Source organism: Rathayibacter sp. VKM Ac-2805, from assembly GCF_009834265.1.
Classification (GTDB): Bacteria; Actinomycetota; Actinomycetes; order Actinomycetales; family Microbacteriaceae; genus Rathayibacter.
The window spans coordinates 1,244,971-1,300,968 of the sequence record NZ_CP047185.1; the positions used below are offsets into that span (position 1 = coordinate 1,244,971).

A 55,998-nucleotide genomic window follows, 5' to 3' on the forward strand; every position below is an offset into this window, starting at 1 on the left:
TGAGCGTCGGAGTCGCGGCCATCACGATCCTCGACCTCTCGAAGGTCAACGTCGGCCTGCCGTCGATCGAGCGCTCGCTCGGAGCGGACGCGAGCCAGCTGCAGCTGATCGTCGCGGGCTACGCGCTCGCCTTCGGACTGGCGCTCGTGCCGGCCGGTCGGCTGGGCGACATCCGCTCGCGCCGCCTGCTGTTCCTCATCGGGCTGACCGCGTTCACGGTGACGAGCCTGCTCTGCGCGCTCGCGCCGTCGATCGAGCTGCTCGTCGTCGCGCGCTTCCTGCAGGGCGTCGCCGCGGGCATCCAGATGCCCCAGGTCCTCGGGCTGGTGCAGCAGATGTTCACCGGCGCCGAGCGTGCCCGGGCCTTCGGGGTCTTCGGCGCGACCATCGGCCTGTCGACCGCCTTCGGCCCGACCCTCGGCGGCCTCCTGATCGCGATCGGCGGCGAGCAGGACGGCTGGCGCCTGCTGTTCTGGATGAACATCCCGCTGGGCGTCGCCGCGCTGGTCTTCGCCTGGAAGCTCATCCCGAAGAAGCGCTCGCGGCCCGAGGGGGACCGGTCCCTCGACCCGGTCGGCCTGCTCCTGCTGGCGGTCGCGATCTTCGCGTTCATGCTGCCGTTCCTGCTGACCACGGGCTCCTCCTCGGACTCGCCCTACCGCTGGTTCTGGCTGGTCCTCGCCGCGGCCGCCGCCGCCGTCTTCGTGCGCTGGGAGGCGCACTACGCCGCGTCGGAGCGGACGCCCGTCATCGACTTCCGCATCTTCCGGACGAGCTCCTACCGCAACGGCATCCTGGTCGCGACCTCCTACTTCGCCGCGATCCCGGCGACCTTCCTCCTCACCACGCTCTTCCTCCAGCAGGGGCTCGGCCTCGAGCCGGTGTTCGCCGGCATGGTGAGCATCCCGTTCGCGCTGACCTCGGCGGTGACCGCCTGGTACGGCGGCAAGCTCGTGCAGCGCTACGGCCGCGCACTGGTGGTGCTCGGCATCGTGCTCGTGGTCATCGGCTTCACGCTCGTGCTGCTCGCCGCCGAGCTCCTCCCGGCCGAGACCGCGGCCTACGGCATGGGTGCCGCGATGCTCGTCGCCGGGGCCGGCGGCGGCTTCGTCGTGTCGCCGAACCAGACGCTCACCCTCGCCGAGATCCCGCCGACGCAGGGCGGCGTGGCGGGCTCCGTGGGCCAGCTCGGCCAGCGCGTGGGCACCGCGGTCGGCACCGCCTGCGCCTCCGCCGTCTTCTTCGCGACGCTGGCGAGCGAGCAGGGGATGGCGGAGGGGCTGGACCGCTACCACGATGCCTTCCGCAACGGCTACTTCGTCACCCTCGGGCTGATCGCGCTCGCGCTCGTGCTGGGTCTGCTCGATCTGCGCCGCCGCCGGGTGACCGCCCGCGGAGCTGAGGTAGACTAGGACTCGTAACTCCACAGTGTGCGACGAACGACCCACTCCAGCGGCCTCCGGGCCGTCGAGTGCTCGCGGGGATGATCGGTTTCGACATTGCCTGCGAAACTGCGAGAAGCGGGTCGAGGATCCAGGGTCATCTCGTCAACGATCCCTGGAAAACACAGGTGCCGAACAGAAGCGCACCGACTTCGCTCTCGCTGCCTAAGCCAGAGTAGATAGTCCGTCAGCCCGTGGGTGCGTCCTCGCCCCGGATCCTGGCGTCATCTAGAGGACTTGCTGCGTCGTTACGCCTGAGGGCGACGCGGGACTTGCACTCGGGCTGGGCCCGTCGACCGATGCGCCGATGGTAACGGTCGGGGCCGAGCAGAACGCTCTCATCGGCTACACCCGTAGAAGGCGCAGAATCACAGCGATGGACGGGGGTTCGATTCCCCCCATCTCCACCACCGGTCGTCGTCGCACACTGGGAGCTCCGCTCCGCCGCCCTCACGACGGGCGCACGTCGAGCTGTCTGATCCGCCCGTAGAGGGTGAGCATCGCCAGCCGGTCGTCGTCGTCGTGCGCCGGGCCGGCGAGAGCCTGCGGCGGGGTCCAGTCCCGGTAGAGCACACCCGGCGCCAGCACAGCGACGGCGGTGCCGGCCGGGTAGTGGGCGCTGCGGTCCACCGGCAGCTCGGCGAACGCGTCGGGCAGGAGCCGGTGCAGCACCTCCAGCAGAGGACGGAGGCGTACTGCTCGCGCCTCGTGCACGGAGAGGGTCACGGCGTTCATCGCGGCGAGCGCGGCCACCAGGTGCTCGGCGGCGGCGTCGTCGTCGCACCGCTCGGTGACCAGCAGCGAGACCACACCGCGCGGCTTCAGCCAGCCGAGCGTGGCGGCCTCGGCGTCGCCGTCCACCGAGACGACGCGGTCGGAGGCGTTGGCGTAGTCGTGCAGGAGCCGCGACCAGACGTCGCCCGGGCCGGGCCCGTCGACCTGCGCGACAGCCTCCGCCGCGGCGAGCAGGGAGCTCTGCCGGTGGAGCCTCGGGAACAGGCTGTCCGCCGGTCCCCAGTGCTGCTCGGCCGTGCGCGAGCGCTCGGGGGGTTCCTGGTCGTGCCGGTCCTGCATGTCGACTCCTGAGCCGCCGGTCTCCGCGCCCCCTCGCGCCTGCCGGTCGTCCCTTCACCCTGCGCTCCGCCGGGGCGCGTGTCAATGAGCCGAACGGGGGGTCGACCGGAGCCGTGGTCAGCGAGCGGAGCCGAAGAGGCTGCCGGTGGTGGAGTCGTCGGCCGGATCGAGGACGGCGCAGACGATCGTGCGGTCGCCGTGGCGCCAGCCGACCTCGGAGGGGACCAGCGAGCGGTACTCGAGGGCGGAGTCCCCGTAGGCGATCCCCATCACAGCGCCGAACTCCGGCTCGCAGCCCGCCTCGGCCTGGGCGAGCAGCGTGTTGCGGCTGGTGTAGCGGTCTCCGGGCTGCGCGAACGTGTGGAAGACCTCCAGCGCGTGCTCCTCGGCGCACGGCACGACGTCGACGTCGGCGATGCGGTCGTCGCCCGGGTCGGCCAGGCAGTCGCCGCGGCGCAGCGAGAACACGTCGGTGACGCCGGCGGTCGCCACCGTGCCGCCCTCGTCGCGCACGGCCTCGGGACCGTCCGGCCCGACGACGGAGGAGCAGCCCGAGAGGAGCAGGAGGAGCGCCGCCGAGGCGAGCGCGGCCGTCCGGCTCCTCATCGCGGCGCCACGATCGCGAGCACCTCGTCGTGCAGCAGTCCGTTGGTGGCGACGGCGCTGCCGTGCCACGGCCCGTCCTCCCCGTCGGCGGAGGTGAAGCGGCCGCCGGCCTCCTGCACGATCGGCACCAGGGCGGCCAGGTCGTAGGGCTTCACGTCGAACTCGCCCGCACCGTCGAGGAGCCCCTCGGCGACGAGCATGTAGGGCCACGCGTCTCCGTAGGCCCGGTCGCGCCAGACGGCGCCGGCGAGCTCGAGCAGCTGCGGGAGGCGGCCCGCGCCGTCCCACTGCTGGATGCTGTTGTAGCTGAAGGTCGCCGAGGCGAGGGTGTCGATCCCCGAGACGCGGAGCGGGCGCGGCTCGGCCCCGGCCTCCAGCTCGACGGCCCAGGCACCCGAGCCCTCGGCCGCCCACCAGCGCGTGCCGAGAGCGGGAGCGGAGACGACTCCGACGACGGGGACGCCGTCGACCGCGAGCGCGATCAGGGTCGCCCAGATCGGGACGCCGCGGAGGAAGTGGGCGGTGCCGTCGATCGGGTCGAGGATCCACTGCCGCGAGGCCTCGCCCGAGGTGCCGAACTCCTCGCCGAGGATCGCGTCGTCCGGGCGCTCGGCGGCGAGCAGCGAGCGGATCGCCTCCTCGACGGCGCGGTCGGCGTCGGTGACCGGGGTGCGGTCGAGCTTCGTGTCCACGACGAGGTCGAGCGCGCCGAACCGCTCCCGCGAGATCGCATCGGCCGCGTCCGCCAGGCGGAGGGCGAGTCGGAGGTCGTCGTCGAAGCTCTGGTCAGCGCTCTGGGGGGTCACACGCCCACGATACCGGTGGGCCCCGCGGAGGCTCCGATCGTCGCCGCGGGCGGTCCGCCGCGCTCGATTTGACGAGACGGGGGGAGACGCTGGTAGTGTGATCCCTCGGTTCGGCACGCACGATCAGCCGGACGAAATGCACCTCTAGCTCAATCGGCAGAGCAACTGACTCTTAATCAGTGGGTTCTCGGTTCAAGTCCGAGGGGGTGCACCACCAGCCCCGCACCTCCTCGTGAGGTGCGGGGCTTCGTCGTTCCCGGGGCCGGCTGTTCCCGGGGTCAGTCCGGGCCCGACCGGACCCGTGGAGGCGCCTCCGCCGGCCCGCCGACCAGGGCTGCAGGCCGGCGACGGCTCCCGGCCGCTTGCAGGATCCTGACGGCGCGCGCGGCGGAGGAGCGGGATCGGCAGCGCCTGAGCATCCGCACGGTGTCCGGCGCAGGACGCGCACCGACCCCCGTTCGCGTGGCAGGATCTCCGTTCGCTTCCGTTTTCCCCTCCAGAAAGGACCGATGTGCCCGAAGACGTCCTCCCCGTGATCGGCTCGATCGCGCTCGCCGTGGTGATCGCGGTCGTGATCGCCGTGGTCGCGACCGCCGTCGTCGCCCTCGTCCTGCGCTCGGTCGGCAAGCGCAAGACCTGGGCGCGCCTGCTGATCCGGCGTCTGCGCATCCCGTTCCGCGTGCTGCTGATGACCATCGCGGTCTGGGCCGCGCTCGCCGCCACCGTGTCGGGCGACCCCTGGCCGGGTCTCGTGCAGCGGGTGTTCCAGATCGCCACGATCGGCGCGGCGGCGTGGGTGATCGGATCCCTGTTCGTGTTCCTCGAGGACCTGGGCGCCGAGCGCTACCGGACCGACACGGCCGACAACCGCCGGGCACGCCGCCTCCGCACGCAGATGACGATCATCCGGAGGGTCGCCGTGGCGGCCGTCGTGGTCATCGCGATCGGCGCCTCGCTGCTGACCTTCCCCGAGGCCCGCACGGCCGGTGCGAGCCTCCTGGCCTCGGCCGGCGTGCTCTCGATCGTGGCGGGCCTGGCCGCGCAGTCGAGCCTCACGAACATCTTCGCCGGGATGCAGCTCGCCTTCAGCGACGCCATCCGCCTGGACGACGTGGTGATCGTCGAGACCGAGTGGGGGCGGATCGAGGAGATCACGCTGACCTACGTCGTCGTCCACCTCTGGGACGACCGCCGCCTGGTGCTGCCCACGAACTACTTCACGACCCAGCCGTTCCAGAACTGGACCCGCACCGGGTCCGAGCTGCTCGGCGCCGTCGAGCTCGACCTGGACTGGCGGGTCAGCCCCGAGCAGATGCGCGAGGAGCTGCACCGCATGCTCGAGGAGACCGACCTCTGGGACCGGCGCACCAGCGTGCTGCAGGTGACCGACGCGACGGGCGGCTTCGTCCGGATCCGGGTGCTCGTCACCGCCAAGGACGCGCCGACGCTCTTCGACCTGCGCTGCTACGTGCGCGAGCGGCTCGTCTCGTGGCTGCACGAGAACGACCCCGTCGCTCTGCCGCGTCAGCGCGTCGAGATGGAGCGGGAGCCCGCTCCCGCCACGACCCCGCGCCGGCACGGGTCCTCCGCCCCGGACAACCTGTTCTCGGGCGACGAGCGCTCGAACGAGCGCGGCGCGATGTTCACGGGTCTCATCGACCTGCGGGACACCCCGACCCGCGACACTCGCGGAGTGCCCACGCGCGACACCCGCGGAGTCCCCACCCGCGACCCGCGCGACTGACCCCCTCCGCGAGATGCCACCTGTGACGGCGACACGCCGAGCGCGGGCGTCACAGGTGGCATCTCGCGGGGGTCGGAGCGGGGTGCCTAGCGGTTCACGGAGCTCATGTCGGCGTAGCGGTCGCCGACGGGGGCCTCGAGCGCGCCGAGGACGTCGAGCTGCTCCGCGGTCAGCACGAGGGCGTCCGCGGCCGCGTTCTCCTCGATGCGCGAGACGCGCTTGGTGCCCGGGATCGGAGCGATGTCCTCGCCCTGGGCGAGCAGCCAGGCGAGCGCCACCTGCGCGGCGGTCGCGTCCGCCTCTGCCGCCACACGGTCGACGGCCTCCACGATGCGGAGGTTCGCCTCCAGCGCTCCGTCGGCGAAGCGGGGGTTGTCGCGGCGGAAGTCGTCGCTGCCCAGCTCGGCGACCGAGCGGATGCTGCCCGTGAGGAAGCCGCGGCCCAGCGGCGAGTACGGGACGAAGCCGATGCCGAGCTCGCGGAGGACCGGCAGCACCTCCGCCTCGGGGTCGCGGGTCCAGAGCGAGTACTCGGACTGCACAGCGGTGACCGGGTGCACGGAGTGAGCGCGCCGGATCGTCGCGGGCGCCGCCTCCGAGAGGCCGTAGCCGCGGAGCTTGCCCTCCTGGATCAGCTCCGCGAAGGCCCCGGCGGTCTCCTCGACCGGGACGCCCGGGTCCATGCGGTGCTGGTAGTAGAGGTCGATGCGGTCGGTCCCGAGGCGCGCGAGCGAGCCCTCGACGGCGAGCCGCAGGTTCTCCGGGGAGCCGTCGAGTCCGCGGCCCCCATCGCCTCGGTGGCGGATCATGCCGAACTTGCTCGCCAGCACGACCTCGTCGCGGTGGCCGGCCAGCGCGCGGCCGAGCAGTTCCTCGTTGGTGTACGGGCCGTAGATCTCGGCGGTGTCGAGGAACGTGACGCCGAGATCGAGGGCGCGGTGCACGGTGCGGATCGACTCCGCGTCGTCGGTGCCGGCGCCGGTGTAGAACGCCGACATGCCCATCGCGCCGAGACCGAGGCGCGAGACCTCGAGAGCAGCGACGTCGGATCCGAGGGTGATCGTCTTCATCAGTGGGTGGTCCTCTCCTGGTACGCCGCGATCTTGATGTCGATCGCGGCGAGGCTGGCGTGTGTCCGGGCGAGCTGCGCCTCGACCTCCTCGCGGTGCGTCCGGAGCAGCGCGAGGCGCTCCGGCTCCGTGGCGGGCCCGATCCGGAGGAGCCGGGCGTACTCGCGGATCCGCGCGATCGGCATCCCGGTCGCGCGGAGCTTGGTGAGGAAGTCGACCCAGCCGACGTCGGCCGGCCGGTAGCGGCGGTGCTGCGACGAGGCGCGCTCGACCGGGTCGAGCATGAGCCCGGCGCGCTCGTAGTAGCGCAGGGTGTGCACGGTGAGACCGGTGACGGCGGCGACCTGCGAGATCGACAGCACCTCCGGCTCGGCCGGGGCGGCGGTGGCGGTGGACATGGCGTCAACCTACGACTTCGAGTGCGCTCGAGGTCAAGCGGGAGCGGGCGACTCAGCCGACCTCGCGGCCGAAGCCCAGGAGGGCCTCGGCGATGCGGGCGTCCGCCTCCTCGTGGCTGATGGTCGCCTCGCCGTCGCCCGCCTGCGGCCCGTACCAGCCGAAGTCGGCGTGGTTGGCGCCGTCGATCTCGACGAGGTCGGCGGAGGAGGGCAGCCGGACGCTCGCGTCGGCGACCTTCTCCGGCGTGCTGAGCCCGTCCTCCGATCCGCTGACACTGAGGACGGGGAGCCCGGAGCCCGAGAGGTCGTTCGCGCAGTAGCTGCCGAGCAGCACCAGGCCCGCCACGGCCGGGGCCTCGGCCCACTGGCAGGCCTTCACGCCGCCGAGGGAGTGGCCGCCGACGAGCCAGCGGTCGACGCCCTCGGCCTGGCTGGTGAAGGTCTCGAGCGAGCGGAGGTCGAAGAAGGCCAGGTGCAGGATCGGCCGCGTGATCACGACGGTCGCCCCGGCGTCGACCAGCGGAGCCAGGGTCGCCTCGTAGGAGGAGGCGTCGACCTTCGCTCCGGGGATGAAGACCAGGCCCGTGCCGGCCAGCTCGCCGGTCGAGGTCGGCGTCATCACGAGCGCGTCGTCCGTGCGCTGGACCGCGATCGCCGGATCGGCGCGCACGCGGGCGAGGGCGTCCTCGTCGGGGCCGCTGACGATCGAGCTCCAGGTGAGGAAGCCGAGGACCGCGACTCCGAGGACTCCGCCGATGGTCGCGAGAACGACGCGGCGGCGCCTCATCGGGCTGCCGCGATCGCGTCGGCCGCCTGCACCAGGGCGAGGTGGGAGAGGGCCTGGGGAGTGTTCCCCGCGTGCCGGCGGCCCTCGACGTCGTACTCCTCCGAGAGGAGGCCCACGTCGTTGCAGAGCCCGACGAGCCGGTCCATCAGGGTCCGCGCGTCGTCGATCCGGCCGGAGTCGGCGTACTGCCGGACGAGCCAGAAGGAGCAGGCGAGGAACGGGTGCTCGCCGCCGGCGAGGCCGTCGACCGAGGACTCGGTCCGATAGCGGTGCAGCAGGCCGTCCTGCAGGAGCACGCGCTCCAGCTCGGCGACGGTGCCCAGCATCCGCGGGTCGTCGGCGGGGACGAAGCCGACCATCGGCAGCACGAGGAGCGACGCGTCGACCTCGGGCGAGCCGTAGAACTGCACGAAGTGGCCGCGCTCGGCGTCGAAGCCCTGGGCCTCGATCTCGGCGCGCACCTCGTCGCGGAGGCGCTCCCAGGTCTCGACCGGACCGGGCAGGCCGTTCTCGCGCACGGCGCGGACGCCCCGATCGAGCGCGGCCCAGATCATGACCCGCGAGTGCGTGAAGTGCCGCGGCTCGCCCCGGATCTCCCAGATGCCGTTGTCCGGCCGCTGCCAGTTGGTCTCGACGAAGCCCAGGAGCGCGCGCTGGAGCGGCCAGGAGAACTCCGTCTCGTCCACTCCGGCCACGCGGGCCTCGTGCAGAGCGACCATCACCTCGCCGATCACGTCCGCCTGGTACTGGTCGACGGCGGCGTTCCCGATCCGCACGGGGGAGGCGCCGTCGTAGCCGGGCAGGCTCGGCATCTCCCGCTCGGGCAGGTCGCGCTCGCCGGCGAGGCCGTACATGATCTGCACGTCCTCCGGCGCGCCCGCGACCGCGCGGAGCAGCCAGGCCCGCCACTTCTGCGCCTCCTGTTCGAACCCGTGCGCGAGCAGGGCCTGCAGGGTGAGCGAGGCGTCGCGGAGCCAGACGTAGCGGTAGTCCCAGTTGCGGGCGCCGCCGAACTGCTCCGGGAGCGAGGTGGTCGCCGCCGCGACGATGCCGCCGGTCTCGTCGTCGGTCAGGGCGCGGAGGGTGAGCAGCGAGCGGACGACGGCGTCGCGGTGCGGCCCGTCGTAGTCGATCGCCGACGCCCACTCGGACCACCAGGAGAGCGTGCGCTCCAGCGCGCGGTCGACGTCGAGGCGCTTCGGCGCCCGCTGGTGCGAGGGGAACCACGCCATCGAGAGGTCGACGACCGCGTCCGCGTCGACGTCGAACTCCGCCGCGTGGGCGTGGTCGACGGCCTTCAACCGCACTCCGCGCACCACGACCGCGTCGGGCCCGGCGACGGCGACGAGCAGCGGATCCTCGTCCGTCCCCTCCTGCCGCACCCACGGCACGGTGCGGGCGTAGTCGAAGCGGATGCGCAGCTCCTGCCGCATCCGGACGGTCCCCGACACTCCGCGCACCCGGCGCACCAGCTCGGCGCGCTCGTCGCGCAGCGGCATCACGTCGACCACCTCGACGACGCCGGTGGGCGTCGTCCACCGGGTGACCAGCGCGAGCGTGTCGCCGAGGTAGTGGCGCTCGCTCGTCGCCTCCCCGTCCACCGGCCGGAGCGACCAGCGCCCCTGGTCGTCGCCGCCGAGGAGGGCGCCGAAGACGGAGGCGGAGTCGAAGCGCGGCAGGCACAGCCAGTCGATCCCCCCGTCGCGGGAGACGAGAGCGGCCGTGCGGCAGTCGGAGAGGACGGCGTAGTCCTCGATCGGGGAGACCATGCGGCGATCCTCTCAGGTGCGGCTGTGGCCTCCCAGTCAAGGCGGAGCGGGGCTCTTCAGCGCCGCCGTAGGGTGAGCCGCATGGCACAGACCGTCTCGACCCTGCTCATCCTCGGAGCGACGGGGGACCTGTCCTCGCGGCTCCTCCTCCCCGCCGTCGGCCAGCTGCTGACCCGCGAGACCGACCGGCGGGTCCACCTCGTCGGCGCGGGACGCGAGGACTGGACCCAGGAGCACTGGCACGAGGTGCTGACCGCCTCCTTCGCCACCGTCGAGGCGCAGGGCGAGGGCGTGGACGCGCTCACCTCCCGCACGCGCTACCAGCAGGTCGACGTCACCGATCCGGAGGCGCTCGCCGCACTGCTCGCGAGCTGCGCCGGTCCGGTGGCGGTCTACTTCGCCCTCCCGCCGGCGATCGCGGCGAAGGCCTGCGAGGCGCTCGCCGCCCACGACCTGCCGGAGGGCACCGTGCTGGCGCTGGAGAAGCCGTTCGGGACCGACGAGGCGAGCGCGCACGCCCTCAACCAGCGCCTCGCCGCGCTGGTCCCCGAGGACCGCATCCACCGCGTCGACCACTTCCTCGGCCGCGCGACCGTGATGAACGTGCTCGGCCTGCGCTTCGCGAACCGGATCCTCGAGCCGCTGTGGTCGGCCGAGCACATCGAGAGCGTCGAGATCGTCTACGACGAGCAGCTGGCCCTCGAGGGGCGGGCGAGCTACTACGACGGCGCGGGCGCGCTGACCGACATGATCCAGAGCCACCTGCTGCAGGTCCTCGCGGTGATCGCGATGGAGCCGCCGTCCTCGCTCGACGCGGCCGACCTCCGGGACGCGAAGTCGATCGTCCTGCGCGCCACCCGCCTGCACGGCGACGACCCCGCCGCGAGCTCGCGCCGCGCCCGCTACACGGCGGGGACGATCGACGGACGCGAGCTGCCCGCCTACGCGGACGAGAAGGGCGTGGACCCCGCTCGCCGGACCGAGACGCTGGCCGAGCTGGTCGTCGAGATCGACACCTGGCGCTGGGCAGGCGTGCCGTTCACCCTCCGCTCCGGCAAGGCGCTCGGGGAGCGGCGGCGCGAAGTGGTCATCCGCTTCAAGCCGGTGCCGCACCTGCCCCGCGGCTTCGTGGGCACCGAGGCGCCGTCCGTGCTGCGGCTGTTCCTCGCGCCCGACCAGATGTCGCTCGAGCTGAACATCAACGGCCCCGGCGACCCGTACACGCTCGAGCGCGCCTCGCTGGAGGCGACCTTCGGCGCGGGCGAGCTGCTGGCGTACGGCGAGGTCATCTCGGGGATCCTCGACGACGACCCGTCGCTCTCGGTCCGCGGGGACGCCGCCGAGGAGTGCTGGCGCATCGTGCAGCCCGCGATCGACGCCTGGCACGCGGACCGGGTGCCGCTCGACGAGTACCCGGCGGGCAGCGAGGGACCCGGGAGCTGGCCGACGCTCTGACGGGCGGCCGGGGGAGGGGCGGCCGCGGGGGATCTCGAGACGGCGGCCGCGCCGCCTCCTCGATCAGCGGGAAGGGCGACGTCGCTCGTCGGGTCGGCCGGAGGGCGAGCCCGCCGGCCGACCGCTCGGGTCAGGAGCGGGTCGCGACGGGGGTGTCGACGGCGACGTCGGCGGGGGCCGGCTCCGCCCAGACGGCGATCGGCTTCGGCTCCCAGGTGAGGGCGGCCGGCTCCACCGGGGGAGTGGAGGCGCGCATCACGGGGATCGCCTCGGTGACCGGGGACGACGTCCGCTCGGCGCCGGCGCGGAGCTGCTCCTCCTGGATGGCGGCGGAGAGCTCGTGGGCGAGGGAGCGCGCGAGCATCCCGTGGAAGATCGGGTCGCGGTCGTCGTGGCTGCGGCGCGTGACGACCCAGGCGCCCTCGGATCCGACGAAGGCCGCGAGGCGCTCGTGGACGACGGCGAAGAGCTCGTCCTGCGTGAGGACGGGGGCCGCCTCGACGACCTCGGGGGCCGCCTTGCGACGCCTCAGACGAAACCTCATGACGAACCCCGTTTCCCGTGCCGGCAGCGACTGGGAACAGTGTCGCCGCCACCGGGTCGGGAGACCGGCTGACACGCCGCCCCGCGGGGAGGCGGCGCGTCAGGAGGGCCTAGCGGTCGCGCTTCTTGCCGCGCTCCTCCTTGACGATCTCCTTCGAGTCGTAGGACACGGAGCCCAGGGCGACGGTGACCGAGATGGCCCAGCTGACCCACTGGAGGGCCAGGCGCCAGTCGCGCGGGCCCTTGCGCGTGGTCTGCAGGATCGACCAGCCGCCGACGATCGCGCTGATGACGCTGGAGTTGAGGATGAACTTGCGCATGCGTGTGCCTCCCGTGTTCACCCCGACGCTAGCGGGTGCGAAAGCTCTCAGAGGAACGCTTGACAGCACCGAGGGGTTGTCCCGCTACGGTGGACCGCCGCCGGGACCCGAATCCTCGAGCCGGGGCACGCCGAGGAGAACGGGAACGACATGCGCACGGCTGTGATCGGGGCGGTGCTGCTCGTCGTCGGGGCGGTGGCCGTCGTCACGGGGGTCCTCCCGATGGACGCGCTGGGCGAGCTGGTCGAGCGGACGGCGCCGATCCTCGGCTTCGTGGTCGCGGTGACCGTGGTCGCCGAGCTGGCCTCCGAGGCCGGCGTCTTCACCGTGGTCGCCGAGCGCTCCGCCGAATGGGGCCGCGGGCGGACCGCGGTGCTCTGGCTGCTGGTGGTGGCGATGGCCGTCGTCAGCACGGTGTTCCTCTCGCTCGACACGACCGCCGTGCTCCTGACCCCGGTCGTGGTCCTGCTCGCGGCGCACGTGCGCGTCCCGCCCCTGCCGTTCGCGATGGCCACGGTCTGGCTGGCGAACTGCGCCTCCCTCCTCCTCCCCGTCTCGAACCTCACCAACCTGCTCGCGCAGCGGCGCCTGGGGGTCGAGGGCCCCTTCGCCTTCGCCGCGCTGACCGCGGTGCCCGCGCTCGTCGCGGCCGTCGTGCCCGTGCTGATCCTCGCGATCCGCTACCGGCGCGAGCTGGCCGGGCGCTACACCCCGGGGGAGCGGACGCCGGTGGAGGACCGGGTGCTGCTCGTCGGCGCGGGGATCGTCGTGGCGCTGCTCCTGCCGGCGCTCGTCTCGGGCCTCGAGGTGTGGATCCCGGCGACGGTCGCCGCGGTCGCGCTGATCGTCCTCTTCGCGGTGCGCCGTCCCGCGGCGCTCACGCCCGCCCTCCTGCCGTGGCAGCTCGTCGTCTTCGCGGCGGGCCTCTTCGTGGCGATGGAGGCGGCGCACCAGCTCGGGCTGGGCGCGGCGCTCGCCGTGGTCGCGGGGGAGGGGAGCGGGACGCTCGACCTGCTGCGCCTCGCCGGCTCCGGCGCGGTCGCCTCCAACCTGGTCGACAACCTGCCCGCCTACCTCGCCCTCGAGCCCGTCGCGGCGGATCCGCTCCGCCTGGTCGCCCTGCTGATCGGCGTGAACGCCGGACCGCTGATCACCCCGTGGGCCTCGCTCGCCACCCTGCTCTGGCACCAGAGGCTGACCGCGCTGGGCGTGCACGTCTCGTGGCGCCAGTACGCGCTCCTCGGGCTCGTCGCGGTCGTCCCGACGGTGGGCGGAGCGACGCTCGCCCTCGCCCTCGTGCAGGGCTGACCCCCCCCGTCCCCCGTGCGGGGCCGGCTGATAGCCTCGACGAGCACGACGACGGCTCGACCGACGAAAAGGGACCACCATTCCTCCGCACTCCGCCTCCGCCTCCTCCGCCGCTGACAGGACCGACGCCGGGACCTCGGGAGGGACCGAGCGCAACGCGTTCGTGGTCGTCTCGAACCGCCTCCCCGTGGACCGCGTCGTGGCCGAGGACGGCACCGCCTCCTGGAAGACCTCACCCGGCGGGCTGGTCACCGCGCTCGAGCCGGTGATGCGCGCGAACGAGGGCGCCTGGGTCGGCTGGCCCGGCGTGGCCGACGAGGAGGTCGCCCCGTTCGTCGACAACGGCGTGCAGATCGTCCCCGTCGCCCTCAGCGCGCAGGAGCTCGAGGACTACTACGAGGGCTTCTCGAACGACACGCTGTGGCCGCTCTACCACGACGTGATCGCGCCCCCGACCTACCACCGCGACTGGTGGGACGCCTACGTGCGGGTCAACCAGCGCTTCGCCGAGGCGGCCGCGGCCGTGACGGAGGAGGACGGCGTGGTCTGGGTCCAGGACTACCAGCTCCAGCTCGTGCCCAAGATGCTGCGGGAGCTCCGGCCCGACGTCACGATCGGCTTCTTCAACCACATCCCGTTCCCGCCCTACGGGATCTTCGCGCAGCTCCCGTGGCGCCGGCAGATCGTCGAGGGCCTGCTCGGCGCCGACGTGATCGGCTTCCAGCGCCAGGGAGACGCGGGCAGCTTCCTCCGCGCGGTCCGGCGCCTGCTGGGCTACGACACCCGCAGCACGGTCGTCGAGGTCCCGGTCGAGGAGGAGGCCGTCGGCGGCACCCGCCGCGTCAACCGCTCGCGGCGCGGGGCGAGCGTGCGCCCGGTCGTCGCCCGGCACTTCCCGATCTCGATCGACTCCGCGTCGTTCGAGGCGATGGCGCGCACCCCCGAGATCCAGGCCCGCGCCGCCGAGATCCGCGCCGAGCTGGGCAACCCCGCGACGATCATGCTCGGCGTCGATCGGCTCGACTACACCAAGGGGATCGGCCACCGCCTGAAGGCCTTCGGCGAGCTCCTGGCGGACGGCCGCCTCACCTCCGAGGACGCGGTGCTGGTGCAGGTCGCGAGCCCGAGCCGCGAGCGCGTGGACACCTACCGGCAGCTGCGCGACGACATCGAGCTGCAGGTCGGCCGGATCAACGGCGACTACAGCACGCTCGGGCACCCGGCGATCAGCTACCTCCATCACGGCTACCCGCGCGAGGAGATGGTGGCGCTCTACCTCGCCGCCGACGTCATGCTCGTGACGGCCCTGCGCGACGGGATGAACCTCGTCGCGAAGGAGTACGTCGCGTCCCGCTTCGACAACGACGGCGTGCTCGTGCTGAGCGAGTTCGCCGGAGCGGCCGACGAGCTCAAGCAGGCCGTGCAGGTGAACCCGCACGACATCTCGGGGCTGAAGGACGCGATGGAGGCCTCGGCGCGGATGCCGCGCGTCGAGCGCACCCGGCGCATGCGCGCGCTCCGTCGCCGCGTGCTCGAGAACGACGTGGCGCGCTGGTCCGAGTCGTTCCTCTCCGCTCTCGCGGAGCACGCGGCCGGCCAGCAGCTCGACGTGCGGCCCGCCGCCCGCGGGCAGGAGGCGCCGCACGGCCAGGAGGCCGAGCACCGCGACGACGCGGCCCACGGACAGGCGGCCGAGCTCGAGCGGGAGGCCGCCGACGACCGCGAGCTCGACGGCGGCGCGCGATGAGCGAAGGAGTGCCCGAGCGGCTCGCGGCGGCGCTGCGGGAGCTCGCCGCGACCGAACGGCTCCTGGTGGCCCTCGACTTCGACGGCACCCTCGCGCCCGAGGTCGACGACCCCGCCCGCGCGCGGGCGCTCCCCGAGGCGCGCGAGGCCGTGCTGCGGCTCCTCGCCCTCCCCGGCACCCGGGTCGCGCTGGTCTCCGGCCGGGCGCTCGGGAGCCTGGAGGAGGTCTCGCAGCTGCCGGACGAGGCGCTGCTGGTCGGCTCCCACGGCATCGAGATCCGCCTCGACCCCGAGGAGGACGCGGTCCGGCTCGACGACGACGAGCTCGAGAAGGTGGGGGTGCTCGAGGACGTCCTGAAGGGCATCGCCCGCGGGATCGACAACGTCTGGATCGAGGACAAGCCGGCCGGCTTCGCCCTGCACACCCGCCTCGCGACCGAGCGCCACAGCCGCGTCGCCCACGTCGTCGCCCTCTCCGAGGCGCGCGCCGAGGTGCAGGGGGTCACCGTCCGCGAGGGGAAGAACGTCCTGGAGTTCTCGGTCCGCTCGACCACCAAGGGCGAGGCCGTGCAGCACCTCCGCCGCTACACCGGCGCGACCGCCGTCCTCTACGCGGGCGACGACGTGACGGACGAGGACGCCTTCGCGGTCCTCGGCTCCGGCGACGTCGGCATCAAGAGCGGCGAGGGCACCACCGCGGCCTCCTACCGGGTCCGCGGTCCCGAGCAGGTCGCGCACGCACTCCGGCTGCTGGCCGACCTGCGCGCGGAGTAGCAGCCCCCTTCCGGCGGTCAGCGCCGGCGGGTCCCGGATCGCCGACTCGCCGAGGACGGCCGTCCGCCGACGCAGGGAGCGGCCGTTCGCGACGAGTCGGAGATCCGCGGGGACGTCCGCATCCGGTGCCGCTGCCGGAGGCCGGGGCAGGAACGGGTGCGCGGGCCGGTCCGGGTCCGCCCGGCGAGCAGGGGCACTGCGCGCGAGGCGGTAGCCTCATCGCATGCCGGAAATCGATTGGAAGCCCCGCTCGCGCACCGTCACGGACGGCATCGAGGCCACGACGTCGCGCGGGATGCTGCGGGCGGTCGGGATGGGCGATGACGACTGGGAGAAGCCCCAGATCGGCATCGCGTCCTCGTGGAACGAGATCACCCCCTGCAACCTCTCGCTCGAGCGCCTCGCGCGCTCCGCGAAGGAGGGCGTGCACTCCGGCGGCGGCTACCCGCTCCAGTTCGGCACCATCTCCGTCTCGGACGGCATCTCGATGGGCCACGAGGGCATGCACTTCTCGCTCGTCTCCCGCGAGGTCATCGCCGACTCCGTCGAGACCGTGATGATGGCCGAGCGCCTGGACGGCACCGTCATGCTGGCCGGCTGCGACAAGTCGCTGCCCGGCATGCTGATGGCCGCGGCCCGCCTCGACCTCGCCGCCGTGTTCGTCTACGCCGGCTCGATCGCCCCGGGCTGGGTCAAGCTCTCGGACGGCACCGAGAAGGACATCACGATCATCGACTCCTTCGAAGCCGTCGGCGGCGTCAAGGCCGGGATCATGTCCGAGGAGGACGCCAAGCGCATCGAGTGCGCCTTCGCCCCGGGCGAGGGATCCTGCGGCGGCATGTACACCGCCAACACCATGGCCAGCGTGGCCGAGGCGCTCGGCATGAGCCTGCCCGGCTCCGCCTCGCCCGCCGCCGCCGACCGCCGCCGCGACTACTTCGCCCGCAAGTCCGGCGAGGCCGTCGTCGAGCTGCTGCGCAACGGCACCACGGCCCGCGACATCCTCACCAAGAAGGCGTTCGAGAACGCGATCGCGGTGGCGATGGCCTTCGGCGGGTCGACCAACGTCATCCTGCACCTGCTCGCGATCGCCAACGAGGCCGAGGTCGACCTCACGATCGACGACTTCAACCGCATCGGCGACACGATCCCGCACATCGGCGACCTCAAGCCCTTCGGCAAGTACGTCATGAACGACGTCGACCGCCACGGCGGCGTCCCGGCCGTGATGAAGGCGCTCCTGGACGCCGGGCTGCTCCACGGCGACTGCCTGACGGTCACCGGGAGGACGGTCGCCGAGAACCTCGCCGCGATGGACATCGCACCGCTGGACGGCGAGGTCATCCGCACCCTCGACAACCCGATCCACGCGACCGGCGGGCTCACCATCCTCAAGGGCTCGCTCGCCCCCGAGGGCGCGGTCGTCAAGACCGCCGGCTTCGACGCCTCCGTCTTCGAGGGTCCGGCCCGCGTGTTCGAGCGCGAGCGCGCCGCGATGGACGCTCTGACCGAGGGCCGGATCGAGAAGGGCGACGTGGTGGTCATCCGCTACGAGGGCCCCAAGGGCGGCCCCGGCATGCGCGAGATGCTCGCCATCACGGCCGCCATCAAGGGGGCCGGGCTCGGAAAAGATGTACTACTGTTGACGGACGGACGATTCTCAGGCGGCACAACCGGCCTGTGCATCGGCCACATAGCTCCCGAATCGGTGGACGCAGGTCCCATCGCATTCGTTCGCGACGGAGACCCGATTCGGGTCGACATCGCCGCTCGCTCGATCGACCTACTCGTCGACGAGTCCGAGCTCGCCGCCCGCCGAGAAGGCTGGGCCCCTCTCCCTCCGCGCTACACCCGCGGTGTCCTCGCCAAGTACGCCAAGCTCGTCCGCTCGGCAGCCGAGGGCGCCGTCACCGGGTGACCCGGCCCGCTCCGGCCGGCCGCGCACTCGCGTTCCCGGGCACTCGCCTCCGGCTCTGCCCGCCGCCGCACCACCTCCTGAAGGAATCGACACCCGCATGACTCCGGATCCGTCCGCCGTGCAGCCCGCACCGACGCCCCAGCCACCCCGACCCGCCCACGCTCCCGGGGCCGCCCCCGCGGCCGAGGTCCTCACCGGAGCGCAGGCGGTCGTCCGCTCGCTCGAGATGATCGGGATCGAGGACGTCTTCGGCCTGCCCGGCGGCGCGATCCTCCCGGTCTACGACCCGCTGATGGACTCCTCGAAGATCCGGCACATCCTGGTCCGCCACGAGCAGGGCGCCGGCCACGCCGCCGAGGGCTACGCCTCGGCGACCGGCAGGCTCGGCGTCTGCATCGCGACCTCGGGCCCCGGAGCGACCAACCTGGTCACCGCGATCGCGGACGCCTACATGGACTCGGTCCCGATGCTCGCGATCACCGGCCAGGTGTTCTCGACGCTCATGGGGACCGACGCGTTCCAGGAGGCGGACATCGTCGGCATCACGATGCCGATCACGAAGCACTCCATCCTCGTGACGCGTCCCGAGGACATCCCCTCGGCCCTCGCCTCCGCTGCGCTGATCGCCACCACCGGCCGCCCCGGCCCCGTGCTGGTCGACATCACGAAGGACGCGCAGCAGGACCAGGCGCCGTTCCTCTGGCCGCCGAAGATCGACCTGCCCGGCTACCGTCCGGTCACGAAGGCCCACGGCAAGCAGATCCAGGCCGCGGCCCAGCTGCTGGTCGAGTCGCGGAAGCCGGTGCTCTACGTGGGCGGCGGCATCATCCGCGCCCGCGCGGCCGTCGAGCTGAAGGCGTTCGCCGAGGCCTGCGGCGCCCCCGTGGTGACCACGCTGATGGCGCGCGGAGCGTTCCCGGACTCGCACGAGCAGCACCTGGGCATGCCCGGCATGCACGGCACCGTCCCCGCGGTGCTCGCGCTGCAGGAGGCGGACCTGATCCTCGCGCTGGGCTCGCGCTTCGACGACCGCGTGACCGGCAAGGCGGCGCTCTTCGCGCCCCACGCCAAGGTCGTGCACGTCGACATCGACCCGGCCGAGATCTCCAAGATCCGCACCGCCGACGTGCCGATCGTGGGCGACCTGAAGGACGTCCTCCCGGACCTCACCGACGCGTTCGCCAAGGCCTCCGCCGACGGCCGCGCCGACACCTCCGAGTGGTGGAGCTACCTCAAGGGCCTGCAGACGGAGTTCCCGCTCGGCTACACCGAGCCGAACGACGGCCTGCTCTCGCCGCAGTACGTCATCAAGCGCATCGGCGAGATCACCGGCCCCGAGGGCGTCTTCGCCTCCGGCGTCGGCCAGCACCAGATGTGGGCGGCGCAGTTCATCAAGTACGAGCGCCCCAACTCGTGGCTGAACTCCGGCGGCGCCGGCACCATGGGCTACTCCGTGCCCGCGGCGATGGGCGCCAAGGTCGGCGAGCCCGAGCGCACCGTGTGGGCGATCGACGGCGACGGCTGCTTCCAGATGACCAATCAGGAGCTCGCCACCTGCACGATCAACGACATCCCGATCAAGGTCGCGGTGATCAACAACTCCTCGCTCGGCATGGTTCGCCAGTGGCAGACCCTGTTCTACGAGGGCCGCTACTCCAACACCGACCTCAACACGGGTCACGACACCGTCCGGGTGCCCGACTTCGTGAAGCTCGCCGACGCCTACGGCGCGCTCGGCATCCGCGTCACGAAGCCGGAGGAGATCGACGACGCCATCCGTCTCGCCATCGCCACCAACGACCGGCCCGTGGTCATCGACTTCGTCGTCAGCCGCGACTCCATGGTCTGGCCGATGGTCCCGCAGGGCGTGTCCAACAGCTACGTCCAGTACGCCCGAGACCACAGCCCGACCTGGGACGACGAGGAGTAGACCCGCATGACGCACCACGTTCTCTCCCTGCTCGTCGAGGACAAGCCGGGACTGCTCACCCGTGTCGCCGGGCTGTTCGCCCGCCGCGGCTTCAACATCGAGTCGCTGGCGGTCGGTCCGACCGAGCTGGCCGGGCTCTCGCGCATCACGGTCGCCGTGGACGTCGAGGACCTGCCGCTCGAGCAGGTCACGAAGCAGCTCAACAAGCTCGTCAACGTGATCAAGATCGTCGAGCTCGACACCGACCAGTCGGTCCAGCGCGAGCACCTGCTCGTCAAGGTCCGCGTCGACAACGTCACGCGCTCGCAGGTGCTCGAGGCCGTCACGCTCTTCCGCGCCCGCGTGGTCGACGTCGCGACGGACGCCCTGGTGATCGAGGTCACCGGCGACACCGGCAAGACCAACGCGTTCCTGCGGGTGATCGAGCCCTACGGCATCAAGGAGATCGCGCAGTCGGGCCTGCTCGCCATCGGGCGCGGCTCCAAGTCGATCACCGAGCGCGTCTTCAAGAACTGACCGCGAACTCTCCACTACAGAAAAGGACTCACCACGTGACCGAGCTCATCTACGACGCCGACGCCGACCTCTCCATCATCCAGTCCAAGAAGGTCGCGATCGTCGGCTACGGCTCGCAGGGCCACGCGCACGCGCAGAACCTCCGCGACTCCGGCGTCCAGGTCGTCATCGCGCTGAAGGAGGGGTCGAAGTCGACCGCCAAGGCCGAGGACGACGGCTTCGAGGTCAAGAGCGTCGCCGACGCCGCGGCCTGGGCCGACCTGATCATGATCCTCGCGCCGGACCAGCACCAGCGCGCGATCTACAGCGAGCAGATCGCCTCCGCGCTGACCGAGGGCAAGACCCTCGCCTTCGCGCACGGCTTCAACATCCGCTTCGGCTACATCGAGGCGCCCGCGGGCGTCGACGTCATCCTCATCGCGCCGAAGGCCCCCGGCCACACCGTGCGCCGCGAGTTCGTCGCCGGCCGCGGCATCCCGGACATCATCGCCGTCGAGAACGACGCGACCGGCACCGCCTGGGAGACCGCGAAGTCCTACGCGAAGGCCATCGGCGGCACCCGCGCCGGCGTCATCAAGACCACCTTCACCGAGGAGACCGAGACCGACCTGTTCGGCGAGCAGGCCGTGCTCTGCGGCGGCACCTCGCAGCTCGTCCAGTACGGCTTCGAGACCCTCGTCGAGGCCGGCTACCAGCCCGAGATCGCCTACTTCGAGGTGCTGCACGAGCTCAAGCTCATCGTCGACCTCATGTGGGAGGGCGGCATCGCCAAGCAGCGCTGGAGCGTCTCCGACACCGCCGAGTACGGCGACTACGTCTCCGGCCCGCGCGTCATCGACCCGCGCGTGAAGGAGAACATGAAGGCCGTCCTCGGCGACATCCAGAGCGGCGCCTTCGCGAAGCGCTTCATCGGCGACCAGGACGCGGGCGGACCCGAGTTCCAGGAGCTGCGCGCGAAGGGCGAGAAGCACCCGATCGAGGAGACCGGCCGCGAGCTGCGCAAGCTCTTCGCCTGGAAGCAGACCGACGAGGACTACACCGACGGCAGCGTCGCGCGCTAGTCGCACCGCGTCGACCGGGGGAGCCCCGGCCCGACGAGGGACCCGTCCACCGGGATCCCCTCGCCGGGCCGGGGCTCCTCCGCGTCCGGGGCGCGCCTACCGCTCGAGCTCGCGGACGAGACGGCGGAGACCGCCCTTCGGCGGGACGAGGACGGGGTCCGGCCACCGGGGCGAGAGGTGGTCGCCGAGCGTCACCCGGCGCAGCTTGCGGCCGACGAGGGGGAGGACCCAGTCGGCCGCCCAGCGGCGCTGCTCGCGCAGCCGTGCGCGGAGGCGGAGCGGCTCCGGTGCGTCCCACGGCCCGGTCGAGATCGTGTGCGGCACGCCGAGCGTGTCGAGCACGCGGCCGGCCAGGACGCGGTGGCCGCGCTTGGAGAGGTGCATCCGGTCGGGCGACCAGAGCACGGGGGAGTGGAACTCCCGCATCGCCCAGTAGTCGACGAGGATCGCGCCCCGCTCGCGGGCGATCCGGCGGACGGCGCTGTTGTAGAGGTGGTTGCGGCGCAGGAACATCCGCGGGGCGGGCAGTCCCGGGATGTCGACGCCCGTGAAGAGCACGAGGGAGGCGCCGGTGGTCGCGAGCGCGTCGACGAGCGCCTCGTAGCGGGTGATCAGATCGACGGTGTCGGTGCCGAGGTCGAGGATGTCGTTGCCGCCGGCGTACAGCGTGATCAGGGTGGGGCGGAGCGCGAGGGCGGGCGCGAGCTGGTCCTCGGTGATCTGGGCGAGGCGCTTCGAGCGGACGGCGAGATTCGCGTACTCCCAGCCCGGCTCGGCCTTCGCCAGGCGCTCGGCGACGCGGTCGGCCCAGCCGCGCACCCCGTTCGGCAGGCGCGGGTGCGGGTCGCCGACCCCCTCCGTGAAGGAGTCGCCGAGGGCGACGAAGCGGCGGCGGCGGTCGTCCATCCGCTCAGCCTCGCCCCCGGGGGAGGACGCGGGGTGTCCGCCGGGTGTCGGGGAGGCGGCGGCGGGCTCCGAGCCTCCTGCGAGGTGCGCGCGGCTAGGGTGTTGCGGTGATCGATGGTGGACCGGGCCGCTCCCCGGAGGACGACGACGCGGCGACCCCGCCGGTGGACCGCGGGCCGGACGCCGGCCCGGAGGACGACGCCGACGACGAGGCCCTGGAGTGGGCGGGCGAGGGCGCGGACCCGACTCTCGCCGCGGGGACGACGCGCGTGCGCCGGACGCCCCGCGCGGTCGCGGGGGCGGGCGCGGCGGACGACGGCTCGGACGACGACGACTCCGAGGACGAGGACCCCGACGACGAGGCCGCGTCCTCGTCCGCTCTGCTGATCGCCGCGGGCATCGCGGCCGGCCTCTACCTCCTGTACGCCATCGCCTGGGCGATCACGGCGACGCGGCAGTCGCCGGTCGCCGCGGCCGGCTTCGCGGGCGATGCGCTCGGCGGCGCCCTCTACTCGCTCGGGCTCTGGCTGGCGGTCCTGGCGCCGCCGGTGTGGTTCGCCGTGGCGCTCCTCGCCACCCGCGACGCCCGGGTGCGCATCCGCGTGCTCTGGCTGGTCGCCGGACTCGTCCTCCTCGCTCCGCTGCCGTTCCTGAAGGGGGCCTGATGACCGACTCGACCCGGGCCACCCTCGGCGGGACCGGACGGCGCGACCGGCCCGGCCGGCGCCTGGCCGCCTCCGTCCTCGCCGCCGTGGTGTTCGCGCTCTTCTTCGCCTGGGACGTCTGGGAGGCGGTCGGCAACCTGATCGGCCTGCGCAGCTACGCGGCCTCCCTCGGCACCGATCTGAATCCGACGGGCTGGGCGGTGCTCCTGCTCGGCCTGGTGCTGCCGGTCGCCTGCTTCGTCGCCGCCGTCCTGCTCGGGCGCCGCCGGGGGCTCCCGGCGCGCGTCGGACTGCTCGCGGCGGCCCTCTGCCTCTCGGCGGCGCTCTCGCTCGACGTGCAGCTCGTCCTCGGCGTCGAGAGCCTGGTCTCGCTGAGCTGACCGGCGGCGTCACACGGCGCGGGGCGCGCGCACCCCTCCGCTACAGTGTCGGGGGGCTGCCGACGCCCCCGCCTCGGTGCCCGCTCCGTCCCCTCTCCGAAGGAAGCGCCTCTCGTGACAAAGCCGGTCGTCCTGATCGCCGAAGAACTCTCGCCCGCCACCGTGGACGCGCTCGGTCCCGACTTCGAGATCCGCTCCGTGGACGGCACCGACCGCCCGGCGCTGCTCGAGGCCCTCGCCACGGCGCACGCGATCCTCGTGCGCTCCGCGACGCAGGTCGACGCGGAGGCGATCGCCGCGGCCCCCTCGCTCCAGGTGATCGCCCGCGCCGGTGTGGGTCTGGACAACGTCGACATCACCGCCGCGACCGCTGCGGGCGTCATGGTCGTGAACGCGCCGACCTCGAACATCATCTCGGCCGCCGAGCTCACCGTCGGCCACATCCTGAGCCTCGCCCGCCACATCCCCGCCGCGCACAGCGCGCTCGCGCAGGGCCTCTGGAAGCGCTCGAAGTACACGGGCGTCGAGCTCTACGAGAAGACCGTCGGCATCATCGGCCTCGGCCGCATCGGCGCGCTGATCACCGCGCGCCTGCAGGCCTTCGGCGTGAACGTCGTCGCCTACGACCCCTACGTGACCAGCGCCCGCGCGCAGCAGCTCGGCGTCACGCTCCTCTCCCTGGAGGAGCTGCTGGCCGAGAGCGACTTCATCACGATCCACATGCCGAGGACCCCCGAGACGACCGGCATGATCTCGGACGATCAGCTGGCGCTGATGAAGCCGTCGGCGTTCATCGTGAACGTGGCCCGGGGCGGCCTCATCGACGAGGACGCGCTGCACCGCGCGCTCGTCGCGAAGACCATCGCCGGCGCCGGACTCGACGTGTTCGTCAAGGAGCCGCCGACCGGATCGCCGCTGCTCGCCCTCGAGAACGTGGTCGTCACTCCGCACCTCGGGGCCTCGACCGACGAGGCGCAGGAGAAGGCCGGCGTCTCGGTCGCCCGCTCGGTGCGCCTCGCGCTCTCGGGCGAGCTCGTGCCGGACGCCGTGAACGTCGCCGGCGGCGTGATCGACGAGTACGTGCGCCCCGGCATCCCGCTGGTCGAGAAGCTCGGCCAGGTCTTCTCGGGCCTCGCGGACTCGCCGGTCACCTCCATCGACGTCGAGGTGCGCGGCGAGCTCGCCGGCTACGACGTGAAGGTCCTCAAGCTGGCGGCTCTCAAAGGCGTGTTCACCAACGTGGTCTCGGAGACGGTGTCCTACGTCAACGCGCCGGTGCTCGCGGAGCAGCGCGGCATCGAGGTGCGCCTGATCACGGAGCCGGTCTCGGACGAGTACCGCAACGTGATCACGCTGCGCGGCGCGCTCTCGGACGGCTCGCAGATCTCGGTCTCGGGCACGCTGACCGGCACCAAGCAGGTCGAGAAGATCGTGGCGATCAACGGCTACGACGTCGAGGTCCCCCTCGCGAAGCACCTCGTCGTCATGAGCTACGTCGACCGCCCCGGGATCGTCGCGGTCTACGGCCGCGAGTTCGGCGACGCCGCGGTCAACATCGCTGGCATGCAGATCGCGCGCACCGAGGCGGGCGGCAAGGCGCTCTCGGTGATCACCATCGACTCCCCCGCCCCGGACGGCCTGCTCGAGAAGGTCCGCGTCGCGATCGACGCCGACCTCATGCAGGAGATCGACATCACCGAGCAGTGAGCACGCGGCGGTTCGCTCAGGTCGACGTCTTCGGCGCCGCGCCGTTCCGGGGCAACCCGGTGGCGGTCGTCGTCGACGGCGACGGCGTGGGCGACGCCGCGATGGCGGAGTTCGCGCGCTGGACGAACCTCTCCGAGACGACCTTCCTCCTCCGCCCGAGCGACCCCGCGGCCGACTACCGGCTGCGGATCTTCACGCCGGGCGGGGAGCTGCCCTTCGCCGGGCACCCGACCCTCGGGAGCGCGCACGCCTGGCTCGCGGCCGGAGGGACGGCCCGCGCGGCGGGGGAGCTCGTGCAGGAGTGCGCCGCGGGTCTCGTCCGGCTGAGGGTGACGGAGGAGGGCATCGCCTTCGCCGCCCCGCCCCGCCGGCGGACCGGACCGGTCGACGAGGCGACGCTCGAGCGGGTGGCCGCGGCTCTGCGGATCCCGCGCGCGGAGATCCTCGATCACGAGTGGGTCGACAACGGTCCCGGCTGGCTGGCCGTGCGGCTCGCGTCGGCGGAGCAGGTCCTCGCGCTGCGGCCGGACCAGGCTCTCCTCGCCGGGCTCCCCGTCGGCGTCGTGGGCGAGCATCCGGCGGGAGGCGAGTGCGCGGTCGAGGTGCGGGCGTTCATCCCCGACGCCGGCGTGTCCGAGGACCCGGTGACGGGGAGCCTCAACGCGGGGATCGCCCAGTGGCTGATCGGCAGCGGCGTGCTGCCCGAGCGCTACACGGCCGCCCAGGGGGCGGCGCTGGGCCGAGCCGGGCGCGTGCGCGTCGAGAGCACGGACGGCGCGATCTGGATCGGCGGCGCGACGGTGACCCTGATCGACGGGGTCGTCGAGCTGTAGCGGGTCCGCCGGGGCGGCGCGGCTCAGCTCCCGAGGAGGCGCTGGACGACCGCGAGGACGTCCTCGGCCTCGCCGCGCGATTGCGAGCCCGTGGGGAGCAGGGCGGAGTTGTAGTAGAGCCCGTCGCTCATCAGGACGATCGCCCGGGCGACGAGCGGGTCGCCCACGGCGTCGGCGACCACCTCGTTCCAGCTGTCGTGGATCCGCGCGAGGCCGCCGCTGGCGCGCTCGTCGTGCCCCTGCGCGATGCGCGACACGGCGAGGATCGTGCGGTCGAAGGCCGAGTCGGCGGCGAAGGAGGTGCGCAGCAGGTAGGCGACCACGCCCTCGGGAGCGGCGAGGCTCTGCGCGACGTCCGCCTCCCGCCGCGCGTCGAGGCGCTGCAGGAGCCCGTCGACGAGGGCGTCCTTCGAGGGGAAGTGGTAGAGCAGCCCGCCCTTGGAGACTCCGGCCTCGCGGGCGACGGCATCGAGGGTCGCGGCGCGCTCGCCCTGCTCGATGAGGAGCTGCTCGAACGCGTCGAGGACGCGGTCGCGGGCGGGGGCAGGAGGCACGGCGACCATCCTACGGCTGATCAGTGGCGACTGTACCGGCTGGACGGTATACTCTCTCCGTTCTCCTCTGAAAGGTCGTCCCCGTGTCCGCGCGCACCGCTCCCGTCTCCACCCACGACACCGCCGGCGCCGCCGACAGGGTCGGGCGACGCGCCTGGGTGGCGCTCGCGGTGCTGATGCTCCCGGTGCTGCTGGTCTCGGTCGACAACACGGTGCTGAACTTCGCGCTCCCCTCGATCGCCGAGGATCTGGGCCCCTCCGGCACCGAGCTGCTGTGGATCGTCGACGCCTACCCGCTGGTGCTCGCGGGCCTGCTGGTGGCGATGGGCAGCCTCGGCGACAGGGTCGGGCGGCGGCGCCTCCTGCTGGTCGGCGCGGTCGGCTTCGCCGCCGTCTCGGTCGTCGCCGCGTTCGCTCCCACCGCCGCGGCGCTCATCGGCGCCCGCGCGGCCCTGGGCTTCTTCGGCGCGATGCTGATGCCCTCGACGCTCTCGCTCCTGCGCAGCGTCTTCCCGAACCGCGACCAGCGCCGCCTGGCGATCGCGATCTGGGCGACCGGCTTCGCCGTGGGCTCGGGCATCGGCCCGCTGGTCGGCGGCGTGCTGCTCGAGCACTTCCCCTGGGGGTCGGTGTTCCTGCTCGCGGTGCCCGTGCTGCTCCCGCTGGTCGTCCTGGTGCCGATCCTGGTGCCGGAGTCGCGCGACCCGCAGCCCGGCCCGGTCGACGTGGTCAGCATCCTGCTGTCCCTGGCGACCATGGCGCCGGTCGTCTACGCGGTGAAGTCCTTCGCCGAGCACGGGATCGACGCGGTCGGCGTCGCGGCGCTCGTCGTGGGCGTCGTCTCGGGAGTGCTGTTCGTCCGCCGCCAGCAGCGCCGGGCCTCGCCGATGCTCGACCTCTCGCTCTTCCGCCGCGGCTCGTTCAGCGCGGCGATCGTGGTCAACCTCCTCAGCGTCACCGCGCTGGTCGGCGGGCTCTTCTTCCTCTCGCAGCACCTGCAGCTCGTGGTCGGGCTCTCGCCCCTGGAGGCGGGCCTCGTGCTCGTGCCGGGCCTCGCCGTGATGATCCTGGCCGGGCTCGGCGTGGTGCCGATCGCGCGCCGCGTCGCTCCGCGCCTCGTCGTCCCGGCCGGACTGCTGGTCTCGGCCGTCGGCTACATCCTGCTGGCCCTCGGCAGCGGGGCCCCCGGAGGAGCGTCCGCGCTCACCGTCGCCGTCGCCTTCGCGTTCCTCGGCCTCGGCATCGGCGCGGCCGAGACGGTGTCGAACGAGCTGATCCTGGCCAACGCGCCCGCCGACAAGGCCGGCGCCGCCTCCGCCGTCTCCGAGACCGCCTACGAGCTCGGCGCCGTCCTCGGCACCGCGACGCTCGGCACGGTCCTCACCGCCGTGTACCGCGGGGGAGTCGTGCTGCCCGACGGCCTCGACGCCGCGCAGGCGCAGCGGGCCGGAGAGACCCTCGGCGGCGCCGTCTCGGTCGCGGGCGAGCTGCCCGCCGACTCCGCGGCGAGCCTCGTCGCGTCGGCGAGCGCGGCGTTCGACGCGGGCGTCGGCTGGTCGGCCTGGCTGGGCGTCGTCCTCGTGCTGGCCGCCGCCGCGGTCGGTGCCTGGCGCCTCCGCCGGAGCTGACGCTCCTGCTCTCCTCCCGAGGGAGGCCGCCCGGGACGCGCAGCGACTCCCGGGCGGCCCCTCGCCCGCCCGGCGGGGCGCGTGCCCCGGACCGCGGCGCGGGCGGGCCGCGAGTACGCTGGGGGGACTCCGACCCCGTACGCCTGAGGACCGCCATGCCCCGCACCGTGAAGCTCGCCGTCATCCCCGGAGACGGGATCGGGCCCGAGGTGACCGCCGAGGCCGTCAAGGTCCTCGACGCCGTCACCGCCGACTCCGACCTGGTGCTCGAGACGACCACCTTCTCGCTCGGCGCCGCCCGCTACCTCGAGACCGGCGACGTCCTCACCGACGAGGACCTCGCGGCGATCGCGGGGCACGACGCGATCCTCCTGGGCGCCGTCGGCGGAGCACCGGGCGACCCGCGCCTCCGGGACGCGAACATCGAGCGCGGGCTGCTCCTGCGGCTGCGCTTCGAGCTCGACCACTACGTCAACCTGCGGCCCACCCGTCTCTACGCGGGCGTCGCCTCGCCGCTCGCGGCTCCCGGCGAGGTCGACTTCGTGGTCGTCCGCGAGGGCACGGAGGGGCCCTACGTCGGCACCGGCGGCTCGATCCGGCAGGGCACCCCGCACGAGGTCGCCAACGAGGTGTCGGTCAACACCGCCTACGGGGTCGAGCGCGTCGTCCGACACGCGTTCGAGCTCGCCCGCACGCGTCGCTCCCGGCTGACGCTCGTCCACAAGACGAACGTCCTCGTCTTCTCCGGCTCGCTCTGGAAGCGGATCGTCGACGAGGTGGGGGCCGCCTTCGAGGACGTGGCCGTCGACTACCTCCACGTGGACGCCGCCACGATCTTCCTCGTGACCGACCCTGCTAGGTTCGACGTCATCGTCACCGACAACCTCTTCGGCGACATCCTGACCGATCTGGCCGGCGCGATCAGCGGCGGCATCGGACTCGCGGCCTCGGGCAACATCAACCCCGACGGCGCGTTCCCCAGCATGTTCGAGCCGGTCCACGGATCCGCGCCCGACATCGCCGGACGGCAGCTCGCCGACCCGACCGCCGCGATCCTCTCGGCCGCGATGCTGCTGGACCACCTCGGCCGGAGCGACGAGGCCGCCCGCGTCACCGCGGCCGTGACCGCCGACATCGAGTCGCGCGACGGCACCCCGCGCTCCACGGCCGCGATCGGCGACTCCGTCGTCGCCCGCCTCCGCTGATCCCCCGCAGAAGGACACCACCACGATGAGCACCGACTCCGCCCCCGCCGACCTCGCCTTCGAGGTGACCGCCGCCCCCGCGCCCCGCTCCGCCGAGGAGCGCGCCCGGATCCTCGCGAACCCCGGCTTCGGCATGCACTTCACCGACCACATGGTCGGCCTCCGCTGGACCCGCACGGACGGCTGGCACAGCGCCCGCGTCGAGCCCTACGGCCCGCTCGCGCTCGACCCCGCCGCCGCCGTCCTGCACTACGCGCAGGAGATCTTCGAGGGGATGAAGGCCTACCGCCACGAGGACGGCTCCGTCTGGACCTTCCGCCCGGAAGCGAACGCGCGCCGCCTGCAGCGCTCGGCCCGCCGTCTCGCGCTGCCGGAGCTCCCGACGGACCTCTTCGTCGAGTCGCTGCGGCAGCTGATCGCGGTCGACGGCGACTGGGTCCCCTCGGAACCGGAGACCAGCCTCTACCTGCGCCCGTTCATGTTCGCGCAGGAGGCGTTCCTCGGAGTGCGCGCGGCCGAGGACGTCGGCTACTACGTGATCGCCAGCCCCGCCGGCGCCTACTTCTCGGGCGGGGTCGCCCCCGTGTCGATCTGGCTCTCCACCTCCTACGCCCGGGCGGGCAAGGGCGGCACGGGAGCGGCGAAGACGGGCGGCAACTACGCCTCCTCCCTCCTTCCGCAGCAGGAGGCCTACAGCCACGGCTGCGCGCAGGTCCTCTTCCTCGACTCGCAGGAGTCGCAGTGGATCGAGGAGCTCGGCGGCATGAACGTGGTGCTGGTGAAGAAGGACGGCACGCTGGTCACCCCGGAATCGGACTCGATCCTCGAGGGCATCACGCGCGACAGCGTCCTGCAGCTCGCCGAGGACCGCGGCCACCGCGTCGAGCGGCGCCGCGTGAGCATCGACGAGTGGCGCGACGGAGTGGCCTCCGGCGACGTGGTCGAGGTGTTCGCCTGCGGGACCGCCGCCGTGATCACCCCGATCGCCGAGCTCAAGGGCGAGGGCTTCTCCGTCGGCCGCGAGGGCGCGCCCGCCGGGGAGCTCACGATGTCGCTCCGCGAAGAGCTGACCGGCATCCAGTACGGACGCCGCGAGGACACGCACGGATGGATGACGAGGCTGGACGCATGAAGATCGCACGATTCGCCACGCAGCGCGACGGGGACAACGGGGGAGCGATCCACTTCGGGATCGTGGACGAGGACGACCTGGTCGTGCTCGCCGGCGACCCGATGTTCGCCGGGTTCGACACCACGGGGGAGCGCATCCCGATCGCGGAGGCGAAGCTCCTCGCGCCGGTGATCCCGCGCTCCAAGATCGTCGGCATCGGGAAGAACTACGCCGACCACGCGGCCGAGATGGGCGGCGACGCCCCGGCGGAGCCGCTGGTGTTCCTCAAGCCGAACACGTCGGTCATCGGCCCGGACGAGGCGATCGTCCTCCCCGAGGACAGCCAGCAGGTGGAGTTCGAGGGCGAGCTGGCGATCGTGATCGGCGCCGTGGCCCGCAACGTCCGCGCGGAGGACTACGAGGACGTGGTCTTCGGGTACACGATCGCCAACGACGTCACCGCGCGCGACCTCCAGCGCTCCGACGGCCAGTGGGCGCGGGCGAAGGGCTACGACACCTTCTGCCCGCTCGGTCCGGTCATCGAGACCGAGTTCGTCTGGAACGAGAGCGCGATCGAGACGCGCGTCAACGGGCGCGTGCAGCAGTCGGGCAGCACCGGCGACATGATCCACGGGGTGCCCGAGCTCGTGGCCTACGTCTCGCGCATCTTCACGCTGCTCCCCGGGGACGTGATCCTCACCGGGACGCCCGCCGGCGTCGGGCCGATCGCGAACGGGGACACCGTCGCGGTGGACGTCGAGGGCATCGGCACGCTGTTCAACCCGGTGGTCGTCCGGCGCTGAGCCCGGGCCCTCCTCCGCGGAGGGACGAGCGCCTCCGGCCCGCGCGGATCCTCGGATCCGGCGGGCCGGACGCGTCCGAGCGGGACGTCAGTCGGCGCTCGCCGGGTCGCTGCCGACCGCGCCCTCGGTCTCGTCCGGCAGGTCGGCGTCGCCGGAGACGGTGTCCCCTCCGCTGTCGCCGTCGGTCACGGCGTCCGTGACACCGCGGTCGATCGCGGTGCCCCCGGGAGCGGCCCCCGCGGCGGAGGCGTCGGCCGCGTCCTCGCCGGGCAGCACCGTCTGCGCGCCGCCGGTGTTCGGGACGGCGTCGCCGCCGGATCCGGGAAGGTCCTCGTTCACGTTCTGGTCGGCCATGTCGGCTCCTCTCGTCGGGGCTCCAGCCCAGCACGCGACGGGCCCCTCCGCAGGACGTTGACAGCGCGGGGACGAGGGGGCAGAGGCGGGCCGCGAGGCCGGGCGACGCGCCTTCACCGTGCTCCCCGGCGCTGTCAAGCGGACTGCCTCCGGGGCCGTCTGGTCGTAGCGTCGAGCTATGAACTCCTCCCGCACCGACTCCGTCAGCCGCATCGCTCGGCAGGACTTCGGCTGGTCGTCGCTGCTCCCCGGTCAGCGCGAGGCGATCGAGTCGGCGGCCTCCGGGCGCGACACGCTGCTGGTGCTGGCGACGGGCGGCGGCAAGTCCGCGGTCTACCAGATCGCCGGAGCCGAGCGCGGCGGCGTCGTCCTGGTCGTCTCCCCGCTCGTCGCCCTGCAGGCCGACCAGCTCGCCGCGATCGAGGCGGCTCCGGCGGCCCCGCCCGCCGTCGCGATCAACTCCTCCCAGGGCGCCGCGGCCGTCGCCCGCGCCTGGGACCGGATCGACGAGGGCGGCCCGCTCTACGTGCTCCTGGCGCCCGAGCAGCTCGCCAAGCCCGAGAATGTGGCCCGTCTGGCGGCCGCGGGAGTGTCGCTCCTGGTCGTCGACGAGGCGCACTGCGTCTCCTCCTGGGGCCACGACTTCCGCCCCGACTACCTCCGCCTGGCCGATGTGCGCGGCGAGCTCGGCGACCCGCCGGTGCTGGCGATGACGGCCACCGCCTCCGGGCCGGTGCGCGATGAGATCATCGAGCGCCTCCGGATGACCGACCCCGAGATCCAGGTACACGGCGTCGACCGTCCGGAGATCCGGCTGGTGGTCCACCGCCACGAGAGCGAGAACGAGAAGCGCGCCGCGGTCGTCGAGGAGGCGCGCAGCTGGACGGCTCCGGGCCTGGTCTACGTGGCCACCCGGAAGGAGACGGAGGCCTACGCGGCCGACATCGCGGCGGAGGGGCGCCGGGTCGCGGCGTACCACGCCGGGCTCAAGGTGTCCGAGCGGAAGGTCGTCCACGAGCAGTGGCGCGCCGGCGAGCTCGACGTCGTCGTCGCGACCTCGGCCTTCGGGATGGGCATCGACCGGGCCGACGTCCGCTTCGTGCTGCACGCCACGACCACCGAGTCGCTCGACGCCTACTACCAGGAGATCGGCCGCGCGGGCCGCGACGGCGAGCCCGCCACGGGCGCGCTGCACTACCGCGCCGAGGACCTGGGGCTCCGCCGCTTCTTCGCCAAGCGCTCGGTCGACAAGGCCGCGCTGCGCGTGATCTGGGCGGCCGTCTCGGAGCAGCCGGGGCTCGACTCCGCGGCGCTCGCGAAGGAGCTGGGGAAGCCCGCCCGCACGATCGCCCGGATCGTCAACGACCTCGCGGACGCGGGTCTGGTCGAGACCGGGTCCGGCCTGCGCGCGACGCGCGAGGCCTCCGGCGATGAGGCCGTGCACGCGGTGAAGGAGGCGCTGGCCTCCCGCGAGCGGATCGCGGAGTCGCGCCTGTCGATGATGCGCGCCTACGCCGAGACCAGCCAGTGCCGTCGCCGGGTCCTGCTCGACTACTTCGGCGTCGAGTCGGCCGAGTGGTGCGGCAACTGCGACGGCTGCGAGCGGCACGAGGCGAGCGGCGAGACCGCCGAGGCACCCGTGGACGCGCCTCTGAGCGTCGACGAGTCGGTGGAGCACCGCGAATGGGGCGCCGGCACCGTGATGAGCGTGGAGGCCGACCGGGCGACGATCTTCTTCGAGTCCGAGGGCTACAAGGTGCTGTCGTTCCAGGCGCTCGAGTCCGGCGTCCTGCGCGAGCGCGAGCACGCCTCCGCCTGACCCCGGCTCTCCGCGCCGGCCGATCGCCGCTCGCGGGACGCCGCTCCGGTACGGCAGGCACGGCGTGCCGTGCACCGGAGCGGCGTCCCGCGGAGGGGGTCAGACCTTCGAGACGGCCGAGCTCACGTCGGTGGGCTTCTCGTAGTCGCCGTCCGGGATCGCACGGAGGGCCTCGAGGACGTCGCCGTCCGCGCCCTCCTTCTCCGCGGTCTCGACGATCGTGTCCTTCGAGGCGGGGTAGTCGATGCCCGAGAGGTACTTCTGGATCTGGATCGGGTTGGGTGCGTCCATCGTGCTGTCCTTTCGTCGCCTTGCTGAGTGTTACGAGTGCTCTTCGGCGAAGAGCCGGTCGAAGGCGTCGACGCGCCGGTCGGTGACCGTCGTGGGCGTCTCGAGGTGCACGGCGCCGCTGGGCACGAGGCCCGCGCCGCCGAAGCGCTCCATGACGCGCCACTGCGCGGCGACGTCCTCACCGCTGTGCTCCGGGGGCAGCTGCTCCCAGAAGTCGAAGCCGCCGACGGCCAGGAGGGCGTCGCGGCGGTAGAGGACGCACGCGCCCAGCCAGGCGACCCGGTACGCGCGCCAGGCGCCCTCCGGGACGTCGAGGCGGGCGGCGACGTGCGTGAGATTGGCCGCGTTGTGCAGCGGCCAGCGCTCGAACTCAGGGGTTCCGCGCCGCACCCGCTCGGGCTCCACGCGCTCCTCCCAGGTCTCGAACGACTCGGTCTCGTGAGGGCGCACGTCCTCGAGGTAGGACAGGCCCTGCACCGCGGAGCCGACGAAACCGCAGTCGAGGCGCTCGAGGGCCTCGTGCAGCCGCGAGAGCGTGCCCGGCTCGAGCCACACGTCGTCGTCGAGGAAGAGGACGGCCGGGGCGGTGGCGAGGGAGAGGAGGTAGTGCCTCTGCTCCGCGAGCCCGCGCCGGGGCAGGTGCCGGCGCACCACCGGAGCCCGGCCCTGCGCCTCCAGCACGCGCAGCATCGCGAGGATCGTCGGGTCGCTCTCGGCGACCGCGTCGTCGGACTGGTCGCTGACGATCACGCGGAAGGGCGGGTCGTCCTGGGCGGCGAGTCCGGCGAGCGTGGCGGCGAGCTCGGCACGGCGGCCGACCGTCGGCACCAGCACGTCGATCAGCGGATGCCGGGGAGCCTCGGGGACCCCCCAGCGCCCGGACCACCGGCGGCTGGTCACGGCGCGGCCGATCGGATGCGCTGGACCATCTCGGTCGTGGAGTGCTCCGAGACGTAGCCGACCGTGGTGACGACGCCCCCGTAGGAGCGGACGACGGCCGCCTCCGCGAGCATGTCGGGGTTGTAGTCCCCGCCCTTCACGTAGACGTCGGGCTGCACGCGCTCGAGCAGCGGGATGGGGGTGTCTCCGCCGAAGAGCGTCACGTAGTCGACGCAGCCCAGCTCGGCGATCACGCCCGCGCGGTCGCCCTCCGGGTTGATCGGCCGTCCCTCGCCCTTCAGCCGCCGGACGGAGTCGTCGTCGTTCACCGCGACCACGAGCACGTCGCCGAGCTCGCGGGCCTGGCGGAGGTAGGCGGTGTGGCCGCGGTGCAGGACGTCGAAGCAGCCGTTGGTGAACACCACGCGGCGACCGCGGCGCGACTGCTCCGCGAGGACCTCGACGAGGGCGTCCTCGCCGAGCACGACGGCGCCGGGAGCGGCGAGGGAGGCGAGCAGGTCGTCGCCCGAGCAGACGGAGGTGCCGGGGCGCTGCACGACCACGTCGGCGGCGGCCTGCGCCAGATCGACGGCGGTGGCCAGGGAGCGGCCGGCGGCGAGGGCGAGGGTGGCGGTCGCGGCGAAGGTGTCGCCGGCGCCGGACGCCTGCTTCTCCTCCGCGGGCTGAGCGAAGGTGCGGCTGACCGTGCCGTCGGCGTCGAGGGCGGTGGAGCCGTCCCGGTCGAGGGTGACCACGACGTGCCGGGCGCCCGAGCGGGCGCGCAGGTCGTCCGCCGCGTCGCGCACGGCGGCGGCCCGCTCCGTCCCGCGGCCGAGGGAGCCGCCGAGCAGCCGCTCCGCCTCCTTGGCGTTCGGGGTGACGAGGTCCGGTCGGGCGAAGGCCCAGTCGGCGAGCTCGTGCGCGTCGATCACGAGGAGGCCGGGGCGCCCGACGGCGAGCAGGCGCTCGACGGCCTCGCGGAGGATCCCCGAGCCGTAGTCGCAGACCAGGACGGCGTCGGCGCCCGCGGCGGCCTCGGCGGCGGCACCGGCGAGCAGGGCCAGCTCGTCGTCGGCCGGGCGGTGCGGGCCGGAGTCGACGCGCAGCATCACGCTGTCGCCGCCGACCACGCGGGTCTTGATCGTCGTCGCGGCGCCGGTGCGGACGACCAGGGAGGTGTCCAGGCCGGCCCGCTCGAGGGCGCGCACGAGCCGGTCGCCCTCGGAGTCGCGTCCGGCCACGCCGACCGTGCGGACGACGGCGCCCAGCGCGCGCAGGTTGGCGGCGGTGTTGGCGGCCCCGCCCGCGACGTCGACGACGTCCTCGAGCCGCAGGACCGGCGCGGGCGCCTCCCGCGTGACGCGCTCCGCCTCGCCGAGCCACCAGGAGTCGAGGATGAGGTCCCCGATCACGGCGACGACGGGCGGGCGCTCGTGGACGTGCGCCAGGAGGGCGCTCGCCCGCTGGAGCGCCGAGCCCTCGAGGCTCATCGCGCGCCTCCCGGCAGAACGGGCAGGCCGAAGTGCACGACCGTGGTGGTGGTCATCTCGTCGAGCAGCTCCGGGCCGTAGCCGAAGCCGGAGCCGGATGCTCCGCGGGGCTGGGCGCTGCCGCCCGGCGCGCCTCCGAAGACGCCGTTGACCTTCACGGTGCCGACCGGCAGCGTCGCCGCGGCGCGGTGGGCGTGCTCCATGTCGGCGGTGAGGATCGAGGCGGCCAGGCCGTAGGGGCTCGCGGCGGCGAGGCTCAGGCCCTCGTCGAACGAGTCGACGACGCGGATCGGAGCGACGGGCCCGAAGGTCTCCTCCGTCATCACCAGCATCGACTCGGTGCAGTCGGCCAGGACCGTCGCGGGGTAGAAGGTGCCGTCCCCGGGGGTGCCGCCGGTGAGGGTGCGCGCGCCGCTGCCGAGCGCCTCCGAGACGTGCTCGTGGACGGCGTCGCGCATCCGGGCGTCGACGAGGCGGGGGAGCGGGCCCGCGGTCCAGCGGTCGGCCTCGGCGACGAGCGCCGCCGTGAACGCCTCGGCGATGTCCCGGTGCACGTAGATCCGCTCGACGGAGGTGCAGATCTGGCCGGCGTTCGCGAAGGCGCCCAGAGCTGCCTGCTCGGCGGCCCAGACCGGGTCGACGTCGCGGTCGACCACGAGCGCGTCGTTGCCGCCGTTCTCGAGGATCACGTGCGCGCCGGTGACGGCGGCGACCCGGGCGAGCGCGCGGCCGGTGGCGGTCGAGCCGACGTGCGCGAGGACGTCGACGCCCTCGGTTCGCGCGAGCTCGTCGCCGACGGCGCCGTCACCCTCGACCAGGGTCAGCACGCCCTCGGGCAGCGCCTCGGCGAGGATGCTCGTGAACAGCGCTCCGGTGCCCGGGCTGCGCTCGCTCGGCTTGTGCACGACGACGTCGCCGGACACGATCGCGGCGCCCAGCAGACCCGCGGCGACGGCGACCGGATCGTTCCACGGAGTGAGGGCGAGCACGACACCGCGCGGGTGCGGCAGGGCCAGATCGACGTTGAGGGCCCCTCCGCGCAGGCTCTTCCCCCGGTGGAGCGGGCCCAGCTCGGCGTACTGGAGCAGCGTGTCGACTCCGGCGCGGACGCCGCCGAGGGCGTCTCCGGCGGGCTTGCCGGTCTCCTCCGTGTTGAGATCGGCGAGCTCCTGCTCGCGCTCGGCCACGCGGTGGGCGGCGGCGCGGAGGAGGGCGCCGCGCTCGGCGGGCGCGGTGGCGGCCCACGCGGGGAACGCGGTCCGCGCGCGGCGGACGGCGTCGGCGGCGGTCGTGGCGGGGGTCGTGATGTCGATGGTCACGGTCACCTCTCGGTCGGGGGCGCCGCGGAGTGGCGGACGCATCCGTCCGGTACCCGGGTGGTGCGCGCCTAGACACGTCGCCTCCGGAATCCGCCCGGGTTCGGCGACACGGGCTCGCCGACGATCCGGTTTCGGATCGGCCTCGAGGGGGAAGTGGAGGAGTGCACCGTCCCCGGAGCCGCGCCCGCGCGCCCTCCGCACCTGAGAGGAACCCGTCGTGGTCGCCATCGCCCCCCTCCGAGAGCCCTTCGCCGGAGTCGAGAGGATCGCCGTCCTGCGCGGCGGCGGACTCGGCGACCTGCTGTTCGCGCTGCCCGCCGTCGACGCGCTAGCGGCCGCGTACCCGGGCGCCGAGATCACCCTGCTCGGGACGCCTGCGCACCGGGTCCTGCTCTCGGGCGTCGAGTCGCCGATCGCCGACGTCGAGATCCTGCCGGTGGCGCAGGGCGTCCGTGACGGAGAGGGGGAGGACCCCCGCGTCGTCGAGGACTTCACCGAGCGGATGCGCGCCCGCCGCTTCGACCTGGCCGTGCAGCTGCACGGCGGCGGGCGCTACTCCAACCCGTTCCTCCAGCGGCTCGGAGCGCGCCACACGATCGGCTCGCGGACCGACGACGCCGCGGAGCTCGAGCGGACGATCCCCTACGTCTACTACCAGCACGAGATGCTGCGGGCGCTCGAGACCGTCGGGTTGGCCGGGGCCGGAGCCGTCCGCCTGGAGCCCGTCCTGCCCGTCGACCCGGAGCGCCGCGACCGCCTGGCCGCAGCGCTGCCCGCGGGCGGCCCGCTCGTGCTGATCCATCCCGGAGCGACCGATGTCCGCCGCCGCTGGCCGAGCGCGTCGTTCGCCGAGGTGGCGACCGCTCTCCTCGACGACGGAGCGCGAGTGCTGGTGGTGGGAGACGCCTCCGACGTGCCCGCCGCCGATGAGATCGTCGCCGGAGCGCCGGGAGCGGTCTCCTGGGCGGGCGTCGTGGACCTCCCGGACCTGGCACCGCTGCTCTCGCTCGCCGACCTCGTGCTCGGCAACGACTCCGGCCCCCGCCATCTCGCCGCCGCGGTCGGTGCTCCGACGGTCGGCATCTTCTGGGTGGGCAACGCGATCAACGCGCAGCCCCTCGGACGGCAGCGCCACCGGGTGCAGCTGAGCTGGACCACCCGCTGCCCGGTCTGCGGCATCGATGTGACGCAGGTGGGCTGGACGGCTCCGCGCTGCGAGCACGAGCTCACCTTCGTCGACGACGTGCCGGTCGACCGCGTGCTCGAGGACGTCCGCGGAGTGCTCGCCTCCACCCGCTGAACCGCGAGATGCCACCTGTGGTGCTCGACATCGGCGTGTCGGCGGCACAGGTGGCATCTCGCAGCAGGGGGGATCCCGGGGTCCGCGTCAGCGGATCACGGCCAGGACGGCTCCTCCTCGTGCGTGATGACGAGCTCGCGGACCTCGCAGCCGCGCGGCTGGCCGAGGACGAACATGACGGCGTTCGCCACGTTCTCCGGGTCGTTCAGCAGCGCGTCCGGGCCGGGCTTGTACTGCTCGTCGCGGTCGTCGAAGAAGCGCGTCTTCATGCCCGACGGGATCAGCGTGGTCACGCCGATCTCGCCCTTGGTCTCGGCCGCGAGCGCACGGGTGAAGCCGAGCACGCCGAACTTCGAGGCGCAGTACGCGGTCGCGTCGGACACGGCCTTGATCGCCAGCGAGGACGCGACGGTGACGACGCGGCCGTGGGTCTCGGTGAGGAAGGGCAGCGCCGCGCGGACGACGGCCGCGGTGCCGAGGAGGTTCACGGAGATGACCCGCTCCCACTCCTCCGGCTCCACGTCGACGAGGCGGCCGCAGCGGTCGATGCCGGCCGCGGTCACGACGGCGTCGAGCCCGCCGTGCTCGCGGGCGATCTCGACGACCGCCTTCTCGGCCTCGCGGGTCTTCGCGACGTCGACCTGGTAGGCGGCGACGCCCTCCTTCACCGTCGAGACGTCGCGGTCGAGCACGATCGGGGTGCCGCCGGCGGCGGTGACCGCGGCGGCGACGGCCGCACCGAGCCCGGAGGCTCCTCCGGTGATCAGGACGCGGCCGATGGGGGTGGGAGTGGTGCTCATGGTTTCCTTCCGGGGGTGGTCTGCGGGCCTCGTGGGCCGCGGGTCAGCCGACGCGCGCGAGCGCGGCGGCGAGATGGGTGGTCGAGCGGCCCGGGTGGTACGGCACGGTCAGGACCCGGCCGCCCCACTCCGCCACCGTCGCCGTCTCGGGGAGGGACTCGGCGGAGTAGTCGCCGCCCTTCACCCAGACGTCGGGGCGGATGCGGCGCAGCGCCTCGTCCGGCGTGTCCTCGCCGAAGACCAGCACGGCGTCGACGCACTCGAGCGCGAGCAGCAGGTCGACGCGGTCGTCCTCGGGGATGATCGGCCGCGCCGCGCCCTTGAGGCGCCGGACGGAGTCGTCCGAGTTGAGGCAGACGATCAGGCAGTCGCCGAGAGCCCGTGCTGCGGAGAGGGTGCGGGCGTGGCCGGCGTGGAGCAGGTCGAAGCAGCCGCCCGTCGCGACCACCGTTCCTCCTGCCGCGCGGACGGACTCGGCGACGCGCAGGGCGTCCACCCCGCCGCCGTGGAGGGGTGCGGGGTCGGCGGGAGCGGACAGTGAGGCGACCCCTCCCGCGAGGAGGTAGGCGCCGGCCGCGGCGACCGCCGCCTGCACCGCCTCCGACGTGCTCGCACCCTCGGCGAGGGCGACCGCGGCGGAGGCGGCGAACCGGTCGCCCGCGCCGCACGGGTCGGTGGGCGGCACGGCGACGGCCGGTGCGACGACCGGGACGCCGGCGCCGCGGGAGCGCAGCAGGGCGCCGGAGGATCCCATCGTCACGGTGACCGCACCGCAGCCCCAGCGCTCGAGGAGGGTGGTCGCGGCGGACTCGGCGCGCGTCACTCCGCGGCCGACGGCTCCCGAGAAGGCGGTGGCCTCGGCCAGGTTCGGGGTGGCGAGGGAGGTGGCGGCGACCGGCTGGGAGCCCCGCGGGTGCGGATCCCACACCAGCGGCACGGTGAGCGCGTCGAGCGCCGTGCGGAGCGACGGCTCCTCGGTCAGGCGGCGGCCGTAGTCGGCGACGATCACGGCGTCGGCGTCGGCGAGCGCGGCGAGCATCGCGTCGGTGACGCCGGGGACGGGCGGCGTCTCGCAGCCGCGGTCGATCCGCACGACGGCCTGGCCGGAGGCGGCGACGCGGGTCTTCACCGGCGTCGGCGCTCCCGAGGGCCCGGCGACCAGGCGGACGCCGGACAGCTCGGCGCGCAGCTCCGCCACGTCCGGATCCGAGTCCTCGGCGAGCGCGGTCACCAGCGTCACCTGGTGCCCGTCGCGGGCGAGCATCCGGGCGACGAGTCCGGCACCGCCGGCGCGGGCACTGCGGGCCGACACGTCGACCACGGGGACGGGGGCGTCCGGGCTCAGCCGCTCGGCGGGTCCGGAGAGGTCGACGTCGAGCATCACGTCGCCGACGACGACGAGGCGCAGGCGGCTCACGAGGCGGCCGCCGTCCGTGCGCGGATCCGGTGCTCGAAGGCCCGGCAGAGCGCGTGCACGAGCACCAGCTGCGCCTCCTGCACGTTGGAGCCGTGGCCCTCGAGGGCGATCGCCTCGTCGCAGAGCTCGGTGAGCGGGTTCGGCCCCTCGCCGGTCAGCGCCCACGACCGGGCGCCCGCCGCACGGGCGGCCTCCGCGGCGTGGAGGAGGTTCGCGCTGCGTCCGCTGGTGGAGAGCAGCACCACGACGTCCCCCGCCCGGGCGTGCGCGGTGACCTGGCGCGAGAACACGTGGTCGAAGCCGTAGTCGTTGCCGATCGCGGTCAGGCTCGACGTCTCGGCGTGCAGCGAGATGGCGGAGAAGGGGACGCGGTCGCCGTCGAAGCGGCCGACGAGCTCGGCGGTGAGGTGCTGCGCCTCGGCCGCGGAGCCGCCGTTGCCCGCGGCGAGCAGGCGCGCGCCGGAGTGCAGGCGGTCGGCGAGCTCGACGCCCCAGGCGGCGATCCTGTCGGAGTGGCGCTCCAGCTGCGCGACCGCGTCGAGCGCGCGCGCCACGTGGTCGTCGACGAGGCGCCGGGCGGCGCCGGCCGGGGTGTCCAGAACGGTGTCGATGGTCGCGGTGTCGATGGTCATCGTCGCGGAGCCGCCTTCCGGGTGGTGGGGGATGAGGGTGCGCTCGTGGCGCCGGTGAGGAGCGACTCGTCGCCGAGGCCGGCGAGGGTCGTGACGTAGGCGCGCTCGGTGTCGGCGGCGACGCGGTCCCAGGAGTAGCGGGACTCGACGCGCTCGCGGCCGGCGGCCCCGTAGGCGCGGGCGCGGTCGGGGTCCTCCAGCAGCGAGCCGAGGGCGGCGGCCAGGGCGACCGGATCGCGCGGAGGCACGTGGACTCCGGTGACGTCCTCGACCACGGTGTCGATCAGGCCGCCCACGGAGGAGGCGACGACCGGCACGCCGCAGGCCATCGCCTCGAGCGGAGTGATGCCGAACGGCTCGTACCAGGGCGCGCAGACCACGACGTCGGCCGAGCGGAGCATCGAGGGCATCTCGGTCTGCGAGAGCTGGCCGACGAAGTCGACGCGGTCCGCGACGCCGAGGCTCTCCGCCACGCCGTGCAGCCGCTGGTACTCGGGGTCCGCCGTCAGCGCGTCGCCGGAGCCGGAGCCCCCGACCACGACGAGCTCGGCGTCGTGGCCGGCCGCGACCAGGTGCGCGAGCGCCTCGATCGCGATGCCCATGCCCTTGCGCGGCACCAGGCGTCCGATGGTCATCAGCCGCGAGCGCTCGCTGCGGGGCGCGACCGGGCCCTCGACCGAGAACCGGTCGATGTCGACTCCGCAGGGCACCACCGAGATGCGCGAGGTCGGCACGCCGAGCCCCTTGAGCTCGAAAGCCTCGTCCGAGCAGGTGGCGACGACGCCGTCGGCCTTCTGACCCACTCCGGGCTCGAGCCAGGCGCGCTCCTCGGGGCTGGTGTCGAGCGCGCCCTGCTGGCGGCGCTTGACCACGCCCAGCGCGTGGAAGGTGTGGAGGACGGGCACGCGCCGACCCGTGGCTCGCTCCACCCGCTCGGAGGCGTCGAGCGCGGCGACCCCGGACATCCAGAAGTGGCTGTGCACGAGGTCCGGCCGCTCCTGCAGCCACTCCTCGGCGAGGTCGACGGCGAAGTCGCCCATGAAGGGCAGCAGCTCGTCCTTGGACACCCGGCGCGGCGGTCCGGCGTCGATGTGCACGACCTCGACTCCCGAGGTGAAGGGCACGCGCCGGGGGAGGGAGGGGTCGTCGCGGCGGGTGTAGACGACGACGCGGTGGCCGCGGCGGGCGAGCGCGTCGGCGAGCGCCGCCACGTGGACGTTCTGGCCGCCGGCGTCGACGCCGCCGAGGGTCGCCAGCGGGCTCGCGTGCTCCGAGACCATGGCGATCGTCAGCGCGGGCGCGGCGGAGAGGTGCTGCTTCATCGGGTGCTCCCTTCCAGAGCGGGCTCCGGCGACCGGCGCCCGGGGAGGTCGGCGAGGACCTCGTCCCAGTCTCGGTGGAACCGGGCGAGGCCGTAGCGCGCGAGCGCGGCCTCGCGGGCGACGGCGCCGGCGCGGGCGGCGCGGTCCGGGTCCTCGACGAGCGCCCGGGCCGAGGCGACGAGGGCGTCGAGGTCGTTCGAGACCGCTCCGGCCTCGGGCGGGACGGCGCGCCCCGCCTCCGTCACGTCGAGCGCGACGACGGGCATCCCGAGGTGCATCGCCTCCAGCAGCGCGAGGCCGAGGGAGGTCCAGCGGAACGGGTGCAGGTAGACCCGGCGGCGGGCCAGGGCCGCGTGCATCGCCTGGGTGCGGACGTCGCCGAGGACCGTCACGTCCTCCAGGCCCGGCAGCTCGGCGAGCCGGTCGGTCTTCATCCCGAAGACGTCCAGCGGTGCGACGGCGCCGAAGCGGGGGAGCAGGTCGGTCCCCGCGACCCGGCCCCGGCGGACGGGCTCGTTGACGACCACGCCGAAGTGCGGCAGCTCGCCGGTGTAGAGAGGGCCCGGGTCGTGGATCCCGTGCTCGATCACCGTCGTCCGCGTCGATCCGGTGTCCCACATCAGGGCGTTGAAGTGGGTGACGTGGACGATCAGCAGGTCGTCGCGGTCGGCGAGCGGGTGGCGGTTGTCCGGCACGTCCCCGCGGGGGGTGTTGTGCTCCACGTAGACGGCGGGCACGTCGCGGCCGAGGCGTCGCCCGAGCAGGCGCTCGGCCTCGGCGAGCTCCTCGGGCCTCTGGAGGAGGACCGCGTCGACGTCGGCGTCGTGCAGCTCCTCGGGGGCGATCTCGACGGCGCTCGGCCAGTCGCGGCCGCCGGTGCCCAGGCCCCAGCCGTCGCGGGCCGGAGTCGTGGGGAGCAGGTAGGTGTGGGCGCCGCGGACGAAGGCGTCCGCCCAGCCGCCGTGCACGTGCCAGAGCAGGATCCTCATGCGATGGCCTCTCTCGGGGAAGTCGTGGGTCGGAGTCGGAGGGCGGCGGCGACCGCCTCCTCGGCGCTCACCCCCGCGAGGCACGGATGGCCGGGGACGGGGCACACGCGGGCGCGCGAGCCGGCGCAGGGCGCCTCCTGGTCGCCGAGCAGCGCGACCGGGACGCCGTAGGGCGCCCAGCGCACGGCCGGGACGACCGGCGCGAAGAGGCTCACCACGGGGGTGCCGACCGCGGCGGCGAGGTGCGCGGGGCCGGTGTTGCCGCAGATCACGACGTCGGCGCCGGCCAGCACCTCGGCGGCGTCGGCGAAGTCGGTGGCCCCGCCGAGGTCGATGCCGCGGGTGCCCGCGACCTCGGCCGTGAGGGAGCGCTCGCCCGGTCCGCCAGTGACGACGACAGCGAGGCCCGCGTCCGCCAGCAGCTCGACGGCGCGGGCCGCGTTCGCCGCCGGCCAGGCGCGGGCGGGGACGGCTGCCCCGGGGTGCACGACCGCGTAGGGGCCGATCCCCTCGAGAGCGGCGGGCAGCACGCCCTCGCGGCGCACGCGGAGCCGTCCGTCGTCGGCGGGCAGCGCGAAGCCGGCCGCCGCCGCGATCGCGAGCGCGCGCTCCGGCTCCGGCTGGTCCTCCTCGAGGGTCTCGCCCGGGACGAGCCGCACATCGAGCAGGGCGCCCGCGAAGTCGACCGAGGCGCCCGTGATGCGGGCGACACCGGCGAGGCGGAGCAGCAGGGCCAGCGGCAGCGGCGACTGGTGGAAGGAGGTGAGGATCACGGCCTCGTCCGGCGCGAACTCCTCGACGATCGCGCGCAGCTCGTCGACGAGCTCGGCGTCGACGGGGCGGGAGGCGTCGCCGATCCACGGGCACCACCAGGTGCGGACGGAGGAGGGACCCGGCAGCAGCGCGGCCGCGGGCGCTCCCTGCGGACCGCTCAGCAGCAGCACCTCGGCGTCGGCCGCGATCGCGCGAACGGCGGGTCCGCACAGCAGGACGTCTCCCGCGCTGTCCAGGCGGGCGACGAGTACGCGGCGCCTCACTCGGCGTCCTCGTCGGGCTGCATCGCGAGCAGCAGCTCGACCGCCTCGAGGAGCGTCGCCGCCTGCAGCGGGGCGGCGTCCACCTCCTCGGCGCGGGTGATCGGAGTCGGCACCAGCACTCCACGGGCGCCGGCCGCGGCGGCGGCGCCGACGTCGGCCCCGATGTCGCCGATCACGGCGAGGGACCGTGCCGGCAGTCCCAGCTGCTCGGCGGCGTCGAGCACCATGCCGGGCCGGGGCTTCCGGCAGGAGCAGCCGTCCTCCGGGCCGTGGGGGCAGAGCATCCACACGTCGAAGCCGCCGAAGAGCTCGTCCACGCGCCGGTTCACCGCGTCGGCCTGGCCGCGGTCGATGATCCCGCGGGCGATCCCGGACTGGTTGGTGACCACGCCCACGGCCAGCCCCGCCTCGCGCGCCCGCTCGACCGCGGCGAGGGCGGTGGGCATCGGGGAGACCTGCGCCGGGTCGCCGTTGTAGGGCACGTCGACCACGAGCGTCGCATCGCGGTCGAAGAGGATCCCCCGCAGGCGCGGGGCCTTCGCGCGCTCGTCGGCGCTCCGGGAGGAGGAGTCGTTCACCTTCTCCTCGTACCCCTCGACCGGGGATGTAAACCCCCTTCCGGAGAAGTCGGTCCCTCCGGGCGCGTCGCTCGCATCTGCGGGCGGCGCGTCTGAGGTGCGCGCAGCGGGGTACGGGGACTCCGACAGGAAGGAGGCGCCGTGCGCGCTCTCACCGCCCCGGACGGGACTCCGGAGATCCTCGCGCTGCGCGCCCTCAAGCTCGGCGACCTGCTCGTCGCCGTCCCGGCGCTCAAGGCCCTGCGCCGCGGCTTCCCGGACCACCGGCTGATCATGGCGACCACGCCCTGGCTCGAGCCGATCGTCGACCTGGTCGAGGGCCTGGACGCGCTCGTGCCCACCCTCCGCGGACTCGACGACCCGCTGCCGATGGCCGCCGGCCGGGTCGAGCTCGGCGTGAACCTCCACGGCAACGGCCCGGAGTCGCGGCTGCGGCTGCGCGAGATCGCGCCCGAGCGCACGCTCGAGTTCCGCGTCCCGGCGCTGGACCCGGGCGCGGGCCCGGAGGACCCGCGGCCGCTCTGGATCGACGGCGAGCTGGAGCGCGCCCGCTGGGCCCGCCTGGTGAACTCGATCGGTCTCGACGCCGACCCCGAGGACGTCGCGATCGCCGTCCCCGAGGAGCCCGCCTCGGCCCCCGGAGCCGCCGTCGTGCACATCGGGGCCTTCTACGGCTCTCGCGAGTGGCCGGAGGAGCGCTTCGCCGCGGTGGGGCGCGCCCTCACCGCCGAGGGGCACCGCGTCGTCTACACCGGAGGCGCGAACGAGGCCGACCGCGCCCGCCGCGTCGCCGAGCTCGCCGGCACGGGCGAGGTGCTGGCGGGGGAGCTCGCGCTCAGCGGGTTCGCCGCGGTCGTCGCGGCCGCCGAGGTCGTGGTGACCGTCGACACCGGAGCCGCGCACCTCGCCTCCGCGTACGGCGTCCCCTCGGTCGTGATCTTCGGTCCGGCACCGCCCGAGGCCTGGGGCCCTCCGGCCTCGGGTCCGCACGTCGTGCTGACCGACGCCTCCCTCCGCCGCGGCGACGTCTTCTCCGCCGAGCCGGACCCGGCGCTGCTCGCGGTCCAGGTCGACGACGTCCTCGCCGCCCTCGCGTCGCTCCCGTCGCGTGCCGAGGCCCACCTCAGGCGGACTTCAGCCGCGTCGCCGGTCGGACCGGAGTGACCGTGGCCACGCGGGCCCGGGGAGCGCGGGGCTGATGGCTGCGCGAGGGGGCGCCGAGCCTGTCGGCGAGCTGCGCGAGGATCCGCCGCTGCAGGCGCGAGACCTGCATCTGCGTCGTTCCCAGCGCGTCGGCGATCTGCTGCTGGGTGCGCTCCTCGACGAAGCGCATCCGCAGGAGCTCGCGCTGGCCCTCCTCGAGTTCGGCGAGGGCCTCGGCGAGCCCGTGCCGCCGGTCGATCTCGAGCAGCCGCTCGTCCTCGCCGCCGAGGGTGTCGCCCAGGCCGACGCCGCCCTCGCCCACGGTCTCGTCGAGGGAGAGCGGATGCCCCGCGAGGCGCGCGTCGGCCACCTCCGCCGCGTCCACTCCGAGGCGGCGGGCGATCTCCTGGTCGGTGGGGTGCCGGCCGAGCTCCTGCGCGAGCTCGTCGGCGACGACGGCGGAGCGGCGGTGCAGCTCCTGCACGCCGCGCGGCGGCCGGATCATCCAGCCGAGGTCGCGGAGGTGGCGCTTGAGCTCGCCGGTGATCGTGGGGACGGCGAACGCGGCGAAGCTGTCGCCGCGCTCGGGAGTGAAGCGGCGGGCGGCCTTCACGAGGCCCACGTAGGCGACCTGGCGCAGATCCGCCCAGTCGCCTCCGCTCCGGGAGACCCGGCGGGCCATGGCCTCGGCCAGGCCCAGGTGGTCGAGCACGATGCTTTCGCGGATGCGCGCGCCCTCGGCGGCCTCCGCGCTCACCGCCGCCTGGAAGAGCGAGAGCGTGCGGGCGTCCTTCTCCTCCCGCGCCGCCTCGGTGAGGACGCTCGGACGGTCGGTGCGGGTGTCGAGATCGATCGTGCTCATCAGTGCTCCTTCCGGGCACGCTCGCGCGGAGGCCCGGCGCGGCCTGCGGTGCGGCGCTCGGGCCCTCTCGACGAGAGGCCCGAGGTCAGCGCACCACTGCTCCTGCCCGCTCCGGGAGTCCGTTGACTCGGAGCAGTGCTGTCCGGTAGAAGCACTGCCCGCGAGGCGGGTCGGTGCCCGCGGTCGAGGCGCTGCCACCCCCGCGATCCCGGGCACCGCACCGCCTCCCGCCGGTAGGATCGGCCTCGTATGTCTGAGCTCACCCCGCCCCTGGAAAGCGCGCCGGACGCGCACCCGTTCACGACCGCGACCGGGAGCGACGTCCGCGTCCGCTTCTGCCCGTCGCCGACCGGGACCCCGCACGTCGGCCTCATCCGCACCGCCCTGTTCAACTGGGCGTACGCGCGCCACACCGGCGGCACGTTCGTCTTCCGCATCGAGGACACGGACGCCGCCCGCGACAGCGAGGAGAGCGTGGAGCAGATCCTCGACGCGCTGCGCTGGCTGAAGCTCGACTGGGACGAGGGCGTCGGAGTCGGCGGCCCGCACGGCCCGTACCGGCAGTCCGAGCGCACCGATGTCTACCTCGACGTGATCGCGCGCCTGACGGCCTCGGGGCACCTCTACGAGAGCTACTCCACGGCCGAGGAGATCGACGCGCGCAACGAGGCGGCCGGCCGCGCGAAGCAGCACGGGTACGACAACCACGACCGCGATCTCACCGAGGAGGAGCGCGCCGCCTTCCGCGCCGAGGGCCGCGCCCCGGCGCTGCGCCTGCGCGTGCCGGACGCCGACCTGTCCTTCGACGACCTGGTCCGCGGCCCGATCACGTTCCCCGCCGGCTCCTTCAGCGACTTCGTCGTGGTGCGCCCCAACGGCCAGCCGCTCTACACGCTGGTGAACCCGGTCGACGACGCGATCATGCAGATCACCCACGTGCTGCGCGGCGAGGACATCCTCCCCTCGACCGCCCGGCAGATCGCGCTGTACCACGCGCTGATCGACATCGGAGTGACGACCTTCGTCCCGCGCTTCGGGCACCTCCCGTACGTGATGGGCGACGGCAGCAAGAAGCTCTCCAAGCGCGACCCGTCCTCGAACCTCTTCCACCACCGCGACCGCGGCTTCATCCCGGAGGGCCTGGTCAACTACCTCGCCCTGCTCGGCTGGTCGCTCACGCACGACCGCGACGTCTTCTCGATCGACGAGATGGTCGCCGCCTTCGACGTCGCCGACGTGAACCCGAATCCGGCCCGCTTCGACCTCAAGAAGGCCGAGTCGATCAACGGCGACCACATCCGCCTCCTGGCCGTCGACGACTTCACCGAGCGGACGATCCCGTACCTCGTGGCGGCCGGAGTGCTCGCGGGCGAGCCGACCGCCGAGCAGCGCGCCGTGCTCGACGCCGCCGCGCCCCTCGTGCAGGAGCGGATCGGCCTGCTCGGGGAGGCCCCCGGCATGCTCGGGTTCCTCTTCACCGCGTCCGACGCGCTCGAGTACGACGAGGACGCGCTGAAGGGCCTGCCCGCGAACGCCGGCGAGGTGCTCGCCGCCTCGATCGGCGCCCTCGAGCTCGTCCCCGCGTCCGAGTGGCTGACGGCCTCGATCCAGGAGGCGCTCGCCTCCGCGCTGATCGAGGGCCTCGGCCTCAAGCCCCGCATCGCCTACGGACCGCTGCGCACAGCGGTCTCCGGACGCCGCGTCTCGCCGCCGCTGTTCGAGTCGATGGAGATCCTCGGCAAGCAGGAGTCGATCGCCCGCCTCGACCGCCTGGGCGGTCACCTCGGCACCTCCCGGCAGGCCTGACCGTGGCGGAGACGGTCGGCGGACGATACGACGTCGTCGTGATCGGCGGGGGCCCCGCCGGGCTCTCCACCGCGCTCAACCTCGTCCGGGCGCGCCGGAGCGTGCTGCTGCTCGACAGCAACCGCCCGCGGAACGCCGCGACCCTGCACTCGCACGGGTTCCTCACCCGCGACGGCATCTCGCCGCTCGAGCTGCGCCGCCTCGGCCGCGAGGAGTTCGAGCGCTACGAGGCCGCCGAGGTGCACAACGCCCTCGTCACGTCGGTCGAGCGCTCCGGCGGCGAGTTCGTGGTCGGCGCGCGCGGCGTGCGCGGCAGCGCGGACCGCTCCGTCGTCGCCACCGCCGTCGTGGTCGCCGCGGGGCTCCTCGAGACGCCGCCCGCGCTCCCGAGCCTGCGCGCCTACTACGGCACCGCCGTGCACAGCTGCATGGAGTGCGACGGCTACGAGAAGGCGGGGGAGGCGCTCGCCCTGATCGGCGAGACCGACGACCTCGCGGAGCGGGCCATGCTCCTCTCGCAGTGGTCGACCGACCTGATCGTCTTCACCAACGGCGTCGGGACGGTGAGCGACGCCGACGAGTCGCTGCTCGCCTCCATCGGCATCCGGGTCGACCGGCGCCCGGTCGCCGACCTCGCCGGGGAGCGCGCCGAGATGACCGGCGTCCGCCTCGTCGACGGCGACGTCGTGCCGCGCACCGGCGCGTTCGTCCGCCCCGTCTGGACGCCCGCGCTGGACTACCTGGACGCGGCCGGCCCCGACCGCGACGCCGACGGCTTCCTCCGCGTCGACGCCGGTGGCCGCACGTCCGTCCCCGGCCTCTACGCCGCCGGCGAGGTCACCCCTCCCGGCCCGCAGCAGCTGATCGTCGCCGCCGGATCGGGCGCCCAGGTCGCCTCCGCGATCAACCGCGACCTCGTCCGCGCCCGCCTCGGCGAGGCCGCCCCGGAGTCCGAGGGCAGCGTCGTCCGCGGCTCGATTTGAGCGGGATGCCCGCGTAGGGTACTGTCGTCTCTCGGCGCTCGGGTCTCGATCCGGTCGCCGCCTGGTCCCGGGATCACCTCCGGATGACCATTGGGGTATGGTGTAATTGGCAACACGGCTGATTCTGGTTCAGTTGTTCTTGGTTCGAGTCCAGGTACCCCAGCACTGATCTCCTCCGCGGCACTCCGTGCGACGCCCTCGTTCGTGGCGTCCTCGTCCGGGCCCGCCCCCTCGCGAACCGCTCTCGGCGGCGTCCGCAGTATCCCCCCTCCGGCCGACGCGGCCGTCCGAGGCGCTGTGACACGATGGAACCTGTACGTCTCTCAGGTACCCGCGTCGCGCGGGTCGGACGAAAGGTCGCCCGCCCATGGAACCGGATCTCCTCTGGATCGTCCTCGCCGGAGTCGCCGTCGGCGCACTCCTGCTGATCGCCCTCATCGGCTTCTTCCTCTTCCGCGCCTGGTACCAGGTGCCGCAGGCCGACGAGGCGATCGTGATCGTCGGGAAGAAGCAGAAGGGCGAGGACGGCCTCACCTCGAACATGACCGTCATCACCGGCGGCGGCGCGTTCGTGAACAAGCTGACCCAGCGCTCCGACCGCATCTCCCTGCGCTCCCGCCAGATCAAGATGGAGCCGGTCGCGCAGACGAAGAACGGCGTGACCATCCACCTCGCGGGCGTCGCCCTGGTCAAGATCGGCTCCACGGCCGATCAGGTCCGCGCCGCTGCCGAGCGCTTCGCCTCGCAGGACCAGTCGATCGACGTCTTCACGACCGAGCAGCTCGAGGGCGCCCTCCGCGGCGTGGTCGCGAAGCTCAGCGTCGAGGAGGTCATGCAGGACCGCCAGAAGCTCGGCGACGAGATCGCCGAGGGCATCAAGGGCGACCTGCTCGCCCAGGGCCTCGTCCTCGACTCCTTCGCCATCCAGGGCGTCACCGACCGCAACGGCTACATCGAGGCGCTCGGAGCGCAGGAGATCGAGCGCGTCCGCCGCGAGGCCGACGTCGCGCGGATCAACGCGGCCCGCGAGGTCAAGGCTCGCCAGCTGGCCACGGACGAGGCGAACCTGATCGAGCAGACCGCCTACGACAAGAACACCGCCGCCGCGAAGTCCGAGGTCGGCCGCGCCAACGCCGAGGCCGAGCAGGCCGAGAACCTGGCCCGCGCCGAGCGCGAGCAGGCCGTCCTCGTGCAGCGCGCCGAGAACCGGCAGGCCGAGCTCGACGCCGACGTCAAGCGCGTCGCGGACGCCGAGAAGTACCGCCGTCAGACCGAGGCCGACGCCGACGCCTACGGACGCGAGAAGAAGGCCGAGACGGACCGCCAGGTCGCGCAGCAGGTCTCGGACGCCGAGGCCTACGCCGTCCAGCGCCAGGCGGAGGCGCGCCAGGCGTCCGCCGCCGCCGAGGCCGCCGCCGTGAGCGCCCGCGCCGAGGCCGAGGCCCACGCACTGCGGGCCAAGGCGGGCGCCGAGGCCGAGGCGCTGCGCGCGAACGCGACCGCCGAGGCGGAGGCCATCCGTGCGAAGGGCGAGGCGAGCGCGGCGGCCATCGCGGCCGAGGCGGAGGCGCTCCGCGAGAACCAGGAGGCGATCCTGGGTCGCGAGCTCATCGGGCAGCTGCCCTCGCTCATGGCCGAGTTCGCGAAGGGCTACCAGAACGTCGGCTCGGTGACGCTGATCGGCGGCGACACCGCCGGCACCCACATCGCGCGCGAGCAGGCGGCGGGTCTCGCCGCGACGTTCGACAGCGTCAGGTCGGCGACCGGCGTCGACCTCGGCGCGATCCTCCAGGGCCAGGCCTTCGGCCGGGGGATGGCGACCGGCGGCACCGTCGTTCCGACCGGCGCGTCGGTGGCGACGGGTTCGGGTGACGCCCCGCGTCCGTCCGGCACCGGCGACCCGACCGCCGTCGCCTCCACGAGCTGACCGCAGGGTCCCGCCGATCGCCGGCGGTTCCACCGCCGCCGCCGCCGTGCTCGTCGGTGGGCGCCCGTCGGCGTCCGCCCTCGAGCACGGCGTGCGGCGTTCTGCGCGACCGGGTCGTGCCCCTGCCCGGCGTCGAGCGGCCCCGCTCAGACCAGCGGCTTGCGCATCTGCAGGGACGTCGTCTCGTAGCCGAGCGACTCGTACAGAGCCCGCGCGGCGGTGTTGAAGCCGAACACGTTCAGCGCGAGGGCGGAGCCGCCCTGGGAGCGGACGTGCGACTCCGCGAGCAGCATCGCCGCCCGGCCGAGGCCGCGGCCGCGCTCGGCGGCGTCGATCTGCACGTCCCAGACGTACCCGACGCCCTCGAGTCCGCTCGGATGCGGGCCGAGCCAGAGCGACCCGACCGCGCGGCCGTCCTCGGAGACGAGGAGCACGTCGTGCCCGGCGGCGGGGGAGCCGCCCGGGAAGTACTTCTCGTACGAGGCGTCGGCGTTGCGGGCCGCGGCCGCCTCGTCGTCGCCCGCCCGCATCCGGTCCTCGATGTACGCCGAGCGCTGGACCCGCATCCAGGCGGCGAGAGCGGCGGCGGGCATCGGCTCGAGCGTGACGGTCATAGCCTCACGATCCCACTCCTCACCGCCCCCCGCGATCGATCCGCCGCGGACGGCCCGCAGGGGATCCGCGGACGGGCCGCTCGCGACGGATCGCCGCCGGCCCGGCTCAGTCCGGGGTCCGCTCCGCGTGCTTCCGCTTCCCCAGGCGGGTGGCGAGGAACAGCAGCGTCCCCACGACCACGTAGCCCGCTGTCGCCAGCCAGACCACGCCCGTCTGCTGCGTCAGCAGCACCACGCTCGCGATGGTCGCGAGCACCGGCACCACCCGCGGCACGGAGTAGTGGGCGTGGTCGACGCGGTCCTTCTTCAGCACCAGCACCGACACGTTCGCCGCGATGAACACCAGCAGGAGCAGCAGCACCGTCGTCTCGGCGAGCGTGCCGACGTCGCCGATGAGGCTGAGCAGCATCGTCACTCCGCCGACGACCACGATCGACACCCACGGCGTGCGGCGGCCCGGCAGCACCTTCCCGAAGGCGCTCGGCAGCAGCCCGGAGGTGGCGAGCCCGAAGCCGACCCGCGACGCCATCACCATGAACAGCAGAGCGCCGTTCGCGATGGCGACCAGCGCGATCAGGCCGAACAGCCACGGCGGCACCGCCACTCCGCTCGCCGCGACCACGTCCAGCAGGGGGCCGCTGGAGGCCGCGAGCTCGTCGTTCGGCAGCACGATCACGGCGCCGAGCGCGATCAGGAGATAGACCACGGCGGCGGTGATCAGCGCACCGAAGAGGGCCCGCGGGTAGACCTTCGAGGGGTTCCGCACCTCCTCGGCCATGTTCGCCGCGGCCTCGAATCCGAGGAACGAGAAGAAGGCGACGATCGAGGCGGCGAACGCCCCCTGCAGCGGAGCGACGTCGGGGTTGAACTCGAGCACGCGGGAGGCGTCGCCGTCGCCGGAGCCGAAGAAGACCGCGGCGCAGACGATGACGATGACCAGTCCGCTCACCTCGATCACCGAGGCGACCAGGTTCGCGGTCAGCGACTCCTTCACCCCGCGCAGGTTCACCAGGGTGAGGATCGCGATGAAGACGATCGCGGTGGGGATCGGCGGCACGTCCAGCAGAGCCCCGAGGTAGTCGCCCGCGAACGCGTTCGCCAGGGAGGCCGCCGTCGTGATGCCGGAGGCCATCATCAGGAAGCCGATCAGGAACGAGAGGTACGGCTTCCCGAACGCGCGGTCCACGTAGCGCGCCGCCCCTCCGGCGTGCGGGTACTTGGTGATCAGCTCGGCGTACGTGCCCGCGGTGAGCAGGGCGACGACCAGCGCGATCAGCAGCGGCAGCCAGATCACGCCGCCCACGTCCTCCGCCATCGTGCCGACCAGGGTGTAGATGCCGGCGCCGAGTGTGTCGCCCACGATGAAGGCGAACAGCAGCGGCCCGGTGATCACCCGCTTGAGCGACGCCTTCCCGGGAGCGGTCTCGGCGGTGTCCGTCGTGTCGGTCATCCGGACACTCCACCGAAGCGAGAGGTCCGAGCGCAAGCCTCGCCGCCCGATCGCTGCGAGATTTCTCATCATCGCGGCCCGTGTGGCAGGGGCCCGGGCGGCGAGGCCTCCCACAGCGCGCTGATCCCGGGACTCGGGCGATCGGCCGCACCAGAGGGAGCGGACCCGGTGCGCACAGGGTGAACAGGGGTCGACCGCGCGTGCCGCCGCGCGCCCGCACTGGGTAGGCTGGAGCGCTTCGTCGTGAGTGGAGCGGTCGCGGAGGAATCATGGGCAAGAAGCGCAACCAGGGACGATCCGGAGGCGGTCAGGGCGGGTCCGGCGGTCAGGGCGGCGGCCGCACGGCCGAGACCGCGCTGATGGTGCGGTTCCGCAGCTGGTACCGCTCGCACCTCGCCGAGGTGGGCATGCAGCACGAGCACCTCGAGGCCGACGAGGCCGTCGAGGTGCTGACCGACCTCTTCGCGATGACCCGCGACCTGCGCCCGCGCGGCTCCTTCGCCCAGCCCGACGCCGAGCTGCTCGAGGCCGTCTTCGACCAGATCGAGGCCGACCTGTCGGGGGAGGAGAGCGAGGCCGACCTCGACGACACCCTCTTCACCGTCGCCGAGGTCGTCGAGCACTTCCTCGACTTCCTCACCGACGAGGACCTCTGGACCGGCACCGACGAGGAGCTGGACGAGTGCCAGGCCGTCCTCGACGAGGTCCTCGACCTCGCCGGCTCCTTCGTCGAGGCCGTGCTCGACGACCTCGCCGAGCTCGACGAGGTCCCGGCCGAGGAGCAGCTCTCCGCCGTCCGCGCCACCGCTCTGGTGCACGCGGCCGACGTCGTGGTCGAGCACCTCGCCGCCGACGACGGCGCGACCCTCACCGAGCGCGCCGCCCGCGAGATCGCGGTCGAGGCGGGCATCTCCTCCGCGGGATCCACCCCGAGCGACGACTCCGTCCGCATCCCGGTCTCGGCCTGGTGGGACGCGCTGGTCGGCTCCGCCGTGCTCGAGCAGGAGGGATCCGCCGCAGGTCTCGGCGAGGCCGCCGTGCTCTGGCGCAGCTCCGACGCGCACGAGGCCGCCGCCGAGCGCGTCGCCTACGTCGCCCGCTTCCTCGAGCAGTGGATCCTCAGCGCCCAGACCGCGCTGGCGGCCGCCGACACCGAGGACGGCGCCTTCTCCCCGGAGGAGCGCGCGGTCACCACCACCGACGCCGTGCTGGTCCGCATCGCGGTCGCCTGCCAGGCCGAGATCCACCCGGGCCTGGTCGTCGGCGAGCTGGTCGACGAGCTGGCAGCCGACTCCGGAGTCTCGCTCGACGAGGCCCTCGACGAGCGCGAGCGCATGGTCGGCACGGCCGAGCGGATGCTCGACGACACCGCCGAGCTCGGGCTGCTGCTGCACTCGCCGGAATTCGGCTACGCGGTGCCGGAGGGCCTGGCGCCCGTCCTCGCCTCCGTCGTCCGCGCGACGGTCGTCCTCCTCGGCGAGCGCGAGGCCACCCGCCTCGAGATCCTCGACGAGGCGACCCAGGACACGGCGACGGCCTACGCGCTCCACGTCGCCCTGCTCGGGACCAAGCCCGTCGTCTGGCGGCGCCTCGAGCTCTCCTCCGAGTCGTCGCTGCGCGATCTGCACCTCGCGCTCCAGCTCTCGCTGGGCTGGACCGACGCGCAGCCGCACTACTTCAGCGTCGGCGTGCCCGACGAGGAGCAGGCTCCGATCGGCTCGCCGTCCGACGCGGAGGAGTTCGGCGCCGACCTCGTGGACGAGGCGGGCGTCGCGCTCGCCGAGGTGCTCGAGCAGGAGCAGGACGAGCTCTTCTACGTCTACGACCTCGAGGACGAGTGGCGCCACGTGATCCGCCTGGAGTCGATCGCGCCGCTGTCGTCGGCTCTGCCGCGCTGCACGGGCGCGCGCGGCGCGGCTCCGCTCGA

General features: G+C 73.6%; 51 protein-coding genes, 2 tRNA genes and 1 other RNA gene (2 of these 54 cut by a window edge). 28 read left to right on the forward strand and 26 right to left on the reverse strand.

Annotation, left to right across the window (positions count from 1 at the left end; genetic code table 11):
* Positions 1 to 1,412, forward strand: the 3' portion of a protein-coding gene (locus tag GSU40_RS05750; protein WP_160034051.1) for an MFS transporter. Its footprint begins 76 nt before the window's first position; only the last 1,412 of its 1,488 coding nucleotides appear in the window; the start codon falls outside the window, past its left edge; its stop codon occupies positions 1,410 to 1,412.
* Positions 1,413 to 1,479: 67 nt separating this feature from the next.
* Positions 1,480 to 1,852: a transfer-messenger RNA gene (gene ssrA / locus GSU40_RS05755) on the forward strand.
* Positions 1,853 to 1,892: 40 nt separating this feature from the next.
* Here ssrA and GSU40_RS05760 read toward each other — a convergent pair.
* The 3 genes from GSU40_RS05760 to GSU40_RS05770 all read right to left on the reverse strand — a co-directional run bounded on the left by GSU40_RS05760 (position 1,893) and on the right by GSU40_RS05770 (position 3,928).
* Positions 1,893 to 2,516, reverse strand: a complete 624-nt coding sequence (locus GSU40_RS05760; RefSeq protein WP_160034052.1) for a hypothetical protein — start codon at positions 2,514 to 2,516, stop codon at positions 1,893 to 1,895.
* A gap of 117 nt (positions 2,517 to 2,633) precedes the next feature.
* A complete protein-coding gene (locus tag GSU40_RS05765) occupies positions 2,634 to 3,122 on the reverse strand; it encodes a septum formation family protein (RefSeq protein WP_104238162.1) in 489 nt (162 codons plus the stop codon).
* Positions 3,119 to 3,928: an inositol monophosphatase family protein gene (locus GSU40_RS05770; RefSeq protein ID WP_159913450.1), complete on the reverse strand. Its 810-nt coding sequence runs from the start codon at positions 3,926 to 3,928 to the stop codon at positions 3,119 to 3,121. Before GSU40_RS05770 ends, GSU40_RS05765 begins: the two co-directional genes overlap by 4 nt.
* Positions 3,929 to 4,066: 138 nt before the next feature.
* On the opposite strand from GSU40_RS05770, the gene GSU40_RS05775 reads away from it, so the two are divergent.
* Positions 4,067 to 4,142 (forward strand) — tRNA-Lys (locus GSU40_RS05775).
* A gap of 297 nt (positions 4,143 to 4,439) precedes the next feature.
* On the forward strand, positions 4,440 to 5,672 hold the full coding sequence (locus GSU40_RS05780) for a mechanosensitive ion channel domain-containing protein (RefSeq protein ID WP_208543365.1): 1,233 nt from the start codon (positions 4,440 to 4,442) through the stop codon (positions 5,670 to 5,672).
* Between the two features lie 86 nt (positions 5,673 to 5,758).
* Here GSU40_RS05780 and GSU40_RS05785 read toward each other — a convergent pair whose 3' ends face one another.
* The 4 genes from GSU40_RS05785 to GSU40_RS05800 are packed head-to-tail and all read right to left on the reverse strand — an operon-like array spanning position 5,759 to position 9,696.
* The gene (locus GSU40_RS05785; RefSeq protein WP_160034053.1) at positions 5,759 to 6,742 is read right to left on the reverse strand and encodes an aldo/keto reductase; all 984 of its coding nucleotides are present in this window, start codon (positions 6,740 to 6,742) and stop codon (positions 5,759 to 5,761) included.
* Entirely contained in the window at positions 6,742 to 7,140 is a 399-nt protein-coding gene (locus GSU40_RS05790) for a MerR family transcriptional regulator (protein ID WP_104223551.1), read from the reverse strand. The genes GSU40_RS05785 and GSU40_RS05790 overlap by 1 nt, the downstream gene beginning before the upstream one ends.
* A gap of 52 nt (positions 7,141 to 7,192) precedes the next feature.
* The gene (locus GSU40_RS05795) at positions 7,193 to 7,927 is read right to left on the reverse strand and encodes an alpha/beta hydrolase (protein ID WP_160034054.1); all 735 of its coding nucleotides are present in this window, start codon (positions 7,925 to 7,927) and stop codon (positions 7,193 to 7,195) included.
* Positions 7,924 to 9,696 carry a glycoside hydrolase family 15 protein gene (locus tag GSU40_RS05800; RefSeq protein ID WP_160034055.1) on the reverse strand — a complete coding sequence of 591 codons (1,773 nt, stop codon included), beginning with the start codon at positions 9,694 to 9,696 and terminating at the stop codon, positions 7,924 to 7,926. The genes GSU40_RS05795 and GSU40_RS05800 overlap by 4 nt, the downstream gene beginning before the upstream one ends.
* Positions 9,697 to 9,777: 81 nt before the next feature.
* Here GSU40_RS05800 and GSU40_RS05805 point away from each other — a divergent pair, with 81 nt between their 5' ends.
* Positions 9,778 to 11,151 carry a glucose-6-phosphate dehydrogenase gene (locus GSU40_RS05805; RefSeq protein ID WP_208543366.1) on the forward strand — a complete coding sequence of 458 codons (1,374 nt, stop codon included), beginning with the start codon at positions 9,778 to 9,780 and terminating at the stop codon, positions 11,149 to 11,151.
* 130 nt (positions 11,152 to 11,281) lie between these two features.
* On the opposite strand, the gene GSU40_RS05810 is transcribed toward GSU40_RS05805, so the two are convergent.
* Positions 11,282 to 11,695 carry a hypothetical protein gene (locus GSU40_RS05810; protein ID WP_104233213.1) on the reverse strand — a complete coding sequence of 138 codons (414 nt, stop codon included), beginning with the start codon at positions 11,693 to 11,695 and terminating at the stop codon, positions 11,282 to 11,284.
* 109 nt (positions 11,696 to 11,804) lie between these two features.
* A complete protein-coding gene (locus GSU40_RS05815; RefSeq protein ID WP_104223546.1) occupies positions 11,805 to 12,014 on the reverse strand; it encodes a hypothetical protein in 210 nt (69 codons plus the stop codon).
* 150 nt (positions 12,015 to 12,164) lie between these two features.
* On the opposite strand from GSU40_RS05815, the gene GSU40_RS05820 reads away from it, so the two are divergent.
* The 7 genes from GSU40_RS05820 (at position 12,165) to ilvC (ending at position 21,267) form a co-directional block, all read left to right on the forward strand.
* The gene (locus GSU40_RS05820; protein ID WP_104226243.1) at positions 12,165 to 13,322 is read left to right on the forward strand and encodes an SLC13 family permease; all 1,158 of its coding nucleotides are present in this window, start codon (positions 12,165 to 12,167) and stop codon (positions 13,320 to 13,322) included.
* A gap of 163 nt (positions 13,323 to 13,485) precedes the next feature.
* A complete protein-coding gene (locus tag GSU40_RS05825; RefSeq protein WP_104250140.1) occupies positions 13,486 to 15,069 on the forward strand; it encodes a trehalose-6-phosphate synthase in 1,584 nt (527 codons plus the stop codon).
* Positions 15,066 to 15,842 (forward strand): trehalose-phosphatase, encoded by a 777-nt coding sequence (gene otsB / locus GSU40_RS05830; RefSeq protein ID WP_104262689.1) that lies wholly within the window; start codon positions 15,066 to 15,068, stop codon positions 15,840 to 15,842. Before GSU40_RS05825 ends, otsB begins: the two co-directional genes overlap by 4 nt.
* Positions 15,843 to 16,065: 223 nt before the next feature.
* A complete protein-coding gene (gene ilvD, locus GSU40_RS05835; RefSeq protein ID WP_104250142.1) occupies positions 16,066 to 17,760 on the forward strand; it encodes a dihydroxy-acid dehydratase in 1,695 nt (564 codons plus the stop codon).
* Between the two features lie 97 nt (positions 17,761 to 17,857).
* Positions 17,858 to 19,690, forward strand: a complete 1,833-nt coding sequence (locus GSU40_RS05840) for an acetolactate synthase large subunit (RefSeq protein WP_160034057.1) — start codon at positions 17,858 to 17,860, stop codon at positions 19,688 to 19,690.
* Positions 19,691 to 19,696: 6 nt separating this feature from the next.
* On the forward strand, positions 19,697 to 20,206 hold the full coding sequence (ilvN, locus tag GSU40_RS05845) for an acetolactate synthase small subunit (protein WP_104223540.1): 510 nt from the start codon (positions 19,697 to 19,699) through the stop codon (positions 20,204 to 20,206).
* Positions 20,207 to 20,241: 35 nt separating this feature from the next.
* Positions 20,242 to 21,267, forward strand: coding sequence for a ketol-acid reductoisomerase (gene ilvC / locus GSU40_RS05850; RefSeq protein ID WP_104223539.1), 1,026 nt, complete (start codon positions 20,242 to 20,244; stop codon positions 21,265 to 21,267).
* Positions 21,268 to 21,363: 96 nt separating this feature from the next.
* On the opposite strand, the gene GSU40_RS05855 is transcribed toward ilvC, so the two are convergent.
* On the reverse strand, positions 21,364 to 22,173 hold the full coding sequence (locus GSU40_RS05855; RefSeq protein ID WP_104223538.1) for an SGNH/GDSL hydrolase family protein: 810 nt from the start codon (positions 22,171 to 22,173) through the stop codon (positions 21,364 to 21,366).
* Between the two features lie 107 nt (positions 22,174 to 22,280).
* Between GSU40_RS05855 and GSU40_RS05860 the strand changes: the two genes are divergently transcribed.
* The 4 genes from GSU40_RS05860 to GSU40_RS05875 all read left to right on the forward strand — a co-directional run bounded on the left by GSU40_RS05860 (position 22,281) and on the right by GSU40_RS05875 (position 25,758).
* Positions 22,281 to 22,838, forward strand: a complete 558-nt coding sequence (locus tag GSU40_RS05860; RefSeq protein ID WP_160034058.1) for a hypothetical protein — start codon at positions 22,281 to 22,283, stop codon at positions 22,836 to 22,838.
* Entirely contained in the window at positions 22,838 to 23,218 is a 381-nt protein-coding gene (locus GSU40_RS05865; protein WP_104272734.1) for a hypothetical protein, read from the forward strand. The genes GSU40_RS05860 and GSU40_RS05865 overlap by 1 nt, the downstream gene beginning before the upstream one ends.
* A 114-nt stretch (positions 23,219 to 23,332) precedes the next feature.
* Positions 23,333 to 24,925 carry a phosphoglycerate dehydrogenase gene (serA, locus tag GSU40_RS05870; RefSeq protein WP_104223535.1) on the forward strand — a complete coding sequence of 531 codons (1,593 nt, stop codon included), beginning with the start codon at positions 23,333 to 23,335 and terminating at the stop codon, positions 24,923 to 24,925.
* Positions 24,922 to 25,758 (forward strand): PhzF family phenazine biosynthesis protein, encoded by an 837-nt coding sequence (locus tag GSU40_RS05875; protein ID WP_104268716.1) that lies wholly within the window; start codon positions 24,922 to 24,924, stop codon positions 25,756 to 25,758. The genes serA and GSU40_RS05875 overlap by 4 nt, the downstream gene beginning before the upstream one ends.
* A gap of 23 nt (positions 25,759 to 25,781) precedes the next feature.
* Here the strand turns inward: GSU40_RS05875 and GSU40_RS05880 are convergent, their stop codons facing one another.
* The gene (locus GSU40_RS05880; RefSeq protein ID WP_208543367.1) at positions 25,782 to 26,321 is read right to left on the reverse strand and encodes a TetR/AcrR family transcriptional regulator; all 540 of its coding nucleotides are present in this window, start codon (positions 26,319 to 26,321) and stop codon (positions 25,782 to 25,784) included.
* Positions 26,322 to 26,395: 74 nt separating this feature from the next.
* On the opposite strand from GSU40_RS05880, the gene GSU40_RS05885 reads away from it, so the two are divergent.
* From GSU40_RS05885 to GSU40_RS05900, 4 genes are all read left to right on the forward strand, one after another.
* Positions 26,396 to 27,940 carry an MFS transporter gene (locus tag GSU40_RS05885; RefSeq protein WP_244229613.1) on the forward strand — a complete coding sequence of 515 codons (1,545 nt, stop codon included), beginning with the start codon at positions 26,396 to 26,398 and terminating at the stop codon, positions 27,938 to 27,940.
* Positions 27,941 to 28,095: 155 nt separating this feature from the next.
* A complete protein-coding gene (locus GSU40_RS05890) occupies positions 28,096 to 29,145 on the forward strand; it encodes a 3-isopropylmalate dehydrogenase (protein WP_104257252.1) in 1,050 nt (349 codons plus the stop codon).
* A gap of 25 nt (positions 29,146 to 29,170) precedes the next feature.
* Positions 29,171 to 30,277 carry a branched-chain amino acid aminotransferase gene (locus GSU40_RS05895; protein ID WP_104226252.1) on the forward strand — a complete coding sequence of 369 codons (1,107 nt, stop codon included), beginning with the start codon at positions 29,171 to 29,173 and terminating at the stop codon, positions 30,275 to 30,277.
* The gene (locus tag GSU40_RS05900) at positions 30,274 to 31,059 is read left to right on the forward strand and encodes a fumarylacetoacetate hydrolase family protein (RefSeq protein WP_104247446.1); all 786 of its coding nucleotides are present in this window, start codon (positions 30,274 to 30,276) and stop codon (positions 31,057 to 31,059) included. Before GSU40_RS05895 ends, GSU40_RS05900 begins: the two co-directional genes overlap by 4 nt.
* Before the next feature lie 87 nt (positions 31,060 to 31,146).
* Here the strand turns inward: GSU40_RS05900 and GSU40_RS05905 are convergent, their stop codons facing one another.
* Positions 31,147 to 31,413 (reverse strand): hypothetical protein, encoded by a 267-nt coding sequence (locus tag GSU40_RS05905; protein ID WP_104226254.1) that lies wholly within the window; start codon positions 31,411 to 31,413, stop codon positions 31,147 to 31,149.
* Positions 31,414 to 31,591: 178 nt separating this feature from the next.
* Between GSU40_RS05905 and GSU40_RS05910 the strand changes: the two genes are divergently transcribed.
* Positions 31,592 to 33,232 (forward strand): RecQ family ATP-dependent DNA helicase, encoded by a 1,641-nt coding sequence (locus GSU40_RS05910; RefSeq protein WP_160034059.1) that lies wholly within the window; start codon positions 31,592 to 31,594, stop codon positions 33,230 to 33,232.
* Between the two features lie 99 nt (positions 33,233 to 33,331).
* Here the strand turns inward: GSU40_RS05910 and GSU40_RS05915 are convergent, their stop codons facing one another.
* Genes GSU40_RS05915 through GSU40_RS05930 form a run of 4 tightly spaced genes read right to left on the reverse strand, consistent with a single transcriptional unit; the run spans position 33,332 to position 37,211 of the window.
* Complete coding sequence (locus GSU40_RS05915; protein WP_104223528.1) at positions 33,332 to 33,523, reverse strand: DUF2795 domain-containing protein; 192 nt, start codon at positions 33,521 to 33,523, stop codon at positions 33,332 to 33,334.
* 30 nt (positions 33,524 to 33,553) lie between these two features.
* Entirely contained in the window at positions 33,554 to 34,423 is an 870-nt protein-coding gene (locus GSU40_RS05920; RefSeq protein WP_160034060.1) for a glycosyltransferase family 2 protein, read from the reverse strand.
* On the reverse strand, positions 34,420 to 35,892 hold the full coding sequence (gene rfaE2 / locus GSU40_RS05925; RefSeq protein ID WP_160034061.1) for a D-glycero-beta-D-manno-heptose 1-phosphate adenylyltransferase: 1,473 nt from the start codon (positions 35,890 to 35,892) through the stop codon (positions 34,420 to 34,422). Before rfaE2 ends, GSU40_RS05920 begins: the two co-directional genes overlap by 4 nt.
* Entirely contained in the window at positions 35,889 to 37,211 is a 1,323-nt protein-coding gene (locus tag GSU40_RS05930; RefSeq protein WP_244229614.1) for an aldehyde dehydrogenase family protein, read from the reverse strand. The genes rfaE2 and GSU40_RS05930 overlap by 4 nt, the downstream gene beginning before the upstream one ends.
* A 217-nt stretch (positions 37,212 to 37,428) precedes the next feature.
* Here GSU40_RS05930 and GSU40_RS05935 point away from each other — a divergent pair, with 217 nt between their 5' ends.
* Entirely contained in the window at positions 37,429 to 38,511 is a 1,083-nt protein-coding gene (locus GSU40_RS05935) for a glycosyltransferase family 9 protein (RefSeq protein WP_160034063.1), read from the forward strand.
* Positions 38,512 to 38,606: 95 nt separating this feature from the next.
* Here GSU40_RS05935 and GSU40_RS05940 read toward each other — a convergent pair whose 3' ends face one another.
* The 7 genes from GSU40_RS05940 to GSU40_RS05970 are packed head-to-tail and all read right to left on the reverse strand — an operon-like array spanning position 38,607 to position 45,286.
* Positions 38,607 to 39,311, reverse strand: a complete 705-nt coding sequence (locus GSU40_RS05940) for an SDR family oxidoreductase (RefSeq protein WP_159913504.1) — start codon at positions 39,309 to 39,311, stop codon at positions 38,607 to 38,609.
* A gap of 43 nt (positions 39,312 to 39,354) precedes the next feature.
* Complete coding sequence (locus GSU40_RS05945; RefSeq protein ID WP_160036163.1) at positions 39,355 to 40,719, reverse strand: PfkB family carbohydrate kinase; 1,365 nt, start codon at positions 40,717 to 40,719, stop codon at positions 39,355 to 39,357.
* Positions 40,720 to 40,724: 5 nt separating this feature from the next.
* Entirely contained in the window at positions 40,725 to 41,360 is a 636-nt protein-coding gene (locus GSU40_RS05950; protein WP_104226260.1) for an SIS domain-containing protein, read from the reverse strand.
* A complete protein-coding gene (locus tag GSU40_RS05955; RefSeq protein WP_160036161.1) occupies positions 41,357 to 42,652 on the reverse strand; it encodes a glycosyltransferase in 1,296 nt (431 codons plus the stop codon). Before GSU40_RS05955 ends, GSU40_RS05950 begins: the two co-directional genes overlap by 4 nt.
* 26 nt (positions 42,653 to 42,678) lie before the next feature.
* On the reverse strand, positions 42,679 to 43,671 hold the full coding sequence (locus tag GSU40_RS05960) for a glycosyltransferase (RefSeq protein WP_104233231.1): 993 nt from the start codon (positions 43,669 to 43,671) through the stop codon (positions 42,679 to 42,681).
* The gene (locus GSU40_RS05965) at positions 43,668 to 44,708 is read right to left on the reverse strand and encodes a glycosyltransferase family 9 protein (RefSeq protein ID WP_160034064.1); all 1,041 of its coding nucleotides are present in this window, start codon (positions 44,706 to 44,708) and stop codon (positions 43,668 to 43,670) included. The genes GSU40_RS05960 and GSU40_RS05965 overlap by 4 nt, the downstream gene beginning before the upstream one ends.
* Complete coding sequence (locus GSU40_RS05970) at positions 44,705 to 45,286, reverse strand: HAD family hydrolase (RefSeq protein ID WP_160034065.1); 582 nt, start codon at positions 45,284 to 45,286, stop codon at positions 44,705 to 44,707. The genes GSU40_RS05965 and GSU40_RS05970 overlap by 4 nt, the downstream gene beginning before the upstream one ends.
* Positions 45,287 to 45,427: 141 nt before the next feature.
* On the opposite strand from GSU40_RS05970, the gene GSU40_RS05975 reads away from it, so the two are divergent.
* The gene (locus GSU40_RS05975) at positions 45,428 to 46,450 is read left to right on the forward strand and encodes a glycosyltransferase family 9 protein (RefSeq protein WP_160034067.1); all 1,023 of its coding nucleotides are present in this window, start codon (positions 45,428 to 45,430) and stop codon (positions 46,448 to 46,450) included.
* Here GSU40_RS05975 and GSU40_RS05980 read toward each other — a convergent pair.
* On the reverse strand, positions 46,410 to 47,291 hold the full coding sequence (locus GSU40_RS05980; RefSeq protein WP_160034069.1) for a sigma-70 family RNA polymerase sigma factor: 882 nt from the start codon (positions 47,289 to 47,291) through the stop codon (positions 46,410 to 46,412). The two genes, GSU40_RS05975 and GSU40_RS05980, sit on opposite strands and share 41 nt — an antisense overlap.
* A gap of 249 nt (positions 47,292 to 47,540) precedes the next feature.
* On the opposite strand from GSU40_RS05980, the gene gltX reads away from it, so the two are divergent.
* The 4 genes from gltX (at position 47,541) to GSU40_RS06000 (ending at position 52,007) form a co-directional block, all read left to right on the forward strand.
* Complete coding sequence (gene gltX / locus GSU40_RS05985; protein WP_160034071.1) at positions 47,541 to 49,097, forward strand: glutamate--tRNA ligase; 1,557 nt, start codon at positions 47,541 to 47,543, stop codon at positions 49,095 to 49,097.
* Between the two features lie 2 nt (positions 49,098 to 49,099).
* The gene (locus GSU40_RS05990) at positions 49,100 to 50,080 is read left to right on the forward strand and encodes an NAD(P)/FAD-dependent oxidoreductase (RefSeq protein WP_104276156.1); all 981 of its coding nucleotides are present in this window, start codon (positions 49,100 to 49,102) and stop codon (positions 50,078 to 50,080) included.
* A gap of 91 nt (positions 50,081 to 50,171) precedes the next feature.
* A tRNA-Gln gene (locus GSU40_RS05995) sits at positions 50,172 to 50,243 on the forward strand.
* Between the two features lie 204 nt (positions 50,244 to 50,447).
* The gene (locus GSU40_RS06000) at positions 50,448 to 52,007 is read left to right on the forward strand and encodes an SPFH domain-containing protein (protein WP_104226268.1); all 1,560 of its coding nucleotides are present in this window, start codon (positions 50,448 to 50,450) and stop codon (positions 52,005 to 52,007) included.
* A 146-nt stretch (positions 52,008 to 52,153) separates the two neighbouring features.
* On the opposite strand, the gene GSU40_RS06005 is transcribed toward GSU40_RS06000, so the two are convergent.
* Both GSU40_RS06005 and GSU40_RS06010 read right to left on the reverse strand, forming a co-directional pair.
* Positions 52,154 to 52,621, reverse strand: coding sequence for a GNAT family N-acetyltransferase (locus tag GSU40_RS06005; protein WP_160034073.1), 468 nt, complete (start codon positions 52,619 to 52,621; stop codon positions 52,154 to 52,156).
* A gap of 106 nt (positions 52,622 to 52,727) precedes the next feature.
* On the reverse strand, positions 52,728 to 54,071 hold the full coding sequence (locus GSU40_RS06010) for an APC family permease (RefSeq protein ID WP_104226270.1): 1,344 nt from the start codon (positions 54,069 to 54,071) through the stop codon (positions 52,728 to 52,730).
* Between the two features lie 269 nt (positions 54,072 to 54,340).
* Here GSU40_RS06010 and GSU40_RS06015 point away from each other — a divergent pair, with 269 nt between their 5' ends.
* Positions 54,341 to 55,998 carry the 5' portion of a plasmid pRiA4b ORF-3 family protein gene (locus tag GSU40_RS06015; protein ID WP_160034075.1) on the forward strand. The gene runs 181 nt beyond the window's last position, so the window shows 1,658 of its 1,839 coding nt (coding positions 1–1,658); its start codon is at positions 54,341 to 54,343; the stop codon falls past the right edge of the window.

Coding starts and splice junctions, on each gene's coding strand:
- GSU40_RS05760 (WP_160034052.1), bottom strand. CDS start 2,516: ATGCAGGACCGGCACGACCAGGAACCCCCCGAGCGCTCGCGCACGGCC.
- GSU40_RS05765 (WP_104238162.1), bottom strand. CDS start 3,122: ATGAGGAGCCGGACGGCCGCGCTCGCCTCGGCGGCGCTCCTCCTGCTC.
- GSU40_RS05785 (WP_160034053.1), bottom strand. CDS start 6,742: ATGAAGACGATCACCCTCGGATCCGACGTCGCTGCTCTCGAGGTCTCG.
- GSU40_RS05790 (WP_104223551.1), bottom strand. CDS start 7,140: ATGTCCACCGCCACCGCCGCCCCGGCCGAGCCGGAGGTGCTGTCGATC.
- GSU40_RS05795 (WP_160034054.1), bottom strand. CDS start 7,927: ATGAGGCGCCGCCGCGTCGTTCTCGCGACCATCGGCGGAGTCCTCGGA.
- GSU40_RS05800 (WP_160034055.1), bottom strand. CDS start 9,696: ATGGTCTCCCCGATCGAGGACTACGCCGTCCTCTCCGACTGCCGCACG.
- GSU40_RS05805 (WP_208543366.1), top strand. CDS start 9,778: ATGGCACAGACCGTCTCGACCCTGCTCATCCTCGGAGCGACGGGGGAC.
- GSU40_RS05810 (WP_104233213.1), bottom strand. CDS start 11,695: ATGAGGTTTCGTCTGAGGCGTCGCAAGGCGGCCCCCGAGGTCGTCGAG.
- GSU40_RS05815 (WP_104223546.1), bottom strand. CDS start 12,014: ATGCGCAAGTTCATCCTCAACTCCAGCGTCATCAGCGCGATCGTCGGC.
- GSU40_RS05820 (WP_104226243.1), top strand. CDS start 12,165: ATGCGCACGGCTGTGATCGGGGCGGTGCTGCTCGTCGTCGGGGCGGTG.
- otsB (WP_104262689.1), top strand. CDS start 15,066: ATGAGCGAAGGAGTGCCCGAGCGGCTCGCGGCGGCGCTGCGGGAGCTC.
- ilvD (WP_104250142.1), top strand. CDS start 16,066: ATGCCGGAAATCGATTGGAAGCCCCGCTCGCGCACCGTCACGGACGGC.
- GSU40_RS05840 (WP_160034057.1), top strand. CDS start 17,858: ATGACTCCGGATCCGTCCGCCGTGCAGCCCGCACCGACGCCCCAGCCA.
- ilvN (WP_104223540.1), top strand. CDS start 19,697: ATGACGCACCACGTTCTCTCCCTGCTCGTCGAGGACAAGCCGGGACTG.
- GSU40_RS05855 (WP_104223538.1), bottom strand. CDS start 22,173: ATGGACGACCGCCGCCGCCGCTTCGTCGCCCTCGGCGACTCCTTCACG.
- GSU40_RS05865 (WP_104272734.1), top strand. CDS start 22,838: ATGACCGACTCGACCCGGGCCACCCTCGGCGGGACCGGACGGCGCGAC.
- GSU40_RS05880 (WP_208543367.1), bottom strand. CDS start 26,321: ATGGTCGCCGTGCCTCCTGCCCCCGCCCGCGACCGCGTCCTCGACGCG.
- GSU40_RS05890 (WP_104257252.1), top strand. CDS start 28,096: ATGCCCCGCACCGTGAAGCTCGCCGTCATCCCCGGAGACGGGATCGGG.
- GSU40_RS05895 (WP_104226252.1), top strand. CDS start 29,171: ATGAGCACCGACTCCGCCCCCGCCGACCTCGCCTTCGAGGTGACCGCC.
- GSU40_RS05900 (WP_104247446.1), top strand. CDS start 30,274: ATGAAGATCGCACGATTCGCCACGCAGCGCGACGGGGACAACGGGGGA.
- GSU40_RS05905 (WP_104226254.1), bottom strand. CDS start 31,413: ATGGCCGACCAGAACGTGAACGAGGACCTTCCCGGATCCGGCGGCGAC.
- GSU40_RS05910 (WP_160034059.1), top strand. CDS start 31,592: ATGAACTCCTCCCGCACCGACTCCGTCAGCCGCATCGCTCGGCAGGAC.
- GSU40_RS05915 (WP_104223528.1), bottom strand. CDS start 33,523: ATGGACGCACCCAACCCGATCCAGATCCAGAAGTACCTCTCGGGCATC.
- rfaE2 (WP_160034061.1), bottom strand. CDS start 35,892: ATGAGCCTCGAGGGCTCGGCGCTCCAGCGGGCGAGCGCCCTCCTGGCG.
- GSU40_RS05940 (WP_159913504.1), bottom strand. CDS start 39,311: ATGAGCACCACTCCCACCCCCATCGGCCGCGTCCTGATCACCGGAGGA.
- GSU40_RS05950 (WP_104226260.1), bottom strand. CDS start 41,360: ATGACCATCGACACCGCGACCATCGACACCGTTCTGGACACCCCGGCC.
- GSU40_RS05960 (WP_104233231.1), bottom strand. CDS start 43,671: ATGAGGATCCTGCTCTGGCACGTGCACGGCGGCTGGGCGGACGCCTTC.
- GSU40_RS05980 (WP_160034069.1), bottom strand. CDS start 47,291: ATGAGCACGATCGATCTCGACACCCGCACCGACCGTCCGAGCGTCCTC.
- gltX (WP_160034071.1), top strand. CDS start 47,541: ATGTCTGAGCTCACCCCGCCCCTGGAAAGCGCGCCGGACGCGCACCCG.
- GSU40_RS06000 (WP_104226268.1), top strand. CDS start 50,448: ATGGAACCGGATCTCCTCTGGATCGTCCTCGCCGGAGTCGCCGTCGGC.
- GSU40_RS06005 (WP_160034073.1), bottom strand. CDS start 52,621: ATGACCGTCACGCTCGAGCCGATGCCCGCCGCCGCTCTCGCCGCCTGG.
- GSU40_RS06010 (WP_104226270.1), bottom strand. CDS start 54,071: ATGACCGACACGACGGACACCGCCGAGACCGCTCCCGGGAAGGCGTCG.